Consider the following 47,700-nt stretch of genomic DNA (forward strand, 5'->3'; position numbering starts at 1 on the left):
GGCCCTGCGCGAGACGCCCGAGGAGTTCCGGCGGGTCGTCGACGTGAATCTCAACGGCGTCTACTGGGCCGCGCAGGCGTGCGGGCGCGTGATGGAAGCCGGGTCGAGCATCGTGAACATCAGCAGCGTGCTCGCGCTCATCAAGTCCTACGCACCGCAGGCGGCCTACTCGGCGAGCAAGGCCGGCGTCCTCGGACTGACCCGCGACCTCGCCCAGCAGTGGTCGGGCCGGCGCGGCATCCGCGTCAACGCCATCGCGCCGGGCTACTTCGCCAGCGAGAGGACCGAGAACATCCCCGAAGACGTGCTCCTGCCGTTTGTGAAGCAGCACAGCCCGCTCGGCCGGCTGGGCAAGCAGCACGAGCTGGACGCGGCCGTGGTGTTCCTGGCGAGCGACGCGTCGTCCTACATCACCGGCACGACCCTCGCGGTGGACGGGGGCATGTCCGGCCATTGAGCCGGCGGCGGATCAGTTCCTCACCCGGCGCCGGGCGAGGACGTCACAGGTGGCGGCGACGAAAGCGTGGCAGGCGGGATCGGTCTCGTCGGCGTGCCAGGCCAGGGCGAGGCGGCTGGGACCGCAGCCCCGTCAGGGGCACGTAGGTGAGGCCCGCGCGCGGGAAGTGGGGTCGCGGCGACGGCCGCGGTCGACGTGATCGTGCGCCCGGCGGCGACCGCTTGCAGCTCCTCGTCGGCGTCGGCGACCTCGACCGGCCGTGCCTTAGGCGCGGCCGGCCGGACGCTTCGCGGGACCTGGTCGGCCGTGCGCCGGACGGCGATGGGGCCGTCGAGCAGCTCGGTCACGTCCACGCTGTCGCGCCTTGCGAGCCGGTGCCGCGACGGCAGCCACGCGACGAGGCGTTCGGTGCCCCGGTCCAGCAGGCGCAGCCTGTGGGAGCGCAACGGCGGCCGCACGAACGCGAGCGACGTCGTGCGGTCGCGCAGCCTGGCCGAAGGGTCCTCCGGCCGTGGCGCTCGAGCTCCACTTCGACGCCGGAGCTGCGCTCCCGGAAGCGGCCGATGATCTCGGCGGTCAAGTCTCCGGGCGCGACACCGTGGACGCCGATCGGCAGCACCCGACCGGACGCCGGCTGCCGGGCCTCGCGTTCCGCTTCGCCCGGAAGCCCCGGGATCTCGCGGGCGTGCTCGACGAACCGCGCACGGCGTCCGTGCACACGACCGAGCAGGCGGTCCGGCGGAACAGTGCGATGCCGGGATGCCGCTCGATCGCCTTGACCCGCGCGGACAACGCCGGTCGCGATACGTACAGCTGCTCGGCGGCGCGAGGGAAATCGAGCGTGTCCGCCACCCCGACCACGTACCGCAGGTGCCGGGCTTCAAGAATCCATTACCCGAAAGTACTCAATCCGCCGAGGTCGGTCTTTCCCCGCACGGCGTCCGGGGACCTAGCCTCGATGGTGTTCGCGCGGGGAGGACGGGCCCGGCCGGTCGGCCCTCGCCGGAGGAGGAGGCCTGATGTCGGTGTCGGACGAGGTGGAGACCACCGCGGTGCCGGTGCGCGCGTGGCCGGTCGCGACCGTGTTCGCACGGCCGGCACTGTCTGCCGGCTTCCGCTCCGCGGTGGGCCGACCGCTTCGGTCTCTGGGGTCCGGTGCACACCGGCAACGTTGCGTGGGCGGCTTCGCGGTCTTCACGGCGTACCCGCGCCAGCTCGTGCCCTACCTGGCCGGCGTCGCCGCGTGGGGCGGTGACCGTCGCGGAGCGCATTTATGGGCCTCGCGCTGCTCGCCGGGGTCGCGGCGCGGTGGTCGGCCTGGGCGCGACGGCCCTGCAGTGGGTGTTCGTGTTGTCCATGGCTTTGGTCCTCGGCTCGGAAGCGCCGCTGAGCGCGCCGGTCTGCAGTTCCTGCGCCGTAGCCTTGCTCCTGCCCCTCGCGCCCGTCCGCACGTTCGCGTTCAGCCTCGACCGGCTCTTCGCGACCGCATCCGAAAAGAGGTAATCCGTGACCGTCATCGACGACGACATGCGCCGTGTGGTGGCCGACGCGAAGCTGTCCTTTGTGGCCACCGTCCGCCCCGACGGCGCGCCGAACCTGTCGCCCAAGGGTTCCGTGAGCGTGTACGACGACGAGCACCTGGCCTTCATGGACATGGCCTCGCCGGGCACCGTCGAGAACCTGCGGCACGATCCGCGAGTCGAGGTGAACTCGATCGACTTCTTCCGCCGCCGCGGCTACCGCTTCCGGGGCACCGCCGAGATCCTTCCGCCGGGCGACCCCGTGCACACGTGGCTCGCCGACTGGCTGCTGGCGGCCAACGGCCCGGGCTACCCGTTCCACCACGCCGTGCTCATCCACGTCGACGAGGTCCACCCGATCCTCTCCCCCGCCTACACCTTCGGCGGCGCGACCGAGGAGGCGCTCGTCCCGGAATGGAAAGCCCGCTACAACGCCGAGTACCCCGAGTGATGCGCGCAGCCGGACTTCGCCGCGGCCGCCGCGTTCGCCGTCCCGGCCCGCACCGCCGACCAGGCCCTGCGCGACGCCGTCGGATGGACGAACGAGCAGACGCTGCTCGTCCACGGCGCCGGCGGCGTGACCGCTGCGGGGCCGCTCAGGTGGTGTCCTCTTCGGACCCTTCGTGGACGGAGACCGCCCGCGAGCTCGGCATCGACTGCGCTGTCAGCGCAGCCGACGAGCCGGCCATCCTCGAACTGCGCGACGGCCGGGGCCACACCCGGCTCGGAACTCGGCGTGCTCATGGGCATGGTCGATCTCGAAGTCGCGCGCGGCATCGGCCTTTCGCCGGCGGCCGAAGCGAGTTGCCGGCCCCGGCTGCGACCACGGCGACGTGCGTGCGAAGTCGAACGCTTAGGTGATGTTGAGCGAGGTGGACAGTGCCATGGCACGCTCGAACAGTCCCGCGGTCTTTCGGCCGAGCTGGTCGGGTCGGCGGCGGCCTGGCGGGCGGTGTCGATGTTCGGGCGCGGGATCCGGTGCTGGTGCTCGATCACCAGGGGCAGCCGGGTGGTCGGATCAGACAGCTCGACGGCGGCGTCACGGAAGGGGCAGCCGCGGTAGCGGGCGCCGAGGCCGCGACTTTTGGCAGCGCCGCCACCAGCGCGGCGCCGACGACGACGTCGAGGCCACGCCCGCGACCGGCGAGCGGCAGCAGCAGGCCGTAGTCAGCTGGGAGCAGTGGCCCGAGGCCGACCGCGACGCCGCGCTATAGGCCATCACCCAGCCCACCTGGTCGTCAACGGCGACCGCGACGTCATGCTCCTGACGGTCAACTCCCCCACCCTCGCGGACTCCGGCCACGCGTCGCAGTTCCAGTTCCCGAGGCCGTTCCTGGGCCACCTGCGGCCCGGATGGTGTGTGGTCAGGATCGTGGGGGCGGCACGGAAACCTCCCCGTTGTCGACGCCCGGACCGCGCTGGAAGCCGTTCTCGCCGCCCCACGCGGGCAGGCCGGACGCCGGCGTCACGCGGGTCATCAAGAGCCAACCGGAACAGAGCCGGTCCACGGTGTCCCCGCGCCCTTGCTCAGACGGACGACAGGACGCCCGCCACGTGGACCGAGATGCCGTGAACACGTCACCACCCGGCCGCGCGCCCTCTACACTGTGCGTGTGTCTGCGCAGGTGATCGCCGGGCGTTATCGGCTGGAGGAACGCCTCGGTGCCGGCGGGATGGGTGTCGTCTGGCACGCACGCGGGCCCGCACCTGCCGATGTCGGTCGGCCTCCGCGTCGGCCTCGACGCGCCGCAGCGGACACTGTCGCTGCTCGAACCGGTGGTACGCGCGTAGCTCAGGCGCTCAGCCGGCTGCTCAGCTCCGCCACACCGTCGCCACCGAGATCGGCCAGGAACGCCGCGCGGCCCGCCATCACCATCACCAGCGACAGCAGCGGCCCGGTGACCTCGGGCCCGGCGCCTTCGGCGAAGCCGGCGTCCGTCGCCCGCAAAGCCAGACCCGCGGCCACGGTCTTGCTGTTCACCGCGAAGTTCTTGGTGGCGAAGAACCGCGCGACCGCGAGCAGCCCCTCGGCGTCCGGCGCGTGCTTCAACCCCAGCGGCTGACGGATGTCCTCCGCGTGCACGATCACCTCGCCCAACCCCGCCGGAGACGGCTTCACGGGCGTCACAATCGGTCCGACTCGGCGAAACCGCTCGAACGTCTCCTCCGGCGCACTGCCCCGGAACTCTTCGAGCCGCCGCCGGTTGTGCACATCACCGTCGAACCAGGCCCCGACCATGCTGCGAAACCAGGCCCACCGCGACAGTGTCGCGGCCGCCCCGAGGTGGGCCACGACCTCCTCGACATCCCAGTCGGCGCACAAAGTGGCGGAACGCCACTGCCGCGGCTCGAGCGAGCTCAGGTCTTCGACGAGCGCGGCGAGCTCACGCGCCTGCAACTCCGGCAGGTCGTTCACGCCAGTGACCATAGCCGCCTCACCCCCGCCGCGAGGCCCATGCGACACGCGGCGGCGGCGTGCTCGCCGGCACGGGACTGTCCGGCGATCATCGGTGCGAGCGTCCGGATTCTGATGGGTACGCTGAATCCACGTGCCGGAGGAGGTTGCGGTCTGCATGGGTGATGGGCATGCGCCCGGACGGTCCGAGCAGCAGGACAGGCTCGGCGCCGAGTGGGAGACGCATCGGCCTGCGGTCTTCGGCGTCGCCTACCGGCTGCTGGGGAGCGTGGCCGACGCCGAGGACGTCGCCCAAGACGTGTGGCTGAGAGCGGCCGGATCCGATCTGAACCAGGTCGACGACCTGCGGGCCTGGCTGGTCACGGTGGCCGCACGACGGTCGTACGACATCCTCAAGAGCGCCCGGTCGCGCCGGGAGTCCTATGTCGGGCCGTGGCTGCCGGAGCCGCTGCTGACGGGGCCGGACGCCTCGGAGCCGGTGCTCGTCGACGAGTCCGTCGGTGCGGCGATGCTGCTGGTCATGGAGGAGCTGAGCCCGCCGGAGCGGGTGGCCTTCGTCCTGCACGATGTGTTCGCGTTCGAGTTCAGCCGGATCGCGGAAGTGCTGGACGTATCCGTGCCGGCAGCCCGGCAGCTCGCCTCGCGGGCGCGACGGCGGGTGGCCAAGGCGAAGCAGTCCCCTTCGCAGGCAACGAAAGCGGAGCGCGAACGGGTGCTGGCGGCCTTCCGCGCCGCCTACGAATCCGGCGACCTGACCGGCCTGGTCCGGCTCCTGCACCCGGACGCCGTCTACGTCACCGACGGCGGCGGCAAGGTCTCGGCGGCGCGCAAGCTCATCCGCGGTGGTGAGCGCATCGCCGAGGTCATGGCGCGAGTGGGCCGCCAGTGGCGTCCGGACCGCATCGATTTCGCCGAGGTGGGCGGCGAGCTCGCCCTCGTGTTCCGCCGGGAGGGCCGCGTCTACTCCGTCGACACGGTGCAGATCTCCGACGGCCTGATCACCGCCTACCGCAGGGTCCTGAACCCGGACAAACTTTCTCGGGTCTGAGCTGTCACACCCGCACGGGCTACCTCGTCTCCCTGCCGAGAACGCACGACGCGCCAGCACGGCGCGGTTGGACCACACGAAGGAATCGAAGGAACCGTGACGAACACCCAGCGTGTCAGCATCGACAAGCAGCACCCAGCCGCCTACAAGGCCCTCATCGCCCTGTCGGCCGAGGCGGACGCCGGCGCCACCGCAGCCGGGCTCGACCCGCTCCTGGTCGAACTGGTGCGGATCCGCACCTCCCAGATCAACGGCTGCGCGTTCTGCCTGCGCATGCACACCCGTGACGCCCTTAAGAAGGGCGAAAACCCCGACCGGATCGCCGTGCTGCCCGCGTGGGAAGAGGCCGACTACTTCTCGGCGACGGACCGCGCCGCCCTCCGCCTGGCCGAAGCGATCACCCGCGTCTCGGACGGACACGTCGGCGACGAGGACTACACCGCCGCCGCGGCCGAACTCACCGAAGACCAGATCTCGGCCGTCTCCTGGCTGGTCACGGTGATGAACGCCTTCAACCGCGTCGCCATCACCAGCCGCTACCACGTCGCCGGCTGACCTCGCTCCCACCGGTCCGCCGGTCGCCGGCGGACTGGTGGCCTCGGCCGGGAGACCATCGCGGCTTCGGCCCCGGCCCGGCCCACCCGGGACGCAGCGCGGGTCACGCATCCACCGTCCCGAGGACCGTGGTCTCGCCGGCACCGCGAATCCGCTCGATCACACCGAACGTCACCAGAACATGCCCACGCTCCTCCTCGACAGCTCGACGACGACGGGTTCACCGCGGGGAACGAGGACCCTCTGCGTGCCACCCTGAGCCGCGAGCTCCAGCAAGCCGACGCCGTCCTGAGCCGCGGCAACACATAGCGGCCCGGCACGCCCCGCGACGGCAGGGGTTTCGTCGTGCTCTACCTGACCGCTCGCTTCGCGACCTACTTCGGCATCACCGAAGTCGAGTTCGTCATCCCGAAGCTCACCTCTGGCTTGAAGCGGGCGTAGGGCCGGAATCTGTCAGCCGTTACGAAGCGTCTCGAGCCCGAGCACACGAGGACGCCCTCATCAAAGCCAAGGAGCTGGCAGCCCGATTCGCTCGAGCCGCATCGCCGTTCCCCGGACCGGCCGGCCGGCCGGGTACCGTGCGGCGGTGACCACGCTCGACGATCGCGGCGGTGTGCCGCTCAGGCGGCTGCACTGCGCGCCGCACCCGGGGCGGGAGTACCTGCCCATCGAGCTCGCCCTGCGCGACATGCGGGCGGCGCACGGGCGCGACCCCGAGACGGGTGACGGGCCCGGCACGCGGTCGTGGGTCGGGGTCTGCCTGGGCATGATCGTGCTCGACACGTTGTCGGGGACGTCCGCGCCGGCTGGGCAGCGGTTCAAGCGGCTGCTGATCGAGCACGGCGTGGAGCACGACGACGCCGTGGTGCTGTGGATCATCCGCAACTCGCTGCTGCACGGCTACGGCCTGCCGCGCCCGGCCGACGTGCGGCACCGGCGTGTGGAGGTGACCGGCGAGACCGACACGTTCGCCCTGGACACCGGCGACGCGCGGCTGGTGCGGCTGAGCGCGCCGGTGTTCTGCAGCCACCTGGTGGAACGGGTGGCGGCGTCGGTGCCGCACCGGTGGGACACGAGCCTCATCCACACGCACGACGCACCCGCGGACGTTCGCTACGTGCCGGCCACCGACCGCGGCGACCACATCGGGTAGGGCCTCCGGCTGGCGCAGCCCGTGCGGCGCCTGCCCGGGTTTTCAGAGCGAGCCGGTCGCCGCTTGCAGGCCGAGGCTCGTGGCCGCGACGGCGATCCACAGGAGACCGCCGAGCAGCAGCGGGCGGGGGCCGGCGCGGCGCATGTCCGCCAGGCGAAGGGAAAGCCCGATGCCGGCCAGCGCGGTGGTGATGAGGAACGTGCCCAGTGTGGACAGTGCCGGGTGCCAGGACGCGGGCACGACGCCGAGGCTGTCGAGCGCGGCGGCGGCGATGAAGCCCAGCAGGAACAACGGGACGATGCGCCGCCACGGCATGGTGCGGATGCTGAACCCGGCGTCGCCGGGGTTCTGGCGAGCTTCGCGGCGCGCGGTCAGGAACGCGAGCACGATCACGATGGGGATGAGCGTGAGCGTCCGGGTCAGCTTGACGACGATGCCGTACGAGCCGGCGTCGCCCCCGTAGGCGAAGGAGGCGGCGACGACCGACGAGGTGTCGTTGATGGCCGTGCCCGCCCACAGGCCGAAGCTGTGCGAGCTCATGCCGAGCAGGTGGCCCAGCGGCGGGAACAGCAGCACGGCGGCGATGTTGAAGGTGAAGATCGTGCCGATGGCGTAGGCGACGTCCGTCTGCTTCGGCTTGATGACGGCGGTGGTGGCGGCGATCGCGGACGCGCCGCAGATGCCCGTGCCCACGCCGATGAGGGTCCGCGTGTCGCCCTGGACGCCGAGCCAGCGGCCCAGCACCCAGGCCCCGCCGAGGGCGACGGTGAGCGTGCCCAGCATGACGGGCAGCGACTGCACCCCGACGCGGACCACTTCTTGCAGCGACAGCCCGGTCCCCAGCACGACGATCGACAGCTGGAGCACCGGTTTCGAGGCCACGCCGTAGCCCGGCGCCCACCGCTGCGCACGCAGTCCCGGCACGACCGCTGCGGCCAGCGCGCCGAGCAGGATGCCGAACACGGGCCCGCCGACGATCGGGACCAGGGAGCCCAGCGCGGTCGCGACCCCGGCGACGAGCAGCGCCACGAGCAGCCCGGGAGCGGCTTGGGCGACGCGGTCCCGCGCCTGGCGCCGGTCGGCGGCCCGGTCCTGGGTGGCGGTCACCGGGCGACCGTTCGTTCGCGTGTCCCCATCGACGCTTCCCTCCCGAGTCCACCCTACCCAAATGTACGTACATTCAACGTAGATTATGTCCGCACATTTGGCTACCGGTAGTGTCGGGTGAGACAGCCCGGAGGAGGCCATGGCCCCACGAACGCTGAGCCGCTCCGGCTCCGAACCGCTCTGGCGCCAGCTCCAGCGCGAGCTGCTGATCAGGCTCGACGCCGGTGAGTTCACCGAGCAGTTCCCGGGCGAGCTGGCGCTGGCCGAGGAGTACGGTGTCAGCCGCCACACCGTGCGCCAGGCCCTTCGCCAGCTGCGCGCCGACGGGGTGGTCGTCGCCGAGCGCGGCCGGCAGCCGCGGGTCGCGCCGCCGGCCGAGATCGCACAGCCACTGGGCGCGCTCTACAGCTTGTTCACGTCCGTCGAGGCGGCGGGCCTCGCGCAGCACAGCATCGTCCGCACGTTCGACGTCCGCGCCGACGCACTGGTCGCCGAGCGCCTCGACCTCGAAGCCTCGACGCCGCTGGTCTACCTGGAGCGGCTCCGCCTGGCGGGCGACGAGCCGCTGGCGATGGACCGCGTGTGGCTCCCCGCCGACGTCGCGAAACCGTTGCTGCAGGCCGACTTCACGCACACCAGCCTCTACGGCGAACTCGCCCGCCGCACCGGGATCCGCCTCGACCACGGCCGCGAAGAAGTGCACGCCGTCATCCCCACTGCCGCCGAACGCACCCAGCTCGCCTGTGCCCACGACGTCGCCGCCTTCGCCATCAACCGCCTCAGCCACTCCCAGGGCCGACCGATGGAGTGGCGCCACACCCTCGTCCGGGGCGACCGCTACGCGCTGACGGCCGAGTTCTCCGCCGCCGGGTACCGGTTGGTCAGCCAGTCCTGAGGCGCTCCGCGGCCACGAACCGCACCAGCGTCGAGGGTGCGCTCTCCGGCCGGCGCGCTCGCAAGCCGTCGCTCGGCAGCGCGACGAGCCGCTCTCGGCTTGGCGACCTTCCGTGCCCGGACCCCGACGGGCCCGCACTGGCGCCGGCTGGTCTTTCGCCGGAACCGCGCGCGGGAAGTGCCGACCGCTGCGCGGAACGCCTCCACGAACGCCGATTCGGACCGGTAGCCGACCTCCCCGCGATGCGCGCCACGGACCGGTCGGAGCGGCTTCCTCGCGCAGGACCTCGGCCAGGGCGAGCGCCGAGGGTGAGCGTGGCGCCCTGCTCTTCTTCGACCGGCAGCTCCCGTCCTGAGGTCACTCTGACGTGGTGGGCGTCGCCGTGCGGGAGGACGAGCAGATCCCCGGGCGCGAGATCGACGACGGCCGAAGCCGTGGTCACGGTGCACCTGCCCTCGAGGGCGACGGAGAACGGCACCCGCCCGGGCGGCGGCGCTTCGTGATCCACGGAGAACCTGCCGGCCATCGCGCACCGCACGTCGACGCTGCTCTGCGGGCGAACGCCACCGAACCAGTGGCCGCATAAGCGTAGTGTGCCAAGCGCAGGTTCGAACGCGCTTCGATTCAGTGTCCACACGCAACAGATTCACGAGGTATCCGGGAACGTCGCGAGAAACGGAGACAAAGCCATGCCGACGATCACCACCGACGACGGTGTCGAGATCTTCTTCAAGGACTGGGGCACCGGCCAGCCGATCGTGTTCAGCCACGGTTGGCCGCTGTCGGCGGACGACTGGGACACCCAGATGTTGTTCTTCCTGCAGCAGGGTTATCGCGTCATCGCCCACGACCGGCGCGGTCACGGCCGCTCGGCGCAGGTCGCCGGAGGACACGACCTCGACCACTATGCCGACGACCTCGCCGCCGTCACCGCCCACCTCGACCTGCACGACGCGATCCACGTCGGGCATTCCACCGGTGGCGGTGAAGTCGTGCGCTACCTCGCCCGCCACGGCGAGGCCCGCGTCGCCAAGGCCGCGATCCTGTCCGCCATCCCGCCGCTGATGGTGCAGACCGACTCGAACCCGGGCGGCCTGCCCAAGAGCGCCTTCGACGACCTGCAGGCGCAGCTGTTCGCGAACCGTGCTGTGTTCTACCGAGCGGTGGCCTCGGGCCCGTTCTACGGCTACAACCGGTCCGGCGCAGAACCCGACGAGGCGATCATCCAGAACTGGTGGCGCCAGGGCATGATGGGCAGCGCGCTGGCCCACTACGACGGCATCGTCGCGTTCTCCCAGACCGACCAGACCGAGGACCTGAAGAAGATCAGCGTCCCCGTCTTCGTCGGCCACGGTGACGACGACCAGGTCGTCCCCTACGCCGATGCCGCCTTGCTGTCGTCGAAGCTCCTGCAGAACGCCACGTTGAAGATCTACCCGGGGTTCCCGCACGGCATGCCGACCACTGAGGCCAAGACGATCAACGCGGACCTCCTGGAGTTCTTCCGGTCCTGACCGCGCGATCCGCTCTGCCTCGCCCCGGCGCGGACGGGGTAGAGCAACTCGTCCGCATTGGTCGTTTCCTGATCCGATTCCGGCGGAAACTGAGCCCCTTCGTGGACCTTTCCCCGATCCCGCCGAATGCTCCAGGTCGAGCTACGACCGAGGGAGATTCTCGTCGACGGTGTTGACCCCCACAACCACCGAGCGGCACCGGCTGCGCGGACTGTGAAGCGGCCGGACCGAAGGGCTGGTGGTTCCACTTGCGACAGTGCGCGGTGTGCGGGCACGTCGGGTGCTGCGACTCCTCGCCCGGCCGGCACGCCCGTGCCCACGCGCCTCGACCGGCCACCCGGTCGCCCACAGCTTCGAACCCGGCCAGGGGTGGTTCTGGGACTACCCGCAGAAAGTGAGGTACGACCGCGGTGCGGCCCTGGCCGCCCGTTCAGCCGCCCCGTCGACCAGCCCGCGCCAGGCCCCTGGGCCGAGTCGCGGAAGGCTGGGCTGAGCACCTCCACAACTGATCCGGCCCACGTCGAGGACGAGGCCGCCCGGCGTGACGCGGCCGCAGATGCGGGCCGCGCCGGCGTGGCCGTTGTCTTTGATCGGCGAGCCTGACCCGCCAGGTCACCGCACGGTGAGCCGCGTCAGGCCTGCCGTCGGGTTTCCAGTGACGTGAACGGCGATGTAGCGCGCCGGGCCGCTGAGCGGGACCGTGGTGGTGCGGCGCGCGGCCGGGGTTCGTGCGGCGGTGTAGGTGCGGCCGTCGGTGCTGGTCTCGACCGTGAAGGGGGGCAGGCGGCCGCCGGTCCACGTCAGTTCGGCGGTGGTGACGGGATGGAGCGCGCCGAGGTCGAGGACGAGGCGGCCGTCGGGGCCCGGGCGCCACGAGGTGCGCGGGTCGTCGTCGACGGCGGCGGTGGGGGTGGTCATGCCCGGCGGGAGGGGTTCGGTGGGGAAGACGACCGCGCCCAGGGCCAGGTCCGGCAAGGGGTACGGGCGGGTCCGGTGGGAGGTGACCGTCACCGGGTGCCGGGCGGGGAGGACGACGGTCCGCCATGGTTCGCCCGCCGGCTGCACGGAGAGAACCACGGTGCGGTCGGCGCTCAACCGGAGGGTGGCGGCGTCCACGACGGTCGCGCGCACTCCGGCGGGCAGGGTGCGGCCCACGCCACGCACGGTGAAGCGCGCCGGTTCGACGCGGGCTTCGGCGGGCGACGCCGAGACCTGAACCGTGGTGCCGGTCGTGGTGAGCACCTGGTCGCCCCGGTAGAGCGCGGCGGTGCCGTCCGAGGCCGGCAGGGTGAGGGTTCCCGACGTCGCCGCGGCGGAGAGGTTGAACAGCACGAGGTGCCCGTCGAGCACGGAAACCCGCAGTGCCGCGGAACTCGCCGCCGGGCGGGGCGCGCGCACCGCGGCGGGCAGCTCGCGCGGGTCCGGGTGGCATTCGACGTGCAGGGGCCCGGAATCGCCGTCGGACAGCACGATCCGGTCGCCGGTGACGGTGGCCGGATGCGGTGAGCCGGACACGACGAACCCGGCGCGGCCGTCGACGTCGAGCCAGCCGCCGGTCGTGCTCACCGCGGGCAGCGGGTAGGTGCCGGCCGCGGTCCAGGTGGTGCCGTCGGTCGAGGTTTCCACGCGGTAGCGCCGGGCGGCGGCGGCCTCCCAGGCCACGCGAACGCGGTCGAACCGTTGTGGCGCACCGAAATCTAGAGCGAGCCAGCTGTCGGTGCGCCGGCGGTCGGCGACGGAGACGGCCCAGCGCGTGGTCGCGTCGCCGTCGTTCGCGTACTTCGCCTCCTTGCCCGGCGAAGCCGATGAAGCCGACGCCGTGGCCGCGCGGGCGAGGTCCGCGCCCGACGCCCCGTCGCGGACTTCGAACGACCACACCGAATACCCGTACGTCGGATCCGGCTGGACGCCGAGGATCCGCACGTACTGGGCCGTCACCGCGGGGAAGGTCACATCGTCGGTGCGCCCGCCTCCGGACGGCGGCGCCGGCGCGACGGGGACGGTCACCGCGCCTTCGGCGGTGCGGTAGGTCCGTTCGCCGGTCAGCCCCGGCACGCCGGGCATGGCGAGGTTGTACACCGACACCACGCCCTCGCCCGCGCCGAGACCGGTACTCGAGTAGACCGCCGCGCCCGTCGGCAGGGTCGCGAAACCGGCGCAGCCGTTGTCGAACTCCCACACCGCGGCGCTCGCGTCGAAGCCGTCGCGGACCTTCGACCACGTCGTAGCGTGCCGCTCCCGCACCGCCAGCGCGGTGGACGGCAGCAACATCGGCGTGGCACCGCTGACGGTGAAAAGCCAGTCGTCGTGGTGCGGCTGCCACGCGAACTTCGTGAACCCCGGTTTGCTCACCGCCGCGGCCCACGCTGCCGGGCTGCGGTGCGCGAGCAGGCCGGGCCCGACGCCGAAGTCCGCGACGCCGACGGCGTGCGCGTCGAACTCCGCCTGGCTCACTGGACGCACCGGGCCGCCGTGGTCCGCGCGCCATTCGTGCAGCAGGTAGCTGATCGCGATCTCCGCGCGCGCCTCCGGCTCGTACTTGGGCTCGCCCGAGAACTTCGTGACGCGGTCCGCGGGCGCGTAGGCCTGGTACGGCTCCAGCCGTTGGGCCAGCTGGGCCTCGGCGCGCGCGGCGTAGCGGTCGCCGAGCACCTGCGCGCGGAAGGCCAGCGGGATGACGTCACGGCCGTACAGGTGCTCGCGGTCGGCGACCATCGGCATCAGGGGCTCACCCGCGTCGCTGGCCATCAGCAGCATCGTGCGCCAGAGCAGCTCGCCGTTGGGCTGCGCGGTGAGCACTTCCGGCAGCGGCTGCCCGGCGAGCAGGAAGTGCATCGCGTTGCGGCCGGAGGTCCGCCACAGCTCTTCCTGGTAGTGCGGGCCGAAGGAACCGTGATTCTCCACCAGGAAGGTGTCGTAGAGGTTCTCCGCCGTGTTGGCCGAGATCGCCACGCCGTCGACGACGCGCGGGTTCGCGAGGTCCGCCGCGGGCAGCGCGGTCTCGTTGCGGTTCCACCGCCCGAACCACTCGCGCCACTGTGCGGCGCGGGGGTCCTTCGCGGCCCAGGCCATCCCCGGCGCGAGGGCCTGGGCATACACGCCCATCTCCTCCAGCTTGGTGTCGCCGACGTGCCCACCGGCCAGCCCGTTCGGCGTCCAGTCACCGGACAGCGGGTCGTCGCCGGTGCCGAGCGCCGCGGTGTAGGCGGCCTGACCGGCCGCGATGTCGTCGAGGTTCGCGCGCGTGGCGGCGTCGAGGTCGTGCCACAGCAACCGGCCGGCCAGCTGGAAGTAGGACTGGAACGTGGTGTCGAAGAACAGCCGGCGGCCCCACTCGGTGCCACCGGTGACGAGGTTGCTCGCCGCGAAGTGCCGGATGGTGTCGACGGTGTGCCGGTGCAGCACCTCGCGCTCGACGCCCGTGACCGCCGCGTCGTACCCATCGCGCGTGAGCAGGACGGCGTTGCCCAGGACCACGGCGAACGTAAAGTCCTTCGCCGGGTAGATGCCGGCCTTCGCGTCGAACTGCTGCTCGGCCCAGCGGGTGTGGCGCAGCAGCACGCGCAGGTAGGTCGCGGCGACGTCGTCGGGCGCTCCCCCACCGCGGGCCGGGACCGGTGCGCCGGCCCGCGCCGCCGGGGTCACCAGCCCCGCGCTCACCAGCGCGAGCCCGCCCGCACCGAGTCCCTGAAGCACCGCGCGCCGCCTGAGCGCCATGTCCGCCCCCTCGTTGACAACCTTGTCATCACGTCGGCGCCGATTCTGCTTGCCAAGACGGCGAGCGGGCAACGCCGGACGGGAAACCCGTCCGATTCAGGACAACTCAGCCAGCGGTGGAATCATTCGCGGCACGCCCCAGCCGCAGGGCCGAGACGAGGAAGAAGATGCCGCCCAGCGTGGCGTAGCCGGCGAGGGCCGTGAGGGATGCACTGTCCTTTGTGGCCTGCAGAACGAACGAAGCGCCGGCCACGACCGAGATCCCGCCGCTGAGGATCACGGGCCACTGGCCGCCCAGGGTACGGCGGAGGAGGCCGACGGCCAGCTGCACGAGACCGGCCACGATCGCCCAGGCGCCCCACACGCCGAGGACGGCGGGGATGCCCGACGAGGCCGCGACCGCCAGGCCCACCGCGGCGAGCAGGCTGATCACCACGTTCGCGTACAGGCCCGCGACCGGCATGCCGCCCTTCGCCGAGCGGGCGTCGACGACGGCCGCGGCCACGTCGAACAGCGGGTAGAGCACGAGCAGCGTGATGCCGGCGGGCCCGAGATGCGCCCCGGCCGTGAACAGCAGCGCAGCCCAGACCACAGCGAACGCGAAGCGGGTGAAATACAGGCGCCGCAAGGGTTTCGCGATGCCCGCGGTGGCCGGCACGGTGCTGGTGCTCAAGGGGTACTCCTTCGTCGCGGAACTGCGCCCGCTCAAGTAGACAGATCGTTCTATCTCGCGGTGACGACTATGGCAGTGACGGAGCCGAGCCGTCAAGACCGATCGTTCTATCTGCTACCGTGGAACCAGCGACGAGAGGTGGACCGCGAAGTGTCCGAAGCACGAGCCCGACTGCTCGCTTCGGCGAGCCGGCTGTTCTATGCGGAGGGTCTCCACTCGGTCGGCATCGACCGGGTCATCGCCGACGCGGGCGTCACCCGCGCCACGCTCTATCGCCACTTCCCGAGCAAGGACGACCTGCTGGTCGCGTACCTGACGGCGGCCGACCAGGCGATCCGTGCCGACGTGGAGACCGCCCGCACCAGCAAGGCCTCCGGGGCCGACGCCGTCCGCGCGGTCGCCGAGTCGATCGCCGACGGCATCCGCACACCCGGGTTCCGGGGCTGTGCCTTCCTCAACGCCGTCGCGGAGTACCCCGACCCCGCGCACCCCGTCCACCAGGCCGTCCTCACCCACCGGCAGTGGTTCCTCGACGTCGTCACCGAGCTGCTCGCACAGGCCGGCGAGACAGCACCCGAACCGGCCGCGAGGCACTTCGTCATGCTGCGGGACGGCGCGATGGCCGCGGGCTGCCTCACCGATCCGGCGCCGGTCTGCGAAACGTTCCGCCTCGGCGTCGAGGGAATCCTGAGGTACCGGGACACTCCGGTCGTGCCTCCGAAGAAGACCGGCGGGGCTTCCTAGGTCCGGCCCGTTTCGCCTGGCCGCGACATCAGCGGCCGCCCTCGATCCCTCGCGCCGGCGGTGAGCGCCGCCCCAGCGCCGCCGCGACCACCGAAGACAGCCTCGCCCTCACCCGGTCCTGGGTCGACGGCCTGCCCGACCTCGCCCTCCCCCGGCCTCGTGCACCGGTTCGTCGCCGAGGTTGTCAACGGCAGCGACCTCGACGTGGTCGGCGTGCTCTGGCTCGGCCACCTCGCATGGCCCGCCGGCAGGGCCCGCGACCGTCGGCAGCTCAGCACGAATGAACATTCATCAGGATGACGGCGCGGCACGGACCCGAGACGCCGAGGCAAGAGCCGGCAGCTGCTGGACGGCGCGCTGGCCGAGTTCGCCGAGCACGGCATCGGCGGCACCCGCGTCGAGCGCATCGCCGCCCGCGCCGGGGTCAGCGCCAGGCTCGTGTATTCCTTCTACGACGACAAAGAAGGGCTGTACGAAGCGGTCTACGACGCCATCGTCGAACAGGTCGTCTTCGGGATCCCGATCGACGCGGACGACCTGCCCGAATACGCGGGGCAGCTCTACGACTCGGGCCGGCGGTACCGGACGTGATGCGCTTCATCACCTGGTACCAGCTCGAGCGCGGCGGCGCCCGGCCTGTCGTGGCCCAGTCCATGACCGACAACACCGCGGCGATCGAAGACACGCAGCGCCGGGCACCGTGACCGATCAGCGGCCGCCCGGCGAGCTGCTCGCCCTGGCGCTGACCATCGCGAACATGTGGCAGAACCAGGGCGAGGAAGTCCGCGGTCTCGCCCCGCAACCCGAACGCCGCCGCCTCGTCACCGACACCGTCCGGCAGCTGGTGGCCCCGGCTCACTGACGGCGGGGGCGGCGGACCACTGTCGGTCCACTGTGGAGGAGAGCCCGTACCGTCGTGACGGCACGCGGGATACCGCCTCACCCGAATCGGAGGAGCACGGCGGCCCCGGAACGCTGGGCCCTACGGGCGGCGTCGGCACAGTGGCCTGCACGGCGGGCGGCCGGCGCCGTGAGCGCCGCCCGGCGACGCCGGGGAACCGATCCCAGCGCCGGATTTCACCTCCGCCGGGTGATGTCGCGCGGGGCGTTCGCTGGGAACGCTTCCTGTGACCGCGTACGGCAGCTCTCGCGGCAGAACCCGCGTCCGGGGCAGGCCGGGGCCACGGCCTGGAGCCGTCGACCTGGTCGCCGGTCCGTTGTGGACGGAACGTCACGGTCGTGCGGGTGTCGAGCATCGGAGGCGTGATGACACTGGCTCAATCGGACTACCCGTTCCTGGACGTGATCTGGACCATGCTGGTGTTCTTCGGCTGGGTGGTCTGGTTCTGGATGCTCATCGTGATCTTCGGCGACCTCTTCCACCGCTCTGACGTCTCCGGCTGGGGCAAGGCGGGCTGGACCGTGTTCGTCCTGGTGCTGCCGTTCGTCGGCGTGCTGGTCTACCTCATCGCGCAGGGCAAGCACATGGGCGAACGCCGCCGGTCCGAGGCGGCGTCGACCCAGAAGCAGTTCGACGACTACGTCCGCTCGGTCGCCGCCAACGGCGACAAGGGCGACAAGGGCGCCGCCGGCCAGATCGCCGAAGCGAAGAAGCTCCTCGACACCGGCGCCATCAACGCGGAGGAGTACGAGTCCCTGAAGGCCAAGGCACTCGCTCGGTGAGCGTGGGCCGGTCAGGCCCCGCCGGCAGGCCGAGGCCGGCGGGGCCGCCCCTGCCCCGCACGGCGACCGGGAGAGCCGGTTTCCGACCAGGCGCTGGCGGAGGTGGACGTGGCCGAGCAGGTGGGTGACCGAAGCGCCGGACGGCGCCGGGCCGCGGGCATCTACGGGGTGATCGTCACCGCAGCCATCCTGACCGCCGTCGGCGGACAGCTCTCCACCGTGGCGCTGGCGATCGCGGTCGTGGTCACGCTGCTGATCTACTGGACGGCCGAGGAATACGCGGAACTGCTGGGCCAGGAAGTCGAGGACGGCAAACTGCCGAGCCGGGCGCGGATCGCTGCGGAGCTGCGGGCCACTTGGCCCATGGTGACGGCCTCGTTCGGCCCGATCGCCGCGCTGCTGCTGGCCCGGCTCGCCGGTGCCTCCCCCGGCGCCGCGGCCAACACCGGACTGGCGGTGGCCGTGGTGGTCCTGACCTACCACGCGTGGTCCGCGGCGCGGGTGGCCCGCCTGCGCGGCGCGGCGCTGATCGGGACGACGTGCGCGGCGGGGCTGCTCGGCGTCGTCATGATCCTGTTGAAGAACCTGGTTCTCGTTCACCTGCATTGACGTCCGGGGGTGGCACACCAAAGCCGGGTACTTGCGCCGGATTGGCCGCCCTGGCACCCGCGACTGCCCATTGAGACGATCAGTCGGTGACGCCGGCCGCGTCCGGCAGGGTTCGCGCGGTGGCGACGGCCAGGCCGCGCAGGTCGTCGGCACGGCTGCCGCCCCCGGCGCAGAGGACGGCGAGCCGGCAGGTGAGGAAGTCGGGGTCGGTGACGTTGCCCCGTTCGGCTTCGGCGCGGAAGAAGCCCTCGAGGTACCCCTTCGTGAGCCGAGCGCGTCCGGCCACTTCATCGGGATGCCGCTGGCAGCGGGCACCCCGCCGCCCCACCGGAATCCGCAGCTCGAACGGTACGAGCGGTTCGGCGTGCTGGAGCTGGCGCCGGTCCTCGCGCAGGTCGGGTGGCTGCCGGAGGACGACGTGAAGCGGCTCGGGCGTGCTACCACACCCAGCTTTGCCGCTTTGTCGACGTTCGGCGGCTGCCGGTGTCGATCCCCCGACCCGGCATAACGTTCTCCAAAACCTTGGTGACTCTTGTAAGATGCATAGAATCTTCGCGAGGCGAGGGACTCAACCACGGCCACCACCCCTCAAGGCTGGCGCGATACCGACGGACTCCCTCACACCCACCACGTTCAACCCCGCCGCGCTGCGCGGGTTGGGGGTGCGCCAAGAAGAACGCGTGCTGACGCGCATGGTCGACGAGCTGCAGCTGTTCACCACGATCCTCATGAGCCTGCACCTCGGCGCCGTCGCCGTGCCCGCTTCGACCCTGCTCGCGGCGGGCGAACTGCGCGAACTCGTCGTCGCCCCGCGGGCCGGCGTGGTTCTCGGGTCGGCGGAACACGCCGCCACGGTCCGGCGGAGTGCAGGACGCCGTCGGGCACCGAAGTCGTCGGGAAGTGCGTCGTCGGGAAGTGCTCGGTACTCGCGTCCTGGTATGCGATCACCGCTCCCCCGGCGATCTGTGTCTCCGGGGCAGCGGCACCGCGGACACGCCGGCCATCGCGGCGGCCGGCGCCACCTTGACGACGGTCGGGCGAGCCCATCCCGGAACTGGTCCCCGAGCTTTCAGCTCAGGCAAAGAGCCACTCCGCACCAACTGGTAGGACCTCGCGTCACGCACCCGGCCCGACGTGGTCCCCGATCATCCACAGTGGACAACCGCCCTCGACCAGCACATATCCGAACAAAAGCAAGCCCCGGTCCCATCCCCTGAGAACCCTTGTGCCCGCCCGGACCGGCTCCTATTGTCCGTCAGACGTCTGACGTCTGAGGAGGCAGCGGATGGTGGCGAACCGTGTCGACGGCCCGGCCGGACGAACCGAGCGTGACGGACCGGTGGACTCCCAGGACGAGCGCGACCGGCGGGCGGACCGGCGCCACCGCTGGGTGGTCCGCGGCGGGCAGTGGTGCGTCGGCGTGCTGATCATCGTGCTGTGGCAGCTGGCCGGGGAGGTCTTCGGGGCGTTCACGGTCAGCAGTCCGTGGCTGATCGTGCAGCGCATCGTCGAGCTGGTCAGCGGCGGCACGTTGTGGCCGGACCTGGGAGCCACGCTGGCGGAGACCTTCGCCGGGCTGGCGATCGGCATGGTGATCGGCGTGGCGCTGGGCGTACTGATCGCCCCGTCGAAAACCGTCGGGCGCTGGTTCTACCCGTACATCATGGCGCTCTACAGTCTGCCGCGCGTGGCGCTCGCGCCACTGTTCATCGTGTGGTTCGGCATCGGCCTGGAGTCGAAGATCTTCATGGTCGTGACCATGGTCGTGTTCGTCGCCTTCTACAACACCTACCAGGGCATGCGCGGCATCGAGCCCGACCTGATCGAGATGACGCGCAGCTTCCGCGCGCCGTGGACGGCCCGGCTGCGGTGGGCCATCCTCCCCTCGATCGCGCCCTGGATCCTGACCAGCCTGCGGTTGTCGATCGCGCTGGCGCTGATCGGCGCGGTGATCGCCGAGCTCGTCGGCGCGAGCCAGGGGCTGGGCTACTACATGGGTTACGCCGCCAACGTGCTCGACACCACCGGAGTCTTCGCGGGCCTGGTGATCATCACGGTGATCGCCATGCTCGCCGAACAGCTCGTCACGCTCGTCGAGCGACGGGTCCTGCGTCACCGCGCCACCCGCTGAGGTCCCCTCCGACCACCGCACAGATGAGGACACCACCGATGACCACCCTCTCCCGCATCACGGCCACCGTGGCCGCCCTCGCCCTGGCCGCGACCGCCACCGCGTGCGGCAGCTCGTCGGCCGGCAGCGGCGGCGACTCCAAGACGATCCGGGTCGAGCTGTTCTGCAGCGGCCTGGCGCCCATCGCCGCCGAGCTCGCGCAGAACAGCGGGATCGCGACTCAGAAGGGCATCACCATCGAGCCCATGTGCGTCACCAGCGGCTCTGCTGCCACCAACGCCCTCATCGGCGGCAGCGCCGACGTGTTCATGGGCGACATCGGGCACGTCGTGCTTGCGCAGAAGAAGGGGGTGAAGATGCGCGCCTACGCCGTGGCCAACGACCGCTTCTCCTACCTCATGGTCGCCCGCAACGACATCGCCTCGGTCAAGGACCTCGCCGGCAAGAAGGTGGCCGTGACCGCGCCGGGCACGCTGTCGGACACCGAGATGCAGAAGGCGGCGCTCGACGCCGGGCTGAACCCGAAGAAGGACCTGACCGTCGTCAGCGGCGGTGCCGGCGCGACGATGCAGGCCGAGCTCAACGGCGGCCAGGTCGTCGCCGGGATGACGAGCCAGCCCGACACGCTGCAGCTGCTGCGGACCGGGAAGTTCAAGGTCCTCTGGCAGGAGCCGGACTACCACTACGTCGACATCGTCGCGATGGCCGACCAGGACTGGGTTTCCGGGCACCAGGACCTCATGAAAACCTTCCTCGCCGCGATGGACGAGGCGTCCATGCAGGCCAAGGCCAACCCGGACCAGGCGGCGACGTGGATGAAGAAGCAGGGCTACCAGGTCAGCGACGCCGACCTCAAGACGATCGTCGCCGAGGCGATCAAGAGCGTGCCCGACGGGCTCAAGGCGCAGGACGCCGTCGTGAAGTCCTCGACGGACCTGCTGGTGCGCACCGGGTTCCTCACCGAGCCGGTTCCGTCCACTCAGGACATCTTCGACTACAGCCTGCTGCCCGCGAAGTAGCCGGGAGGACACGATGACCGAAACGTTGCCGTCCTCGACCGAGCCCGCCGCGGCCACGCCGAAGCTCAGTCTGCGCGGGGTCGGACTCGGTTACCGCACCCCGAAAGGCCGGTTCGTCGCGCTCGACGACGTGACCCTCGACCTCGCGCCCGGCGAGTTCGTGGCGCTCGTCGGCCCCAGCGGGTGCGGGAAGTCCACGCTGCTCAAGCTGATCGCGGGCCTGCTGCCCACGACCACGGGCGAGATCCGGCTCGACGGCGCACCGGTGCCCGAAGGCGTTCCGGAAGGCGTGGGTCTGGTTTTCCAGTCCGACGCGCTGTTCCCGTGGCGCACGGTCGCGGACAACATCCGCTTTCCCTTGGCGCTGAAGGGAGTCTCGGCCGAAGAGCAACGCGCAGAGGTGCGCCGGTTGGTCGAGCTGGTCGGGCTCACCTCGTTCGAGCAGAGCTATCCCAACCAGCTCTCCGGCGGCATGCGCAAGCGCGTCGGCATCGCCCGCGCGCTGGCGTACGACCCGGACGTCTACCTGATGGACGAACCGTTCGGGCCGCTGGACGCGCAGATGCGGATCCGCCTCGGCGGCGAGTTCCTGTCCATCTGGGAGAACCTCGGCAAGAGCGTGGTCTTCGTGACCCACGACGTGGAGGAGGCCGTGGCGATGGCCGACCGCGTGCTCGTGATGAGCCGCGGTCCCGGCACGATCAAGGAGGAGTTCCGCATTTCCCTGGACCGGCCGCGCCACTTCCAGGAAGTCCGGTTCGAACCCGAGTTCCAGCGCCTGCAGCGGGCGATCTGGCGAAGCCTGGCCGAGGAGTTCGACGCGTGATCATCGACTGCCACAACCACGTGCTGGCCACCGCCCTGCCTCCCGGGCACGACCGATTCGTCCGCGAGATGCGGGCACCCGGGCACCGGCGGGCGGGCCGGCTGCCCGCCTACCGGCCGGCCACCGACGAGGACTGGGTCGGCCTGGAAGGCGACCTGGACCCGATCGACCCGGTCGCCCTCGTCGACGACCACGTGAGCGCGGGCGTGGACCGCGCGACCGTGCTGGCTGTCGCGCCCTCGACCTACACCGCCTACGGCGAACGCGGGACCATCGACCTCGGCCGGGTGACCGATGTGGACGGTCCGCTGGAGGTGGCCAAGAGCAACGACTACATCGCCTCGCTGACCCGGCAGCACCCCGAGCTGATCGGCATGAGCGCCGTGAACCCGAAGTTCCGCGGCGTCGGGTGGGCCCGCGACGAACTGACGCGCGCCGTCGGCGAGCTGGGTCTGCAGGGGCTGAAGCTCTACCCCATGTACGACCACTACGCCCCCGCCGACCGTGACCTCGCCTTCCCGATCTACGAACGCGCGGTCGAGCTCGGCATCGGCGTGATGGTCCACATGGGAACGTCCTCCGCCAAGGACACCGTCCTCGACTACGGCCGGCCGGGCGCACTCGACGAGGTCGCCCGGCACTTCCCCGACCTGCCGCTGCTGGTGTGCCACGCCGGGTTCCCGTGGGTCGACGAGTGCCTGGCCATGGTGGCCCGCCACGACAACACCTACCTCGACATCAGCATGTTCGCCACGAAGTCGACGCAGCGCCAACTGTACGACTTCCTCCTGCGCGCGCAGCAGCTGGGCTGCCCGCTGTCGCGGATCTGCTGGGGCACCGACTACCCCGGCGGCGGCAAACCGGCCGTCCTGCTGCCGAAGCTCACGCTCGTCAACGACGTCGCCGACCCCGGCGCGCCCATCTCGCGCCTGGACGTGGCGAACATGGTGGGCGGGAACTGGGCGCGCTTCGCCGGGCTGACCGACTGGAGCGAGCAGGAGACGCTGGAGCAGCTGGAGGCGTGGGAACCGCGGTGGCGCGACTCGTGACAGCTCGTGATCACCCGTCTGCCTGGCCCAGGGCGGGTTCAGAACGTTGCGGGAGGTCATTACGCTCGGAGTGTGCCGATCGACTGGGTGTGTCGGCAGCGTTGCCGTACGACGGGCCGTGAGGCCGCCCTGGGGAGGACAACCGATGGTCATGCGTGAGCCGGAGCTGACACCCGTCTCCATCCAGACGGTCGCCGCGGACTCCTACCGGCAGGCCAAGGAGCGGATGCGCGAGGCCATCACGCGCTACGCCGCCGAGGGCCGCTACCGCCTGCCGTCGGAGGAGGAGCTGAGCGCGGCGCTCGGGGTCAGCCGCGCGACGGTGCGCTCGGTGCTGCAGTCCTTGCAGAAGGAAGGCCGCATCCGTCGCCTGCACGGCAGCGGCACCTTCATCAACCGCCACACGATCGGCATCGCCGCCAACCTCGCCGAGGCCAGCCCCTTCGTCGACCTGCTCACCCAGGCCGGCTACCGCCCCGCGGTCCGCACGCTCGACCAGCGCCTCACCACCCTCGACGACGAGCTCGCCGCCTCCCTGGAACTCCCCGCCGGCGAGAGCGCGCTGCGCATCGAGCGCGTCTTCGACGCCGACGGCAAACCCGCGGTCCACAGCGTCGACCACGTCCCCGCCACCTTGCTCGGCGAACACCCCGAAGACAGCGACCCGCGCCGCTCCACCTTCGAGTTCGTCGAAACCGACACCGGCACGCCCGTCTGCTACTCCGTCGCCGAGATCCGCCCCGTCCTCCCGCCCACCGCGATCGCCACGGCCCTCGGCCTCCCCCGCACGCGCCCCGTCCTGCGCCTGCGCCACACCCACATCCGCGCCGACGAACTCCCGGTGGCGGTCACGGTGGTGCACGTCAATGACGACTACCTGCGGTTTTCGGTAATCAGGACCTATCTCGACCAGTAACGCCCGGCGGCCCGGTCGCGGAGCCGCTTCAGCCGAGCAAGGTGAGCGGGCTCAAGCAGGGTCGAGCACGAAGTCGTGCCTTCGCCGTGGGAGCTTGCGCCTAGTACGCCAGCCGCACTTCGGGTACTTGCGCTGTCTTCGCTGGTGGTGGCTGGTCTTCGCCTGCCAGAGCGGGATCACGGTCAGGTGAAACCGGAGCTCGGTGCCGTCCGGCAGTGAACACTGGCCGAGGGCGAACTGGTCGATCGGCCACTACCACGTGTCCGAGATCGTGGAATGACCGGCGCTCATGAGGCCTGTCCCTTGTGGATTCGAGGTGGACGCTCCGGGGCCGCGGACGATGGTGTCCGCGGCCCCCGATGGCGAGGCGGGTCAGTGGCGGCGCTGTGGCCGCCGTGACGTTGAGGATCTCGCCGATGACAAACGTGGCATTTTCCAGGCACGGCACGTCTTCGAAGACGGCGCTGCCCTCACCCGTGCGGCCCAGCGGGTGCAGGCCGGCGCGCTCGGCGTAGGTCTCGGGCGGGTTCAGCGCGGTCCTGTGGATACCCGTGGCGACCATGTTGACGCGGACTCCGCTCCCGGCGTACGCCACGGCCAGGGACTTCGTGGCCGCCTGTAGACCGCCCTTGGGCAGCATCGGAGCCGCCGCCGACACCACCGCCACCATGGTGGTCCACGAAACTGGTGGTGATCCGCACGATGTGCCCGTCGCCCTGCTCGAGCAGGTGCTAAAGCACCTTGCCGGTGATGTGAACCAGCCGGCCAGGTTCACCGACACCAGCCATGGGAATCCTCGGCTGTGAACTCGGTGAACGGCTTCACCGCGAACACAGCCGCGTTGTTGATCAGGGCGTCGATCCGGCCGAACCGCTCGATCGCCGTGGCGACCACCGCGTAACCCAGCTTGCGGTATCCCTCCACTCCTCAGGTAGTAGATCGGTTGTCTACAGCCAGGACCACGCCGCCCGCGTACCCGCGCCCAGAAGACAAAGCCACTCACCACCCAGACGGAAACTCCCACCGCGGAAGGAGCGCAGCAGCCAGTCCGGGTGGTCGGCCCGTGTGGACGGTCGTTACTCCTTGCCCGTCACCGCGGAGGCCGCCGCCGTCACCTGCTCGGCGCTGTCGGGGTCGACCATCTCCTTCGTGACCTTGGCCGCGTGCAGTAAAGCCTTGTCGACCTCGACGGCCCAGCGTTCTTCGAACAGCGCGACGATGGCCGAGCAGTCCGGCGGCAGCGTGTCCTCCACCTCGGCCTTGATCGCCTTCTTCTCCGCGTGCGACAGCAGCCCGCCGAGCCCGCCGCCGAGCCCGGCGCCCACGAACGCGCCGGCGAGCAGGGACGGCGGGAAGATCAGGCCGACGACGGCACCGCCGACGGCGCCCCACGTGGCGCCCTTGCGGGTGGTGTGGAAGTCGTCGTCGACGTGGATCTTGCCGTCGCCGTGGCGGCTGACGAGGATCAGGCCCTTAACCTTGATCACGTCCTCGTGGGCGAGCTGCTTGAGCCCGGCCCAGTCACCGCCGGCCGCGTCGGGGTCAGGGTAAGCGGCGATGTACAGGTCGACGGGCGCGTCCTTGTGCGAGGCCATGACCGGTCTCCTCCCGAGCTTCTCCAGCCCGAGCATGCCGTCACCCGGCGGCCCGGTACCTCACCCGTGCCGGGTGGGGTCAGGTGGGCGCGGGTGAAACCGGTTTCGCCGCGCGTTCTTCGGCGGCATAGGCCTCGGCTTCGGCGTTCGCGGTGTAGTCGGCGGTCTCACGCTGCAGCCGCCGGCGCACCGCGGGCTGCTGGGCCAGTGCGATCGCGAAGACGGTCAACAGCACCCACATCACGACGCAGCTCAGCACGATCAGGATCGCCGGCACCAGGACCGTGCCCAGCCGCTCCGTCAGCGCCCGCGCGGCGAGCACGCGCCAGATCAGCATGAAGTTGACGAGGTACCCGACCGCGGACGCCACGCCGAGCGCGATCAGGAACTGCTTGAGCGTGCCCGTTTTGCGGCGCTTCAACAGGGGTTCGTCGCGGTTCGGCAATGCGATCGAGAGCAGGTTGCCCACGCCGAGCCACAGCAGGATGAAACACACCACCAGCGTGCACGCGCGCGCGAACGCCTCGAACTCCCCGGCCCGCCAGGCCAGCAGGGCGCTGAGCGCGAACCCGATCGGCGCGACGATGCACACCAGCGCCAGGTTCTTGATCACCAGCACGTGCCACAGGCGTGCCCCGGTGTCCAGCGCCGCCCGCACGCGCATGGCGTCGAAGCTCATCGCGTTGACGCAGACGGCGCCGCCCATCACGTACGAGATCGTCCACAACCCCAGGTACGGCAGCCATTTCTGATCCTCGTCCCACCGGAACAGCCGCAGGTACCCCAGGTACAGCAGGCCCAGGCCGAACGCGATCCCCAGTGCCTTGACGGATTTGCGCGGCTTGCGCGTGAGCACGTACCGGATCTCACCGGCCAGACCGTGCGCGAGCGCCGGGCCGTGGCGGCTCACGGGGTTGGCGCCATGCCGCGGCACCTGCCCGTCGACGGTCACCGCGGCCGGCTCGTCCTCCCCCGCGCGGATGCGCGCGAGCCGCGCCTCCAGCACGGCGCGCGCGGCGTCGGTCAACGCCATCCGCGCGATCGCGACGGCGGCCACCCCGTCACGCTCGGCCTGCGCCGCGTCTTGATGCGTCACCGTCTGGTGCGGCACGGATTCCGCACTGTCTTCCTGCGGACCGGCGTCGACGTGGTTCTGCCGCAGCCGCGCCCATTCCGGCGACAGCCGGGCGGGATCGACGTCGCGGCGCATCTCCTGCCGCTGCTCCTCCGAGGCCGCGCGCGCCTTGCCGATCATGCGGCGCACGTCGTCCTCGTCCTTCCACTTCGCGGCCATCGCGTTCTTCTCGGCCGCCGCCGCGCGCTGGACCAGCTCCACGAGATCGTCGACCGCTGCCATACCCCAATCGTAGAAGCGGCGAACAGGGCCGTACAGGGGCGCTTTTCCAGCCGCAGCCGCTTCACCTGGCGGAAGGCGGCTTCGGTCGAGATCTCCGGGACACGGTTCCCCGCGCGGACGTCGTTCGCCGAGGTGGGGATCAAGAAGAAGTCGTTCTGCGGTTCGTTCAGCAACGACAAACCGTGCCTGCACATCGACTTCGGAATTTCCGTGACGCGAACAAACCGTTGATCGCGAACCTCATCGGGTCCCGGTTCCTGACGCTCAACAACTCCGTGCAGGATTCCGCCTTCGTGCGCCAGCCGCTCGACTACAAGCTGTTCGAACTCGCCGGGCTGCCGCATTCCCGCTGCAATTTCGCGCGCGTCCGCGCTCCCGGCGTCTTCGTGAACGCCGAACCGATCATGCCACGCTACATCGAGTGTAATTTCGGGAATCTGTAGGGGAATCTATACGAGCTGGAGCACAAGGACGACTTCACCGACCGCCCGGTTCGACTTCATCGGCGTGGAGGACCTCTCGGAGTTCGACGACAAAGCCGACCTGCGCCTGGCCGTCGACCACATCGCCGCGCACGGACTGACCGGGGCCGCCGAGGTGTTCGACCTCGACCAGTTCGTCAAGCTCTACGCGATGGAGTTCTTCCTCAAGCACTGGGACGGCTACACCGGAAACACGAACAACACCTACGCCTACAACGACGTCGAGGCCGTCGCCACACCCGGCTTGGCCGATGTGAAGTTCAAGCTCATCCCGTGGGGCGTCGACCAGACCTTCCAGCCCGACCGGCACTTCACGGTTCGCACCAGCGGCCTGCTGGCCGAGCTCGTCCACAACGACACCGGCCGCCGCGCGCAGCTGATGGACCAGATCCGCGCCTACCGTGACACGGTCTTCGGCCGCAAAACCCAGCAGGAAGTGCTGACACCGTTGCTCGAGCGGATGGGCGGCGTGCTGACGAGCCTGGGCGGGCCCGACATGCCGGCCCAGCTCATCACCGTCCGCAAGCAACTGCGCCTCGCCACCTCCGCCGGCTACCTCTGCGCGGGCCTGCCCGGCCCCGACGGGGCCTACGTCCGCGAAGACGCGACCAACGAGTGCCTCCACGCGAGCACCGAACCCGTCCCGGCCGCACCCGGCGCGCCCCCGAAGTTCGAGGTCGTCCACCGCCCCCGCCCGGCCAACGCCGAGGACGCCGACCTGTGGTCCGTCGGCCGCCTCGGCGCCGGCACCTCGCTCACCGGCAAGGCCACCGGCCGCTTCCTCCACGCGAGCGCCACGACCACGCCCCTGGCCCACCAGCTGCTCTACACGTGCGCCGCCGACAACTCCCACCACGCCGACGAGTTCACCCTCACCCCGATCGACCCGGTAGCCAACCCGACCAGCTTCAGCGGCTTCTTCACGGTCACCAGCGTCCGCACCGGCCAGGGCGCGACTTTCGGCGCCGACCCGACACAGGGCGGGAGTCCGAGGGTGTATCAGGATCCGGCGCCGTCGAGGTTGTACTTCACCTGAGCGGGGTCTCGCCGGGCAACGGGGCGCCGGGCGAGGTGTTCGCGACGACGTGACAGGCGCCGGGACGCCCGGCGCGGACGCTCCCAGACGCCGGCCTCGCTCGGCAAGACCGACCTGCCCCGTGCGCGCCGCCTCGACGACCACCTCGTCGAGCCCGCCGTCCGCAAGAAGCCCAGGCCCCTCGGGCCTGGGCTTCTTGCTGTCCCGCCGGACTCGCACCAGGAGCCCTCCTGCTGTTCATGCGGGGTTCACGGCCACGGACGGACGGGGTCACCACCGGCCGGGAGAGTGGGCGGGCTCCGTTCCGGCAAGAAAGGACCCATTCATGAGACTGCGCAGATCGTTGGTGGCGCTGACGCTGACCGCCGCCGCCACGACGGCGCTGCCGACGTCGGCGTTCGCCGGCCCGGCCTTCGACGTGACCGCCAGCCAGCAGGTCGCTCCCGGCGTTCGCCTCGAGACGTTCACGACCGCTTCGGCGAGTGCCGCGACCGTCCAGGGTGAGCTGCTCACCGTCGATCTGCGCAACCCGCGCGTCTCCGTGGACCTGCTGCACCCGCCGACGGTGGCGCAGGCCCAGCCGGTGTCGCAGATGGCGAACGCGCAGGGAGCGGTCGCCGGCGTCAACGGCGACTTCTTCAACAACACCGAGGCCCAGCACCCCGGCGTCGCCTTCACCGACTCCTCCGACGGCCCCGAGATCGCGGATCGGCGCGTCCTCAAGGCCCCCGTGCCGAACGGGCAGCGCTTCGGGCCCGGGATGCCGCCCGGAGTCACGACGGAGGCCGTGCTCGGCGTCGGCGTCGACCGGGTCGCGCGGCTGGGCACGGCGCACCTGGAGGGCAGTGTCCGCATCAAGTCGGCCACGTACTCGCTCGGCGGCCTGAACCAGTACGCGATCCCCGTCGGCGGCGTCGGCGCCTACACCAGCGCGTGGGGCACGACCTCCCGCGCCCGCTCGGTCTGCGGCACCGACACCAGCCGGGGCGCCGCGTGCAGCACGGACACCACCGAGGTGACGCTCGACCACGACCGGGTCGTCGCGGTCGGCGACACCGTCGGCGCCGGCGCGATCGCGCGAGACGAGACCGTGCTGGTCGGGCGCGAAGCCGGCGCGGACGCGCTGCGAACGCTCAAGGTCGGCCAGCACGTCACCGTGCACTACACCCTCTCGACCGGGCGCGGCGTCCCGTTCCGCTTCGCGATCGGCGGCTTTCCGATCCTCCGCGACGGCGCCGTGGTCCCCGGCCAGGACGCCAAGACCGCCGCGGTCCGCACCGGCGCGGGCTTCAGCGCCGACGGCCACACGCTGTACCTCGTCGCCGTGCAGGCGAAACCCGGCACCAGCGGCGGCATGACCACCCCCGAGGTCGCCCGGCTCCTGCAGCAAGCCGGCGCCGCCAACGCCGTGAACCTCGACGGCGGCGGCTCGACCTCGCTCGTGGCCCGCGACCCCGGCGCCCACACCGCCACGGTCCGCAACCACCCGACCGACGCCGCGGGCGAGCGCTCGGTCGCCAACGGGATCGGCATCTTCGTCCGCTAGGAATCGCCACCTTCGCGCGCCGGAGAACAGCCGACCCCGGCGTGGCCGATCTCCGCCTCCCTCGTCGCCGTGGCAGCCGGCTCCCCCGCCTTCCACGGCGACGACCAGCCCAGGCTTCGTCGACCTGCGGGGATTCTCGTGCTGCGCTCTCCACCCGGAGAGAGGAGATTGTGACGGCGGACACCCATGCCGGTGTCGGAAACACGGCACCGACTCCGTCCCAGGGGCACGAGCGGCCACGAGGGCCGCGTGACACGGGAGGCAACCATGACGATCCGCCGATTCGACCACGCCGGCTTCGTGGTCGAGGACCTCGCGGCCGCGGTCGCGTTCTTCGTCGAGCTGGGGATGGAATCGGAAGGCGAGACGAAGGTCGAGGGCGAATGGGTGAACCAGCTCGTGGGGCTGGACGACGTCCGGGCGGACCTCGCCTTCCTGCGGACCCCGGACGGCCACGGCCGGATCGAGCTCTCGACGTTCCGCTCGCCGGTGTCGACCGCCTCCGCGCCGAGCGCGCCGGTGAACGTGCCGGGCATCCCTCGCCTCACCTTCGTCATCGACTCCGTCGACGACACCCTCGAACGCCTGCGCACCCACGGCGCCGAACTCGTGGGCGAGGTCGCGCGGTACGAGGACTACTGCCGGTACTGCTACGTCCGCGGCCCTGCGGGTGTGATCATCGGGCTGGTCGAGGAGCTCGGCTGACGCCCTTGGATTTGTCGCGCCATCGTTGCGCCGGGCATCGGCAGGTGCGGATAGCGCTTGAGGACGCGGCGTTTCGACGACGGAGCCGGGCCTGAGGCCGGTAGATGTCGTCGCCGTCGGTCCGGCCGTCGGAGAGGGAGCCGAGCACTTTCACAGGGCTGCGCGAACGTCGAACTCCGTCGCTCAAGACGACACCGCTCGGCCCGGCACCAGCCGTGCCTTCCCGCCGACCTGATGAACAACCTCGGCGCCGCTACCGACGGTGCTGTCGGCGTCGGCACCGTGTGCCGCGACACCGCCCCGATCATTCTCGACGTCCGCGCCGCACCGCGCGTACCGATGCGCTCCCGCGAGCGAGGGTCTTGCCGTGCGGAACGCTTCTTCGAGGTCGTCCTCCCGCACGCCGGCGATCCGCAGACAAGTCTGCTCCACCACCGTCGTCACTGGCCGACGGTGCCTCACCGGACTGCTCCCGGCAGGCGGGGGAAGCGCCCGAGGTTCGAGAACCCAGCGGTTGGCGACGTCGCTCGCGGACCCGACGCGTTTCCCTGCAGGTCGGAGTGACGTCCGGGTCTCGTCGATCGAGACATGTCGATCGACGATCGTCAGTCCTGCGACACCGACAAAAAAGCTTGTCTTGACAGCATTGGTCGTCGGAAGGAAGGTTGTCACGTAGCGACCGAGGCAATGACCGACAACCTGGCGCCGCACCCGCACCGGAATGGCCGCGGCGCGGGAACAAAACCTGGAGGAATGAACCATGCGGAAGTTGATTCTGGGATTTTACGTCTCACTCGACGGCAAAAGCGCCGACGGCGACAACGGAATCCGCGACGTCATGACGGGAATCGACGACGCCGAACAGGAGGAATATTTCGTCAGCCGGCTGTGGGAGACCGGAGCGTTCCTCATGGGCCGCAACACCTACGAGATCATGGCCGGATACTGGCCCACCGCCGACCACCCGTCGGCCAAGGCCATGAACGAGATCCCCAAGGTCGTGTTCTCCCGCACCCTCGATACCGCCGACGACTGGCCCGAGACCCGCATCGCCGGCGGTGACACGGCGGAAGAGATCGCCAGGCTCAAGGCCGAGCCCGGCAAAGACCTCGTCGCCGCCGGTGGCACCGCATTCATGCACTCGCTGATCAAGCTCGGCGTGGTCGACGAATACCGTCTGTGGGTGCTCCCCGCCGTCGCCGGCAAGGGCGTGACACTGTTCCCGGAACTGGACGAGGCCGTGAAACTGCGCCTGGTGAAAAGCACGGCCTTTCCGTCCGGGGTCCTCGAACTGTGTTACGCACCGGCCGACAAGTAGCCGGCGACCCTACACTTCCTTGCCCTTCTCCCGCGAAGCCTGCACGCGCGCGATCCGCTGAGAGGTCCGGCGGAGGTGCTTGGCCATGATCTCGCGCGCCTTGTCCGCGTCCCTGGCGGCGATGGCCTCCACGAACTCACGGTGCTCGCTGGTGCCCCGGTGGCCCATCAGCGGCGCGGCCACCTGAGCCTCGCGCAGGGACATCAGCAGCGGACCGTGGAACGAGTGCACCAGCATCTCGATGGCGGCGTTGTGGGTGCACTGCGCCACGCGGACGTGGAACGCGGCCGACATCTCCATGCTGTACTCGCCGCGTTTCAGAGCGGCTTGGTGCTCGCGGGTCATCTCCCGCAGTTCGTCGACGTCGTTTTCGGTCGCCCGCTCGATCACCGTCTCGATGATGCCGAGCTCCACCACCTGCCGGGCCTCGATGACCTCCGGTGCCGTCATCGGCGAGAGGTTCACGAGGTCGGCCAGATTCGCACTGAGCTTCGTCGACGAAGGCGTCGTGACGAACGCCCCGCCGCGCGCGCCGACCCGGATCGCGACCAGACCGGCGGCCTCCAGCACGCGCAGCGCCTCGCGGACGGTGACCCGGCTGACGCCCATCTGCTCACACAGGGCGCGCTCACTCGGCAGCCGATCGCCGGGGCGCAGTTTGTCGGCACGGATGAGCGAGCGGATCTGCTCGACGATGGCCTCCGACATCCGGCTCGACGACACGACGTCGAACAGCCCGCTGTCCGCCCGCGGAGCCGCCGCCGGCCCACCCCGCCCTGCTGGTTCCATGCTCCGATCCTCTCACAGGGACACCGAAACGCCCGCCGTCGTGGCGCCCGCCGAAGGGTTGACCCGCAGCTGGCGATCGCCTTATGGTCATATCGTAATTAGGACTAACCAATAGACCACACATTCGGAACAGTCCAGGAGGCGCCGTGAGGGAATCCGTCGCGCTCGCCTGCCGGGTGCTCGCCGCGACCGGCCTCGTCGAGCACGTGCTCGGCCACATCAGCGTCCGCACGTCGCCGGACGAGTTGCTGGTGCGCTGCCGTGGCCCGCGGGAATCCGGTCTCCGCTACACGACGGCGGACGACATCCGACCGGTGCCGCTGCGCGGCACGCCCGAGACCGGCGACTGGAGCGTGCCCAACGAGCTGCCCATCCACACCGAGGTGCTGCGGCGCCACCCCGCGGCGACGGCCGTGGTCCACGCGCACCCGCCCGCGGTGGTCACCATGGCGCTCGCCGGGCTGCCGTGGCTGCCCCTGTTCGGCGCCTACGACATCCCGGCCGCGCGGCTCGCGGCCGACGGCATTCCCGTGTGGCCGCGATCGGTCCTGGTTAACGATCACCACCTCGCCGGGCAGATGGCCGACGCGCTCGGCGACCGGCCGGTGCTGGTCCTCAGTGGACACGGGCTCGTCAGCGTCGCCGGCGGTGACCCGGAAACGGCGGTGGCCCAGGCCGTGCTGCAGGCCATCGCCGTCGACACGCTCGCCCGGCACACCCTCGCCGTCGCCCACGCCGGAGGGAAGCCGGTGGCCATCCCCGACGAAGACCTCGCGCGCCTGCCGGATCTGGGTGGCGCGTTCAACGTCACGACCCTGTGGCGGCACGTGGTGCGGCGCACCGAAAACCCCCGAAGTCCCCGCGAGTACGACAAAGGAGAGCAGCAGTGCGTGACGAGTACCTGAAGGGTGTCCTGGCCAGCGAAAAGAAGAACCTCGATTCCTCCGAGATCGCGGCCCGCGACGAGTTCAACCGGCAGCACCCGCCGAACAAGGGCCTGGTCGTGGAGGACGACCTGCGGAAGATGGAGCTGCCGGCGCGGCCCTGGCGCAACAACCGCGGCCACTACTTCGACCTCGCCGACTACGAGGTGCTGAGCGCGCACATCTCGGAGCTCAAGCCAGGCAACAACTCGGTCCGCCACCGCCACACCACCGAGGCCTACCTCTACGTGGTCAAGGGACACGGTTTCTCGCTCATCAACTACGACGACGAGCCGATCGAGGTCGTCGAATGGCAGGAGGGGACGCTGTTCGCGCCGCCGCGGTGGGCGTGGCACCAGCACTTCAACCTCGACGGCAACGACACGGCCCGCTACCTCGCGATCCAGGACACGGGACTGCTGCGCACCATGCGCCTGCACAACATCGAACGCCACGGCGTGCAGCTGTCCCCCGAGGAGGGCAAGCAGCTCCTCGACGCGGCCGTCGAGGCCGGCACCACGCACGGCGCGCGCAAGTAGCCCGGACCTCGGCCGTGCTCCCGCACCGGACGCGGGAGCACGGCCGAGCCACGAACCCATCCGACCTGTGAGGAGTGCCCGTGCCCGAAGGAACACCCGTGTCCGAATGGCTCGACCCGACCGTCGCGACGTCGTGGCTGGAACAGGACAGCCTCGTCGGATTCCTCGTGCTGCCCCGGCGAATCGCCGCCACGCTGGTGGCGGGCGACCGGCCGCGGACGAAACTGGTGGCCGACATCGGCAGCGGCCCCGGTGACTTCCTGGAGGTCCTGCTCGATCTCTTCCCCGGCGCGCACGGCATCTGGACCGACGTCTCCACCGTGATGGAAGACGCGGCCCGCGCACGGCTCAGCCGCTTCGGGGACCGCGTTTCCTTCCGGCTCACCGACATGACGAACCTCGCGGAGCTGCCCGGCGACCTCGACGTGGTGATGACGTCGAGGGCCAGCCACCACCTCGAACCGGCGCGGCTGGCGCGCTTCTACACCGAGGCGGCCGAGCACCTGGCGCCCGGTGGCTGGCTGCTGAACCTCGACCACGTCGGGCCCGCCCCGGTGTGGGACGCGCGGCTGCGCGCGGTCCGCAAGCAGCTCATCCCCCCTTCCGGCAAGGCCGGTGCCCACAAGCACAACGACGCCCTGCCGTCGGTGAACGACCACCTCGAAGGGCTCGCGAAGGCCGGATTCGCCGACGTCGAAATGCCCTGGCGCGGCCTGTACACGTGCCTGCTGGCGGCTCGTCGTGACGGTTGAGCGATCCCGCCGGCTCGCCCGCCTCCGAGTCGCGCTGAGCGGCCGCGAGTCGGCGTCGCTGGGCGGCATGGCCACGGTCGTCCTCTTGCTGAACCTCGTCGGCTGGGGAGTGCTCGGCCTCGTGGTGGCCCCGGAGCACCACGCACTGGCCGGTGGCGGCTTCTTCGGCGTCGGGCTCGGCGTCACGGCGTTCACCCTGGGGCTGCGCCACGCGTTCGACGCCGACCACATCGCCGCCATCGACAACACCACCCGCAAGCTGATGGCCAACGGGGGACGGCCCCTGTCGGTCGGGTTCTGGTTCTCGCTCGGTCATTCGACCGTCGTGTTCGGCCTGTGCCTGCTGCTCTCGGTCGGTGTGCGCGCGCTCGCCGGCTCGGTCACCGACGACTCGTCGGCGCTGCACCGGGTGACCGGCCTGATCGGCACGTCGGTGTCCGGGGTGTTCCTCTACATCATCGGAATCGTCAACCTGGTGGTGCTGTTCGGCATCCTGCGGGTGTTCCGCGAGATGCGCCACGGCCGGTTCAGCGAAGCCGAGCTCGAAGAGCACCTCGCGCGGCGCGGAGTGCTCAACCGGCTGCTGTCCGGCCTGACGAAGGCGGTCCGCAAGCCCTGGCACATCTATCCGGTGGGTGTCCTCTTCGGACTCGGGTTCGACACCGCCACCGAGGTCGGCCTGCTCGTCCTGGCGGCCGGCGCGGCCACGTTCGCCCTGCCCTGGTACGCGATCCTCGTGCTGCCCGTGCTGTTCGCGGCGGGGATGACCCTGTTCGACACCGCCGACGGCTGCTTCATGAACTTCGCCTACGGGTGGGCGTTCGCGAAGCCGGTGCGCAAAGTCTTCTACAACCTCACCGTGACCGCTCTTTCGGTGACCGTCGCGCTCGTCATCGGGACGATCGAACTGCTGTCGATCCTCGCCGACCGCCTCGGGATCGTCTCGGGCCCGTTAGCGGCGATCGCCGACCTCGACCTCAACAACGTCGGCTTCGCCATCGCCGGGCTGTTCGTCGCGACCTGGCTCGTCGCCGTCCTGGTCTGGCGGATCGGCCGGATCGAGGAGAAGTGGTCGGCCCACCTCTCCGGCGACCCCGACCGCTAGAGCCTGTCCTCAAAGCCAGATGAGTAGCGTGGCCAGGTCGATCATGCCGTCGGCCTGGCGTCGGCGCAGTCGGTTGGCCTGGTCACGCCGTTCGGGACTGGTCGCCGGGATGTGCCGCCGGCGCAGGTAGGAGCGGATAGCGCGGCTGATAACCCTTGCCCGCCAGCACCCTGCCCGGCCGGGTCGGCGGCCGCCCGGATCCGGCCCGGCGGAACTCGATTCCGGTCCTGACCTGGGTGAACATGATGCAGTCGTTGACATTGCCGCCGGTCAACACCACGGAAAGCGGCCGCCCGTGACCGTCGCAGACGTGGTGGACCTTGGTAGTGGGTCCACCACGAGACCTGCCGATGGGATGATCGTCTGGTCTCACTGCGCCCGCACGATGCCGGAGGCGACCGAGACCTCCCGGTCGAGTCCGTCGTTCGCCTCAGCGACCACCCGCACCCGCGTCACCACCATCGCGAGGGTCCCGGTGCGCGACCAGCGCCAGAGCCGGTTGTAGACCGTCTTCCACTACCCATAGCGTTTTCAGCAGATCCCGCCACGCGACACCAGTCTTGGCGGACGCCCTTCGCGCCCGACACCGGAAGCAACGGCTCAATCGCCTGCCACTGCTCATCGGTCACCTCATGCCTACGCACCACGAACCAAGATCAAACCACGTCAACCCAACCACTGTGAGGACAGGCCCTAGGCGAGCGGCCCGCCGAACAGCTCCGCCACGCCCGCGACGGTGATGCCCTCCATCACCTCGCGGGCGGTGTGCGCCACCGGCAGATCCTGGCCCACACCGCCGGCCATGCGGAACGCGTTGGCCAGGTCCTTGCGGTACCAGGTGAAGCGCATCGATTCGAGCTGGGCCAGCGTGGCGCTCGCGGCCACTCCGTCGAGCAGGGCGCGGCGGAGCTTCGCCGGCTCGACGCCGAGGCCGCGCCCGAGGCGCATCGCCTCGACGATCGCCGTGATCTGGCCCCAGTGGCACAGGTTGTTCACCGTCTTGCCGACCTGGCCAGAGCCGAGCGGGCCGAGGTGGTGCACCGCTTTCATCCACGGCGCGAACGCGGGGCGCACCCGGTCCAGCACGGCTTCTTCACCGCCGACGAGCAGGACGATCTCACCGTTCTCCGCGCCGCGGACGCCACCGGTGAGGGCCGCGTCCAGCACGGCCACGCCGGTGCCCCCGGCCTCCGCCTCGACGCGGCGGCAGGTCTCCGGGGTCACCGAACTGCAGATCACCAACGCGGATCCGCGCTCGGCCGCGGCCAGCACGGCTGCCGACACCTCGAGCACGTCCTCATCGGACGGAACGATCACGAGCACCACATCGCACCCGCCGAGCTCCGCCGTGGACCCGGCCGCCCGCGCACCCGCGCCGACCAGTTCAATCCACTGTGGATCGGTCGCGGTCGAACACGACCGTCTCCCGGCCGGCGTGGACGAGGTGCGGGCGATCGGCCCGCCCATCGCACCCAGCCCGGCCACCCCGACGCTTCCGATTCCGTGGTCCGACATCAGCACCTTCCTTCCCGCCGGCAGGGCGGCGCCCCCCGGCGGTCGAAGCGAAAGGGGCCTGCCTCGCGGTGGATTCACGAGACAGGCCCCTTCGGACGGACACCTCAGAGGGCGCTGGCGGCTTCGGCCAGTTCGCCGGTGTACTCCGGAGCGTTTTCGAAGTAGTGCACCTTGTCGTAGCCGAGGTGCTTGAACATGCCCGGACTGACGAAACGATTCCCGGGCCGGACCGTGGCGGCCAACGCGGTCGACGGGATCGACCTGGAGATCGCCGAGGGCAAGCTGGTGACCCTGCTGGGGCCCAGCGGCTGCGGGAAAACCACCACACTGCGGCTCATCGCCGGGCTGGAACGCGCCGACGCCGGCTCGATCGAGCTCGACGGCAAGGTCGTTTCCGACCCGCGCAACCGAGTGTTCGCCGGCGCGCACCGCCGTCCGATCGGGATCGTGTCCAGTCGTACGCGATCTGGCCGCACATGTCGGTGGTGCAGAACGTGATGTTTCCCCTGCGGGTCAACAAACCCCGGGTCCGGCCCGCTGCTGCGCGCAAGAAGGCACTGGAGGCGCTCGACCTCGTGGGCCTGGCCGACTTCGCCGAACGCCCGGCTCCGGCGTTGTCCGGTGGCCAGCAGCAGCGGGTCGCCCTGGCCCGGGCCCTGGTGCGCGAGCCGAAGGTGCTGCTGCTCGACGAGCCGCTGAGCAACCTCGACGCCGGGCTGCGCGACCGGATGCGCGACGAGATCCGAGCTGTCCAGCAGCGGCTCGGCATCACCACGGTGTTCGTCACCCACGACCAGGACGAGGCCCTCGCGGTCTCCGACGACGTGGTGGTGATGAACAGCGGCTCGATCGTCGAACGCGGCCGGCCGCAGGAGATCTACACCCGGCCGCAGCAGGAGTTCACCGCGCGCTTCCTCGGGGTCTCCAACACGCTCACCGGCGTGGTCACCGAGGTGTCGGACACGGGAATATGCGTGCAAGTCGGTCCGGGCCGGCTGGTTTGCCGCGCCGGCTCCGGGCTGAGCGCGGGCGACACCGTCAGCGTGTTCATGCGGCCCGAGAGCTTCGGGTTCTCCCGCAAGCAGCACGACGCCGAAGCCTGGAAGGGCACCGTGGAGTTCAGCATCTACCACGGCGACTGCTGGGACTACTACGTCCGGCTCGGCGACGACGTGCTGAAGGTCCGCGTCTACAAGGAGAAGGTCGGTCTCGCCCACGGCGACCCGATTTTCCTGCAGCCCGAGCCCGAGGACGCGATCGTCCTGCCCGCGCACTGATCCGAGAGGAGCACGGCCGCCGATGACCGCCCCGTATCCCCTGTCCGCACAGGCTCCCGGCGTCCCCGCACCGCTGCCCGGCTTCGGCTACCCGGCGCCGCGGTTCCCGGGGTACCTGCTGCAGGAGCGCACCGACGACCTCGAGGAGCTGATGCCGCTCGCGCGGGCGCACGTGCGGCGCCGTTACGGCCGGTCCGCGCTCGGCGACGTCCGGCCCGGCGACGAGCTGCTGATCGTGACGTTTCCGCACCAGCACGAGCTCGTCTTCCAGGCCATCCGCCAGGCGCTGCTGGAGATCGGCGTCGCGAAGGTCGACCGCATCGACGTGACCGACCTCGGCATGGAGGTGAAGTCCTACAGCGCGGCCGAGGGCTGGCGGGAGATCACCGACCGGCTGCCGCCGATGATCGAAGAGGGCATCGAGTTCAACGTCGCCGCGGCGGCGCTGAAGCGGTTCCTCGACGACCGGCCCGGCTACACCGGTGTCTACGCGGGCGAAGCCGGTCGCTCGCACTGGAAACGCGCCGCCGGCAAACGGATCCGGAACAACTGGGTGTACTCGACCTACGAGGACTTCATCTCCCGCGCCAACGGGTTCCCCGACGAGATCTGGCGGACCGTGGACCTCATGGTGGTCGGCGCGTTCCGCGACGCCGCCGAGGTCCGCATCACGAGTCCCGAAGGGACGGACCTCGGCTGGCAGGTGACCCCGCAGCAGGCGGCGTTGTGGCCCAAGGGCGCCTACATCTCGGGGCACATCCTCGGCTCGACGATCCAGGGCATCCGCTTCGGCCACCCCGCGGAGACCTTCCTGCGCGAGGCCAAGATGTTGATGCCCACACTCAACGGCGTGATCGGCGGGACAAGCAACCACACCGGCTACTTCCCGCACGCGTCGGTGACCGTCGAGTCGGGGATGATCACGAAGATCGAAGGCGGCGGCCGCTACGGCGAGCTGTGGCGCGAGGTCGTGGAACGCTACCGGGACACGCACTACCCCGGCTTCCCCTACCCGGGCTGGGCGTACTTCAACGACGCGTCGATCGGCACCAACCCCAAGAGCTACCGCCAGATCGAAACCCTGTGGAACTACAACGACTCCTGGACGAACCTGCCCGAGCGCGCGCAGGCCGGCGTGATCCACTTCGGCTTCGGCGCCGAGCACTGGGACCAGACGTTCCTGTCCTACGCCAAGGAGAACAAGTTGCCGACGATGCACTTCCCGCATGTGCACAACCTGTTCGCCACCTACGAGATCCGGCAGCGCAGCACCGGCGACTGGGTCAAGCTGATCGACAAGGGCCGGATCACGGCACTCGACTCCGAGCGCGTGGTGCGGCTCGCCAGCAGTCTCGGCGGCGCGCACCACCTGGAGTACGACTGGATTCCGGCGGTGCCGGGCATCAACTACCCCGGGGACTACCACCGGGACTACGCGCCCGACCCGGTGTCGTGGATCCGCCGCGAGCAGAACGGGGAGTTCGCCCGGTGACCGCGCCGTTCTACCTGCCGGCCGGCGACGAGGTCGACCTCTTCCGCGCGGCTTACGACCAGCGGATCCCGGTGCTGCTCAAGGGACCCACCGGGTGCGGCAAGACCCGGTTCGTCGAATACATGGCCTGGGAGATCGTGAAGCAGCGCACCGGGGCGCCACCGGACGAGCCGCTGGTGACGATCACCTGTCACGACGACCTCACCGCGGCCGACCTCGTCGGCCGGTACCTGCTGTCGGCCGAGGGCACGACCTGGCTGGACGGGCCGTTGACGCGGGCCGCGCGCACGGGTGCGCTCTGCTACCTCGACGAGGTGGTCGAAGCCCGCAAGGACACCACCGTGGTGCTGCACTCGTTGACCGACCACCGTCGGACGCTGCCGCTGGAACGGCTCGGCACCACCGTGACGGCGCACCCGGACTTCCTGCTCGTCGTGTCGTACAACCCGGGCTACCAGGTCACGAGCAAGGATCTCAAGCCGAGCACGCGGCAGCGGTTCCTGGCCATCGAGTTCGGCTACCCGGACGCCGATCTGAAGGCCGAGATCATCGCGCACGAAGCGGGCGTGCCCGCGGACGTGGCCGAGGCGCTGGCCGCGCTCGGCGCCCGGATCCGCAACCTCGACGCCGCCGACCTCGTCGACGGCCCGAGCACCCGGCTGCTCGTCCACGCCGGCGCGCTGATCGGTCGCGGGGTCGCACCGCAGCGTGCGTGCGATCTCGCGCTCGTGCTGGCCACCAGCGACGACCGGGACGTGCAGGACGCCGTCCGGCAGGTGACGCACGCGGTGTTCGCGGCATGACGGCGCCGGCTCCCGCCCACCTGAGCGAGCTGACCGGCTCGCTCTCGCTGTACTACCGGGCGCTGTGCGGGCGCGACTGCGAACGGGTGCCCTACGACGACGACGCCGAACTTCGCCAGCGGCCCGACACCGCGACTGCCGTGCGGCTCCCGCCGCACGTGCACTCGGGACCGTCGTGGTACCAGGTGGCGTTGACGCACCGGGCGCTGCACCACGAACTCGGCACTTTCGAGCTCGACCTCGACCGGCCGGAACCGTTCTTCCGGCGGCTGCGCCCGGCCCGCCTGCGCGGTGGACTCGACCGCTTCGCCGGCCTGTTCGGACGGACGGCACTCGCGGTCGAGGTGTTCACCGTGCTCGAAGACCTGCGCGTGGACACCGCGGCCCTGCGGCTGTTCCCCGGTCTGGCACCGGTCTACGAGCGGGTGCGCGACGACGAGCTGGCGACGAGACCGGACCTCGCCGAACTGCCGGCCCGCTCCGCGGCGGCCGAGGCGCTGGTCCGGCTGAGCCTCGGCGTCACCTCCATCCGGCTGCCGCGGGCACTGCATCCGGCGGTCATCCGGATGGCCGCCGTGGCCCGGGTACTGGCCGACCGCGAGTCCACTGTGGAATCGACGGCCGAGGCGGCGATCCGGTGCTACGGCGTGCTGGCGCGGCTGCCCAACCTGACCCCGGCGGCGGGCGCGGGCGAGGAGGTCACGTTCACCGAGTCCGATGTGGATGCCGGGTTCACGCTGCCGGGTCCCGAGTTCCGGCTCGAAGGTGACGAGGTGTTCGACGTCCGGTTCGCGCCCGTGCGCTACCGCGACGTGCCCGGCCCCCGGTATCTCGGCTTGGCGGCTTCCGGCATGCCGCTCACGGAAGCGATCCTGCGGATGACCGGCGAGGAAGGCCCGGCGGCCGACGAGTGCACCGAACGCTCGCTGGCGGCCGAGAGCGGGCAGGTCGACGTCACGGCGGTCCAGCGCCCGCCGGAGCCGCTGCCGCACGACCACGGCCCTGACCTTGAAGACCACGACCACGGGGAAGCCGGTCCCGTCCACGCGAGGGGACGGCACGAGTTCGCCTACCCGGAGTGGGACCACCGCGCCGGGCGGTACCTGCCCGACTGGTGCCTGGTCTGGGAAAAACGGCCCCGTTCGGGGCGCAGCGGCCGCGCGCACCGCGACGCGCTCAGGCGCAACCGTGCGCTGCTGCCCGCGCTGACCGCGCAGCTGGAACGCATGGCTCCGCTCGGGCGCCGCCGCCGCACGCGGCTGCGCCACGGTGACGACCTCGACCTCGACGCCTGCGTCGAGGCCATGGCCGACCTGCGGACCGGACGGACGCCGGGGGAAGCCGTGTACAGCGCGCTCGAACCGGTGGCCCGCGAGGTGGCCGTCGCGTTCGCGCTCGACCTGAGCTCGTCGACGGCCGAACGCCTGCCCGAGCGCGACGACGGGATCCGCCGGATCCTCGACCTGGAGCGGGAGTCGGTCGCGTTGCTCCTCGAAGCGGTGGAGCGGGTCGGCGACAGCTACGGCATCTACGGGTTCTCCGGCACCGGCCGCCAGGACGTCGTGGTTTCGGTCGTGAAGTCCCTCGACGAGCGGCGCGCCCCGGCGACGCTGCGGCGGCTCGACGGGCTCGTGCCGCAGCACACCACCCGGATGGGCCCGGCCATCCGCCACCTCACCCGCCGGCTCGCCATGCACGGTGCGCCTTCGAAGTTGCTCGTGCTGGTTTCCGACGGCCGTCCGTTCGACCTCGACTACGGGCAGCAGTACGGCGAGGACGCTGTGCTGGGCTACGCGCTCGCCGACACCTCCCGCGCGCTCGCCGAAGCCCGGCTCGCCGGTGTCCGCCCGTACCTCATCACCGTCGACCCGGCCGGCGGCGACTACCTGCGGACGATGTGCGATCCGGACACCTACCACGTGATCGCCGACCCGCGTGACCTTCCGGTGGCCCTTGCGCGGTTGTACGTCACCGCCCGGCGCGCATAGCGGGAGTCAGTGGGGCCGGGAGAGGTCGCCGGGCCGGAAACCTTCCACCGTCGAGGTGACGAGCCCGTCGAACTGGTCCTTGTCCTCCCGCGGGTAGACCCAGCGCAACGCGGCCATCGAAGCGGATCCCGTGAACCCGCGTTCGTAGAAGATCTTGCCGTCGCCCTGGTAGCCGGAAAGCGAGTACCGGTCGCCCTCGACCTTCTGGTAGGTCACCTGTCCGCCGTCCGCTTCCACCGCGGCGACCGCGCCGGCCAGCGCCTGGGCCGCGGCCTGGGTGGAGTTGGCGCCCCACACCGTCAGCGTCGCGTCGGCGTCGGAGCTGCTGAACGTCATTCCGTCCCCGTTCGGCGGGGTGTACGGGGTCGCGAGGTAGCTCTCGGAGATCAGCGCGGTGAACCCGAACCGCGGGTTGGTGTACGTCGGCCCCTCCGCGGACTGACCAAGAGAGGGCGTCGTCGGCGTCGGGGAGCGCGACGTCGAAGGCGGCGGAGAAGCCGGAGGCGACGAGGCGGGCGCCGGTTTGCCGAGCATCGTCAGGAACTTCGGCAGCAGCAGGTCGCCGATCCCGTTGTAGGGCAGGGTCACGGTCTCTCTCCCGGACGCCGTGTCGCAGCCGAGGTCGTACCACTGGATCTCGAACTCAGCGCCGGTCGCGGTGAACCCGATGGCCGCGCTCGGCACATGGTCGGCGCCCGAGCCGCGATCGGCCGCGTCGATGGTGACCTTCTCCCCCGCACCGTCGATCGTGGGGACCCGGCAGAACCCGTTTTTCGTGACCGGCTCGAGCCGCTGGGTCAGTGTCCGCATCCCGGCCGCGGTCAGCACCTCGGGCCGGAACATGTCCTTCGGGCCGAGTACCTGTCCCGTGCCGAGGTCGACGTTCACCGTCTCGGAGAACCGCCAGGTCGTGTGCGACAGCACGTCCGAATCCAGATCGTGGTCGTACCGCACGGAAAGCAGGCTCGGCGTCCGCAGCAGGATCCGCGCCGTCGTGTGCGCCGCGGCCGTGTCCCCTCGCTCCTGGAACATCTCGCGATTGCCGGCCACCCCGTCGCGGATCGCCTTCAGCCGCTTGTCGACCGGGGCCCGCAACGCGTCGTTGATCCGTTGTCGGACGGCGGGATCCTGGCCGCCGGACACCTGCGGGAACTGGAGGTCGTAGGTGACCGGCAGCGCCGGATCCCGCCCCGACGTGGTCTGGAGGCTGACGGTGAGCGCCGCCGCCTGCGCGGGCGGATCGTCGTGGTTGGCGAAGATCGCCACTCCCCCGGCGACGAGCGCGCCGACGATCAGCACCGCCGCGGCGATCTTGCCGGCGATCACCGCGGTCGCGCCCGCCCCGGTGCCCGTGGCCGGCACCCCGCCCCCGACCCCGCCGGCCACGGCGCCGGCGCCGGCGCCGGCCGGTGCGGCGGCCGTCCCGGCGGTGGCCAGGAGCGCCAAGGGGGTCAGCGCCGTCAGCGCGGCGGCCGACGTGGCCAGCCGCTTCCAGCCGCGTTTCTCCCAGTTCTTCCCGTAGGCCTTGCGGGCGACGGTTTCCAGCTCGGTCACGAAAGCGTCCGCCGTGGCCGGTCGCCACGCCGGGTCCTTCGCCATGCCGCGCGTGATCAAGGGGCGCAGCGCCTCGGGCACGGCGTCCAGCGGCACGGGCGCCGCTTGGTGCAGTGAACGCAGCCCTTCGGTCGTGTCCGCCCGGAACGGCACCTGTCCGGTGACACACTGGTAGAACACGCAGGTCGCCGCGTACACGTCGGTGGCGGGCATCCCCGGCCGCCCGGACCACTGCTCCGGCGCCATGTAGGGCGGCGAACCGGCCGTCAGCCCGTTGTGACCGTCCAGAGTGGCGAGTCCGAAGTCGACCAGCTTCGACTCGCCTTCCCGGGACACCAGCACGTTTCCCGGTTTGTAGTCCCGGTGGACCACCCCGGCCGCGTGGGCGTCGGCGAGGCCGAGCAGCGAGCCCTTCAGCACGGCCAGGGCCGCCTCTGGGGCGAGCACGTTCTCCGCCGCCAGCAGCGCGCGCAGCGACACCCCGGGCACGGCCTCCATGACCAGCGCGGCGCCGTCCTGCGTCTCCACGAAGTCGAAGAGCCGCACCACGTGCGGGCTCCGGACGCCCGACAACAGCCACGCCTCGCGCCGGAACCCGTCCGCGATTCCCGCGTCGGCGAGGTACTCCGCGCGCAGGTACTTGATCGCCGCCATCCGTCCCGAGCCCTCGTGCTTGGCCAGCACAACCCGCCCGAAGCCACCGATGCCGAGCACGTCCACCTCGGTGAACCCGGGCACGCGCCAGGTGTCGCTCATCCCCGCCGGTTTCCCCTCACGGTCACGACCTTCCCCGCCTCCGCGGATCGCGGAGGACATCAGACCACGGCCGGGGGATCCGCACTACCGGAATGTGGCATTTTGTGCGAAGTCGTCACACTCGCGCAGGGCGCGAAGCCGGTGGCCGGGGATCAGGCCTGCGTCGATTCCTCGGCGCGTGCCGCGGCGTACTTGCGCACCGGGTTCGCCCGGCCGAAGTGACCGACGGCGAAGGCGGCGGTCGCGAGCCCGCCGACCATGAGCGCGAGCACGGGGCCGACCGCCGCCGCGACGGCACCGATCACCGTGTCCCCCAGGGCGGGGCCGCCGCGTGAGGCCATCTGGTAGATCGCGGAAACCCGCCCGCGCATCGCATCCGGCGTCTCGAGCTGCACCGCCGCCTGCCGGATCGTCGTGGCCATCGCGTCGAACGCGCCGAGCAGCAGGCAGGCGAGCAGCGCGACCACGAGCCCGCCGGCCCAGGCGAGCAGGACCGCGCTCAGGCCGTAGGCGATCGTCGAAGCGAGGAGCACCTTGCCGAGCCGCTTGCTGCGGTCGACCACCCGTAAGACCGTGTACGTCGCGACGAGCGCTCCGGCCGACGGCGCCGACGAGAGCAGCCCGTACGCCGTCGCGCCCAGGTGGAACCGGTCGATCGCCAGCGTGGGCAGGAGGACCCGGTACGCGGCGAAGACGGTCGCCACCAGGTCGAGCAGCACCATCTGCCACACGATGCGCCGCCCCAGGACGAACCGGACTCCCTCCGCGAGCTGCTCCCGCAGCGTGATGTGCTCGCCCGACCCCGGCAGGTGCGGGATCCGGAGCAGCGCCAGGGTGATCATCAGCAGGAGGTAAGGTCACCGCGTCGACGGCGTACATCAGACCCGGCCCGCTGACGGCGATGAGCACACCGGAGAGCGCGGGACCGAGGAGCACGGCGAGCTCCCGGGAAGGGTTGAGCAGCGCGAAGGCCTGCGGCAGCTGCGCCCGCGGGACCAGGGCCGGGATCAGGGCCTGACGGGCAGGCTGGTCGAAACTGGCCGCCGCGGTGGTGAGCACGACCGAGCCGACCACCTGCACGACGTCGGCGTGGCCGGCGAAGCTCGTCACCGCGAGCGCGAGCGCCACGACCATGGCCACGGCTTGCGACCGCTGGAGGAGCTTGCGCCGGTCCACCCGGTCCGCGTAGACGCCGGCCAAGGGGCTGAGCACCACCAGCGCCACGACCTGGGCGGCTCCCACCAGCCCGGTTTGCGCCACCGAACCGGAGAGTTCGTAGACCTGGTAGAGGTTGGCCGCGATCGTTCCCCGGCTGCCGATCTGCGAGAGGACGACGCCACCCCAGTAGATGTCGAAGTCGCGGTTGCGCAGGACCTCGGCGACCTTCATGCCCGCCATAATGCCTGATGGTATGACCAAAAGTCCACGCTTGCCGCAGGGCGTCCGGCGGACCACAATGCGAAAGGTAAAATGGTCCGCCCAATCAGGAGGCTCGGTGTCGACGAAAACCACGACGAAGACCACCCACTACCACCAGCAGAAAGCCCGGCGGGCGAAGTTCCTCGAAGACTGGCGCGCGAACCACCGCACGATCATCCGGAGCGAGGACGTCACCCTCGCCGAAACCGCGCGGGGCATGCGCACCGGCGTCTACATGGGCGAGGACGGTGACAACCCGACCCGCTCGATCGACGCCCTCGTGCACGAGGTCGACCACGGGAAGCTCACCACGATCCACCGGCATTCCTGGGACGCCATGGTGTTCGGCGTCGGCGGTGAAGGCTGGCTCGAGATCGACGGCGAACGGGTGAACGTCGCCCCCGGCGACTCGGCCCACATCCCGGCGTGGGCTTGGCACCGTTCGGGCAACGACGGCGAGGCGACGTTCCGCTACCTCACCTTCTCCAGCGAGCCGCTGCTCGCCACGATGGGCATGTCGGTCCTCGACGACCGCGGGCACGAGCCGTTCGAGAACCTCCCGGGCCGGCCCGAGTTCAGCGCTCCCGACGCCGAGGGTGACGACGCCTACGCGCGCCGCCTACGCCGCCTCGGCAAGGAGCAGCAGAAGCGCCGCAGCGGTCGGCTCCACACCGACTGGGACGAACTCGAAATGCTCAACACCCCGCGCGGCACCCG

At 70.8% G+C, this 47,700-nt stretch carries 50 protein-coding genes and 3 pseudogenes (1 of these 53 only partly in view); 34 read left to right on the forward strand and 19 right to left on the reverse strand.

All coding sequences use genetic code 11. The features are described from left to right. On the forward strand, window positions 1–457 hold the 3' portion of the coding sequence (locus AB0F91_RS36100; RefSeq protein WP_360605026.1) for a glucose 1-dehydrogenase. 311 nt of this gene lie to the left of the window's left edge; 457 of the gene's 768 nt are visible here — the last part of the coding sequence; its start codon lies beyond the left edge, outside the window; the stop codon is at window positions 455–457. Between the two features lie 20 nt (window positions 458–477). On the opposite strand, the gene AB0F91_RS36105 is transcribed toward AB0F91_RS36100, so the two are convergent. Beyond that, window positions 478–1,218, reverse strand: a complete 741-nt coding sequence (locus AB0F91_RS36105; RefSeq protein WP_360605126.1) for a LysR substrate-binding domain-containing protein — start codon at window positions 1,216–1,218, stop codon at window positions 478–480. Next, window positions 1,175–1,345, reverse strand: a pseudogene (locus tag AB0F91_RS36110) (LysR family transcriptional regulator); the annotation flags it as partial. The pseudogene AB0F91_RS36110 and the gene AB0F91_RS36105, both read right to left, overlap by 44 nt. 618 nt (window positions 1,346–1,963) lie before the next feature. Between AB0F91_RS36110 and AB0F91_RS36115 the strand changes: the two are divergent. Together AB0F91_RS36115 and AB0F91_RS36120 are read left to right on the forward strand one after the other, a co-directional pair. Next, window positions 1,964–2,428 (forward strand): pyridoxamine 5'-phosphate oxidase family protein, encoded by a 465-nt coding sequence (locus tag AB0F91_RS36115; protein WP_360605028.1) that lies wholly within the window; start codon window positions 1,964–1,966, stop codon window positions 2,426–2,428. 1,211 nt (window positions 2,429–3,639) lie between these two features. Continuing rightward, window positions 3,640–3,768, forward strand: a complete 129-nt coding sequence (locus AB0F91_RS36120) for a hypothetical protein (protein ID WP_360605030.1) — start codon at window positions 3,640–3,642, stop codon at window positions 3,766–3,768. Between the two features lies 1 nt (window position 3,769). Here the strand turns inward: AB0F91_RS36120 and AB0F91_RS36125 are convergent, their stop codons facing one another. Beyond that, entirely contained in the window at window positions 3,770–4,393 is a 624-nt protein-coding gene (locus tag AB0F91_RS36125; protein WP_360605032.1) for a maleylpyruvate isomerase family mycothiol-dependent enzyme, read from the reverse strand. A gap of 157 nt (window positions 4,394–4,550) precedes the next feature. Between AB0F91_RS36125 and sigJ the strand changes: the two genes are divergently transcribed. From sigJ to AB0F91_RS36140, 3 genes are all read left to right on the forward strand, one after another. Beyond that, window positions 4,551–5,441, forward strand: a complete 891-nt coding sequence (sigJ, locus tag AB0F91_RS36130; protein WP_360605034.1) for an RNA polymerase sigma factor SigJ — start codon at window positions 4,551–4,553, stop codon at window positions 5,439–5,441. Window positions 5,442–5,537: 96 nt separating this feature from the next. After that, window positions 5,538–5,996, forward strand: coding sequence for a carboxymuconolactone decarboxylase family protein (locus AB0F91_RS36135; RefSeq protein WP_360605036.1), 459 nt, complete (start codon window positions 5,538–5,540; stop codon window positions 5,994–5,996). A gap of 586 nt (window positions 5,997–6,582) precedes the next feature. Continuing rightward, window positions 6,583–7,149: a hypothetical protein gene (locus tag AB0F91_RS36140; protein ID WP_360605038.1), complete on the forward strand. Its 567-nt coding sequence runs from the start codon at window positions 6,583–6,585 to the stop codon at window positions 7,147–7,149. Window positions 7,150–7,191: 42 nt separating this feature from the next. Here AB0F91_RS36140 and AB0F91_RS36145 read toward each other — a convergent pair whose 3' ends face one another. Next, entirely contained in the window at window positions 7,192–8,256 is a 1,065-nt protein-coding gene (locus AB0F91_RS36145) for a putative sulfate exporter family transporter (protein WP_360605040.1), read from the reverse strand. Window positions 8,257–8,395: 139 nt separating this feature from the next. Here AB0F91_RS36145 and AB0F91_RS36150 point away from each other — a divergent pair, with 139 nt between their 5' ends. Next, window positions 8,396–9,151 (forward strand): GntR family transcriptional regulator, encoded by a 756-nt coding sequence (locus tag AB0F91_RS36150; protein WP_360605042.1) that lies wholly within the window; start codon window positions 8,396–8,398, stop codon window positions 9,149–9,151. On the opposite strand, the gene AB0F91_RS36155 is transcribed toward AB0F91_RS36150, so the two are convergent. Then, the gene (locus tag AB0F91_RS36155) at window positions 9,138–9,788 is read right to left on the reverse strand and encodes a cupin domain-containing protein (protein ID WP_360605044.1); all 651 of its coding nucleotides are present in this window, start codon (window positions 9,786–9,788) and stop codon (window positions 9,138–9,140) included. The genes AB0F91_RS36150 and AB0F91_RS36155 overlap by 14 nt on opposite strands. Window positions 9,789–9,840: 52 nt before the next feature. On the opposite strand from AB0F91_RS36155, the gene AB0F91_RS36160 reads away from it, so the two are divergent. Both AB0F91_RS36160 and AB0F91_RS36165 read left to right on the forward strand, forming a co-directional pair. After that, complete coding sequence (locus AB0F91_RS36160) at window positions 9,841–10,665, forward strand: alpha/beta hydrolase (RefSeq protein WP_360605046.1); 825 nt, start codon at window positions 9,841–9,843, stop codon at window positions 10,663–10,665. 248 nt (window positions 10,666–10,913) lie between these two features. Beyond that, complete coding sequence (locus AB0F91_RS36165) at window positions 10,914–11,063, forward strand: UBP-type zinc finger domain-containing protein (protein WP_360605048.1); 150 nt, start codon at window positions 10,914–10,916, stop codon at window positions 11,061–11,063. 214 nt (window positions 11,064–11,277) lie between these two features. On the opposite strand, the gene AB0F91_RS36170 is transcribed toward AB0F91_RS36165, so the two are convergent. Together AB0F91_RS36170 and AB0F91_RS36175 are read right to left on the reverse strand one after the other, a co-directional pair. After that, window positions 11,278–14,382: a discoidin domain-containing protein gene (locus tag AB0F91_RS36170; RefSeq protein ID WP_360605050.1), complete on the reverse strand. Its 3,105-nt coding sequence runs from the start codon at window positions 14,380–14,382 to the stop codon at window positions 11,278–11,280. A gap of 106 nt (window positions 14,383–14,488) precedes the next feature. Then, window positions 14,489–15,055, reverse strand: coding sequence for a hypothetical protein (locus AB0F91_RS36175; protein ID WP_360605052.1), 567 nt, complete (start codon window positions 15,053–15,055; stop codon window positions 14,489–14,491). Between the two features lie 150 nt (window positions 15,056–15,205). On the opposite strand from AB0F91_RS36175, the gene AB0F91_RS36180 reads away from it, so the two are divergent. The 5 genes from AB0F91_RS36180 (at window position 15,206) to AB0F91_RS36200 (ending at window position 18,091) form a co-directional block, all read left to right on the forward strand. Beyond that, window positions 15,206–15,799: a TetR/AcrR family transcriptional regulator gene (locus AB0F91_RS36180; RefSeq protein WP_360605054.1), complete on the forward strand. Its 594-nt coding sequence runs from the start codon at window positions 15,206–15,208 to the stop codon at window positions 15,797–15,799. Between the two features lie 345 nt (window positions 15,800–16,144). Continuing rightward, window positions 16,145–16,390: a helix-turn-helix domain-containing protein gene (locus tag AB0F91_RS36185; protein WP_360605128.1), complete on the forward strand. Its 246-nt coding sequence runs from the start codon at window positions 16,145–16,147 to the stop codon at window positions 16,388–16,390. Between the two features lie 109 nt (window positions 16,391–16,499). Further along, on the forward strand, window positions 16,500–16,661 hold the full coding sequence (locus AB0F91_RS36190) for a hypothetical protein (RefSeq protein ID WP_360605056.1): 162 nt from the start codon (window positions 16,500–16,502) through the stop codon (window positions 16,659–16,661). Between the two features lie 383 nt (window positions 16,662–17,044). Next, window positions 17,045–17,482, forward strand: coding sequence for an SHOCT domain-containing protein (locus tag AB0F91_RS36195; RefSeq protein WP_360605058.1), 438 nt, complete (start codon window positions 17,045–17,047; stop codon window positions 17,480–17,482). Window positions 17,483–17,590: 108 nt separating this feature from the next. Continuing rightward, a complete protein-coding gene (locus tag AB0F91_RS36200; RefSeq protein ID WP_360605060.1) occupies window positions 17,591–18,091 on the forward strand; it encodes a hypothetical protein in 501 nt (166 codons plus the stop codon). 79 nt (window positions 18,092–18,170) lie between these two features. Here AB0F91_RS36200 and AB0F91_RS36205 read toward each other — a convergent pair whose 3' ends face one another. After that, on the reverse strand, window positions 18,171–18,377 hold the full coding sequence (locus AB0F91_RS36205) for a hypothetical protein (protein WP_360605062.1): 207 nt from the start codon (window positions 18,375–18,377) through the stop codon (window positions 18,171–18,173). A gap of 999 nt (window positions 18,378–19,376) precedes the next feature. Between AB0F91_RS36205 and AB0F91_RS36210 the strand changes: the two genes are divergently transcribed. From AB0F91_RS36210 to AB0F91_RS36230, 5 genes are all read left to right on the forward strand, one after another. Continuing rightward, on the forward strand, window positions 19,377–20,222 hold the full coding sequence (locus AB0F91_RS36210) for an ABC transporter permease (protein WP_360605064.1): 846 nt from the start codon (window positions 19,377–19,379) through the stop codon (window positions 20,220–20,222). Between the two features lie 38 nt (window positions 20,223–20,260). Continuing rightward, on the forward strand, window positions 20,261–21,241 hold the full coding sequence (locus tag AB0F91_RS36215; protein WP_360605066.1) for an ABC transporter substrate-binding protein: 981 nt from the start codon (window positions 20,261–20,263) through the stop codon (window positions 21,239–21,241). 13 nt (window positions 21,242–21,254) lie between these two features. Then, entirely contained in the window at window positions 21,255–22,067 is an 813-nt protein-coding gene (locus AB0F91_RS36220; RefSeq protein ID WP_360605068.1) for an ABC transporter ATP-binding protein, read from the forward strand. Further along, a complete protein-coding gene (locus tag AB0F91_RS36225; RefSeq protein ID WP_360605070.1) occupies window positions 22,064–23,116 on the forward strand; it encodes an amidohydrolase family protein in 1,053 nt (350 codons plus the stop codon). Before AB0F91_RS36220 ends, AB0F91_RS36225 begins: the two co-directional genes overlap by 4 nt. 145 nt (window positions 23,117–23,261) lie before the next feature. After that, window positions 23,262–24,032 (forward strand): GntR family transcriptional regulator, encoded by a 771-nt coding sequence (locus AB0F91_RS36230; RefSeq protein WP_360605072.1) that lies wholly within the window; start codon window positions 23,262–23,264, stop codon window positions 24,030–24,032. Between the two features lie 100 nt (window positions 24,033–24,132). On the opposite strand, the gene AB0F91_RS36235 is transcribed toward AB0F91_RS36230, so the two are convergent. From AB0F91_RS36235 to AB0F91_RS36250, 4 genes are all read right to left on the reverse strand, one after another. Then, window positions 24,133–24,702 (reverse strand): SDR family oxidoreductase, encoded by a 570-nt coding sequence (locus AB0F91_RS36235; RefSeq protein ID WP_360605074.1) that lies wholly within the window; start codon window positions 24,700–24,702, stop codon window positions 24,133–24,135. A 101-nt stretch (window positions 24,703–24,803) separates the two neighbouring features. Then, complete coding sequence (locus AB0F91_RS36240) at window positions 24,804–24,956, reverse strand: SDR family NAD(P)-dependent oxidoreductase (protein WP_360605076.1); 153 nt, start codon at window positions 24,954–24,956, stop codon at window positions 24,804–24,806. A 152-nt stretch (window positions 24,957–25,108) separates the two neighbouring features. Continuing rightward, a complete protein-coding gene (locus tag AB0F91_RS36245) occupies window positions 25,109–25,627 on the reverse strand; it encodes a DUF1269 domain-containing protein (RefSeq protein ID WP_360605078.1) in 519 nt (172 codons plus the stop codon). Window positions 25,628–25,706: 79 nt separating this feature from the next. Beyond that, complete coding sequence (locus AB0F91_RS36250; RefSeq protein ID WP_360605080.1) at window positions 25,707–26,984, reverse strand: hypothetical protein; 1,278 nt, start codon at window positions 26,982–26,984, stop codon at window positions 25,707–25,709. Window positions 26,985–27,211: 227 nt separating this feature from the next. On the opposite strand from AB0F91_RS36250, the gene AB0F91_RS36255 reads away from it, so the two are divergent. The 4 genes from AB0F91_RS36255 to AB0F91_RS36270 all read left to right on the forward strand — a co-directional run bounded on the left by AB0F91_RS36255 (window position 27,212) and on the right by AB0F91_RS36270 (window position 30,753). Beyond that, window positions 27,212–27,427 (forward strand): CotH kinase family protein, encoded by a 216-nt coding sequence (locus AB0F91_RS36255; protein ID WP_360605082.1) that lies wholly within the window; start codon window positions 27,212–27,214, stop codon window positions 27,425–27,427. A gap of 64 nt (window positions 27,428–27,491) precedes the next feature. Next, entirely contained in the window at window positions 27,492–28,502 is a 1,011-nt protein-coding gene (locus tag AB0F91_RS36260; protein WP_360605084.1) for a CotH kinase family protein, read from the forward strand. A 325-nt stretch (window positions 28,503–28,827) separates the two neighbouring features. Then, entirely contained in the window at window positions 28,828–30,048 is a 1,221-nt protein-coding gene (locus AB0F91_RS36265) for a phosphodiester glycosidase family protein (protein WP_360605086.1), read from the forward strand. A 267-nt stretch (window positions 30,049–30,315) separates the two neighbouring features. Next, complete coding sequence (locus tag AB0F91_RS36270; protein ID WP_360605088.1) at window positions 30,316–30,753, forward strand: VOC family protein; 438 nt, start codon at window positions 30,316–30,318, stop codon at window positions 30,751–30,753. Window positions 30,754–30,936: 183 nt separating this feature from the next. Here the strand turns inward: AB0F91_RS36270 and AB0F91_RS36275 are convergent, their stop codons facing one another. Next, the gene (locus AB0F91_RS36275) at window positions 30,937–31,197 is read right to left on the reverse strand and encodes a hypothetical protein (protein WP_360605090.1); all 261 of its coding nucleotides are present in this window, start codon (window positions 31,195–31,197) and stop codon (window positions 30,937–30,939) included. 316 nt (window positions 31,198–31,513) lie between these two features. Between AB0F91_RS36275 and AB0F91_RS36280 the strand changes: the two genes are divergently transcribed. Next, window positions 31,514–32,071 carry a dihydrofolate reductase family protein gene (locus AB0F91_RS36280; protein ID WP_360605092.1) on the forward strand — a complete coding sequence of 186 codons (558 nt, stop codon included), beginning with the start codon at window positions 31,514–31,516 and terminating at the stop codon, window positions 32,069–32,071. 9 nt (window positions 32,072–32,080) lie between these two features. Here AB0F91_RS36280 and AB0F91_RS36285 read toward each other — a convergent pair whose 3' ends face one another. Further along, window positions 32,081–32,860 (reverse strand): FadR/GntR family transcriptional regulator, encoded by a 780-nt coding sequence (locus tag AB0F91_RS36285; protein WP_360605094.1) that lies wholly within the window; start codon window positions 32,858–32,860, stop codon window positions 32,081–32,083. A gap of 146 nt (window positions 32,861–33,006) precedes the next feature. Here AB0F91_RS36285 and AB0F91_RS36290 point away from each other — a divergent pair, with 146 nt between their 5' ends. The 4 genes from AB0F91_RS36290 (at window position 33,007) to AB0F91_RS36305 (ending at window position 36,179) form a co-directional block, all read left to right on the forward strand. Next, window positions 33,007–33,765 (forward strand): class II aldolase/adducin family protein, encoded by a 759-nt coding sequence (locus tag AB0F91_RS36290; RefSeq protein ID WP_360605096.1) that lies wholly within the window; start codon window positions 33,007–33,009, stop codon window positions 33,763–33,765. After that, window positions 33,747–34,322, forward strand: a complete 576-nt coding sequence (locus tag AB0F91_RS36295) for a cupin domain-containing protein (protein WP_360605098.1) — start codon at window positions 33,747–33,749, stop codon at window positions 34,320–34,322. The genes AB0F91_RS36290 and AB0F91_RS36295 overlap by 19 nt, the downstream gene beginning before the upstream one ends. Before the next feature lie 80 nt (window positions 34,323–34,402). After that, window positions 34,403–35,074 carry a class I SAM-dependent methyltransferase gene (locus AB0F91_RS36300; RefSeq protein ID WP_360605100.1) on the forward strand — a complete coding sequence of 224 codons (672 nt, stop codon included), beginning with the start codon at window positions 34,403–34,405 and terminating at the stop codon, window positions 35,072–35,074. A 67-nt stretch (window positions 35,075–35,141) separates the two neighbouring features. Continuing rightward, entirely contained in the window at window positions 35,142–36,179 is a 1,038-nt protein-coding gene (locus tag AB0F91_RS36305; protein ID WP_360605129.1) for a HoxN/HupN/NixA family nickel/cobalt transporter, read from the forward strand. Window positions 36,180–36,261: 82 nt separating this feature from the next. Here the strand turns inward: AB0F91_RS36305 and AB0F91_RS36310 are convergent. Continuing rightward, window positions 36,262–36,537 (reverse strand): annotated as a pseudogene (locus AB0F91_RS36310) (transposase); the annotation flags it as partial. Window positions 36,538–36,872: 335 nt separating this feature from the next. Beyond that, window positions 36,873–37,694 carry an NAD(P)-dependent oxidoreductase gene (locus tag AB0F91_RS36315; RefSeq protein WP_360605102.1) on the reverse strand — a complete coding sequence of 274 codons (822 nt, stop codon included), beginning with the start codon at window positions 37,692–37,694 and terminating at the stop codon, window positions 36,873–36,875. A 195-nt stretch (window positions 37,695–37,889) separates the two neighbouring features. Here AB0F91_RS36315 and AB0F91_RS36320 point away from each other — a divergent pair, with 195 nt between their 5' ends. Genes AB0F91_RS36320 through AB0F91_RS36340 form a run of 5 tightly spaced genes read left to right on the forward strand, consistent with a single transcriptional unit; the run spans window position 37,890 to window position 43,254 of the window. Beyond that, entirely contained in the window at window positions 37,890–38,192 is a 303-nt protein-coding gene (locus AB0F91_RS36320) for an ATP-binding cassette domain-containing protein (protein WP_360605104.1), read from the forward strand. After that, window positions 38,171–38,971, forward strand: coding sequence for an ABC transporter ATP-binding protein (locus tag AB0F91_RS36325; RefSeq protein ID WP_360605106.1), 801 nt, complete (start codon window positions 38,171–38,173; stop codon window positions 38,969–38,971). Before AB0F91_RS36320 ends, AB0F91_RS36325 begins: the two co-directional genes overlap by 22 nt. Window positions 38,972–38,993: 22 nt before the next feature. Further along, window positions 38,994–40,463, forward strand: a complete 1,470-nt coding sequence (locus tag AB0F91_RS36330; protein ID WP_360605108.1) for a hypothetical protein — start codon at window positions 38,994–38,996, stop codon at window positions 40,461–40,463. Further along, on the forward strand, window positions 40,460–41,266 hold the full coding sequence (locus AB0F91_RS36335; RefSeq protein ID WP_360605110.1) for a CbbQ/NirQ/NorQ/GpvN family protein: 807 nt from the start codon (window positions 40,460–40,462) through the stop codon (window positions 41,264–41,266). The genes AB0F91_RS36330 and AB0F91_RS36335 overlap by 4 nt, the downstream gene beginning before the upstream one ends. After that, window positions 41,263–43,254, forward strand: a complete 1,992-nt coding sequence (locus AB0F91_RS36340) for a hypothetical protein (RefSeq protein WP_360605112.1) — start codon at window positions 41,263–41,265, stop codon at window positions 43,252–43,254. The genes AB0F91_RS36335 and AB0F91_RS36340 overlap by 4 nt, the downstream gene beginning before the upstream one ends. A 6-nt stretch (window positions 43,255–43,260) precedes the next feature. Here the strand turns inward: AB0F91_RS36340 and AB0F91_RS36345 are convergent, their stop codons facing one another. The 3 genes and pseudogenes from AB0F91_RS36345 to AB0F91_RS36355 form a co-directional block, all read right to left on the reverse strand. Continuing rightward, a complete protein-coding gene (locus tag AB0F91_RS36345; protein WP_360605114.1) occupies window positions 43,261–45,564 on the reverse strand; it encodes a protein kinase in 2,304 nt (767 codons plus the stop codon). A 152-nt stretch (window positions 45,565–45,716) separates the two neighbouring features. Continuing rightward, window positions 45,717–46,406 (reverse strand): MFS transporter, encoded by a 690-nt coding sequence (locus AB0F91_RS36350; protein WP_360605116.1) that lies wholly within the window; start codon window positions 46,404–46,406, stop codon window positions 45,717–45,719. Between the two features lie 25 nt (window positions 46,407–46,431). Next, a pseudogene (locus AB0F91_RS36355) lies at window positions 46,432–46,962 on the reverse strand (MFS transporter); the annotation flags it as partial. Window positions 46,963–47,059: 97 nt separating this feature from the next. Here AB0F91_RS36355 and AB0F91_RS36360 point away from each other — a divergent pair. Then, a partial coding sequence (locus AB0F91_RS36360) for a cupin domain-containing protein (RefSeq protein ID WP_360605118.1) occupies window positions 47,060–47,700 on the forward strand: 641 nt, incomplete at its 3' end.

The organism is Amycolatopsis sp. NPDC023774 (assembly GCF_040639695.1).
Classification (GTDB): Bacteria; Actinomycetota; Actinomycetes; order Mycobacteriales; family Pseudonocardiaceae; genus Amycolatopsis.

What these genes read in the sequence shown, in the direction of transcription:
- AB0F91_RS36265 (WP_360605086.1), top strand. Translation starts at nt 28,828, where the DNA reads ATGAGACTGCGCAGATCGTTGGTGGCGCTGACGCTGACCGCCGCCGCC.
- AB0F91_RS36320 (WP_360605104.1), top strand. Translation starts at nt 37,890, where the DNA reads ATGCCCGGACTGACGAAACGATTCCCGGGCCGGACCGTGGCGGCCAAC.
- AB0F91_RS36325 (WP_360605106.1), top strand. Translation starts at nt 38,171, where the DNA reads ATGTCGGTGGTGCAGAACGTGATGTTTCCCCTGCGGGTCAACAAACCC.
- AB0F91_RS36305 (WP_360605129.1), top strand. Translation starts at nt 35,142, where the DNA reads ATGGCCACGGTCGTCCTCTTGCTGAACCTCGTCGGCTGGGGAGTGCTC.
- sigJ (WP_360605034.1), top strand. Translation starts at nt 4,551, where the DNA reads ATGGGTGATGGGCATGCGCCCGGACGGTCCGAGCAGCAGGACAGGCTC.
- AB0F91_RS36280 (WP_360605092.1), top strand. Translation starts at nt 31,514, where the DNA reads ATGCGGAAGTTGATTCTGGGATTTTACGTCTCACTCGACGGCAAAAGC.
- AB0F91_RS36340 (WP_360605112.1), top strand. Translation starts at nt 41,263, where the DNA reads ATGACGGCGCCGGCTCCCGCCCACCTGAGCGAGCTGACCGGCTCGCTC.
- AB0F91_RS36245 (WP_360605078.1), bottom strand. Translation starts at nt 25,627, where the DNA reads ATGGCCTCGCACAAGGACGCGCCCGTCGACCTGTACATCGCCGCTTAC.
- AB0F91_RS36150 (WP_360605042.1), top strand. Translation starts at nt 8,396, where the DNA reads ATGGCCCCACGAACGCTGAGCCGCTCCGGCTCCGAACCGCTCTGGCGC.
- AB0F91_RS36160 (WP_360605046.1), top strand. Translation starts at nt 9,841, where the DNA reads ATGCCGACGATCACCACCGACGACGGTGTCGAGATCTTCTTCAAGGAC.
- AB0F91_RS36270 (WP_360605088.1), top strand. Translation starts at nt 30,316, where the DNA reads ATGACGATCCGCCGATTCGACCACGCCGGCTTCGTGGTCGAGGACCTC.
- AB0F91_RS36250 (WP_360605080.1), bottom strand. Translation starts at nt 26,984, where the DNA reads ATGGCAGCGGTCGACGATCTCGTGGAGCTGGTCCAGCGCGCGGCGGCG.
- AB0F91_RS36220 (WP_360605068.1), top strand. Translation starts at nt 21,255, where the DNA reads ATGACCGAAACGTTGCCGTCCTCGACCGAGCCCGCCGCGGCCACGCCG.
- AB0F91_RS36170 (WP_360605050.1), bottom strand. Translation starts at nt 14,382, where the DNA reads ATGGCGCTCAGGCGGCGCGCGGTGCTTCAGGGACTCGGTGCGGGCGGG.
- AB0F91_RS36315 (WP_360605102.1), bottom strand. Translation starts at nt 37,694, where the DNA reads ATGTCGGACCACGGAATCGGAAGCGTCGGGGTGGCCGGGCTGGGTGCG.
- AB0F91_RS36215 (WP_360605066.1), top strand. Translation starts at nt 20,261, where the DNA reads ATGACCACCCTCTCCCGCATCACGGCCACCGTGGCCGCCCTCGCCCTG.
- AB0F91_RS36330 (WP_360605108.1), top strand. Translation starts at nt 38,994, where the DNA reads ATGACCGCCCCGTATCCCCTGTCCGCACAGGCTCCCGGCGTCCCCGCA.
- AB0F91_RS36285 (WP_360605094.1), bottom strand. Translation starts at nt 32,860, where the DNA reads ATGGAACCAGCAGGGCGGGGTGGGCCGGCGGCGGCTCCGCGGGCGGAC.
- AB0F91_RS36235 (WP_360605074.1), bottom strand. Translation starts at nt 24,702, where the DNA reads ATGGTGGCGGTGGTGTCGGCGGCGGCTCCGATGCTGCCCAAGGGCGGT.
- AB0F91_RS36230 (WP_360605072.1), top strand. Translation starts at nt 23,262, where the DNA reads ATGGTCATGCGTGAGCCGGAGCTGACACCCGTCTCCATCCAGACGGTC.
- AB0F91_RS36345 (WP_360605114.1), bottom strand. Translation starts at nt 45,564, where the DNA reads ATGAGCGACACCTGGCGCGTGCCCGGGTTCACCGAGGTGGACGTGCTC.
- AB0F91_RS36210 (WP_360605064.1), top strand. Translation starts at nt 19,377, where the DNA reads ATGGTGGCGAACCGTGTCGACGGCCCGGCCGGACGAACCGAGCGTGAC.
- AB0F91_RS36350 (WP_360605116.1), bottom strand. Translation starts at nt 46,406, where the DNA reads ATGATCACCCTGGCGCTGCTCCGGATCCCGCACCTGCCGGGGTCGGGC.